Source organism: Pseudoalteromonas xiamenensis (assembly GCF_017638925.1).
GTDB lineage: Bacteria > Pseudomonadota > Gammaproteobacteria > Enterobacterales > Alteromonadaceae > Pseudoalteromonas > Pseudoalteromonas xiamenensis.
Genome location: NZ_CP072133.1, coordinates 2142501 through 2192500, shown reverse-complemented (window position 1 = coordinate 2192500; position 50000 = coordinate 2142501). Strand labels below are relative to the sequence as shown.

At 44.4% G+C, this 50000-nt stretch carries 53 protein-coding genes, 3 tRNA genes, 2 rRNA genes and 1 pseudogene (2 of these 59 cut by a window edge); 29 read left to right on the top strand and 30 right to left on the bottom strand.

Going from position 1 to position 50000, the window contains the following annotated elements; genetic code table 11:
* Positions 1–1149, top strand: partial view of an alanine/glycine:cation symporter family protein gene (locus J5O05_RS10600; RefSeq protein ID WP_208842040.1) — the 3' portion only. Its footprint begins 267 nt before the window's first position; only the last 1149 of its 1416 coding nucleotides appear in the window; its start codon lies off the left edge, out of view; the stop codon is at positions 1147–1149.
* 112 nt (positions 1150–1261) lie between these two features.
* Positions 1262–1338 (top strand) — tRNA-Pro (locus J5O05_RS10595).
* Positions 1339–1517: 179 nt separating this feature from the next.
* Here the strand turns inward: J5O05_RS10595 and J5O05_RS10590 are convergent.
* The 3 genes from J5O05_RS10590 to J5O05_RS10580 all read right to left on the bottom strand — a co-directional run bounded on the left by J5O05_RS10590 (position 1518) and on the right by J5O05_RS10580 (position 3923).
* On the bottom strand, positions 1518–2027 hold the full coding sequence (locus tag J5O05_RS10590) for a hypothetical protein (protein WP_208842039.1): 510 nt from the start codon (positions 2025–2027) through the stop codon (positions 1518–1520).
* A 229-nt stretch (positions 2028–2256) separates the two neighbouring features.
* Positions 2257–3621 (bottom strand): bifunctional DNA primase/polymerase, encoded by a 1365-nt coding sequence (locus J5O05_RS10585; RefSeq protein WP_208842038.1) that lies wholly within the window; start codon positions 3619–3621, stop codon positions 2257–2259.
* Positions 3622–3683: 62 nt separating this feature from the next.
* On the bottom strand, positions 3684–3923 hold the full coding sequence (locus J5O05_RS10580) for a hypothetical protein (RefSeq protein WP_208842037.1): 240 nt from the start codon (positions 3921–3923) through the stop codon (positions 3684–3686).
* A 358-nt stretch (positions 3924–4281) separates the two neighbouring features.
* Between J5O05_RS10580 and J5O05_RS10575 the strand changes: the two genes are divergently transcribed.
* Together J5O05_RS10575 and J5O05_RS10570 are read left to right on the top strand one after the other, a co-directional pair.
* Positions 4282–4863, top strand: coding sequence for a hypothetical protein (locus J5O05_RS10575; RefSeq protein ID WP_208842036.1), 582 nt, complete (start codon positions 4282–4284; stop codon positions 4861–4863).
* Between the two features lie 21 nt (positions 4864–4884).
* On the top strand, positions 4885–5922 hold the full coding sequence (locus J5O05_RS10570) for a hypothetical protein (RefSeq protein WP_208842035.1): 1038 nt from the start codon (positions 4885–4887) through the stop codon (positions 5920–5922).
* A gap of 332 nt (positions 5923–6254) precedes the next feature.
* Here the strand turns inward: J5O05_RS10570 and J5O05_RS10565 are convergent, their stop codons facing one another.
* Entirely contained in the window at positions 6255–6452 is a 198-nt protein-coding gene (locus J5O05_RS10565; protein ID WP_208842034.1) for a hypothetical protein, read from the bottom strand.
* Positions 6453–6541: 89 nt separating this feature from the next.
* Between J5O05_RS10565 and J5O05_RS10560 the strand changes: the two genes are divergently transcribed.
* The 4 genes from J5O05_RS10560 to J5O05_RS10545 all read left to right on the top strand — a co-directional run bounded on the left by J5O05_RS10560 (position 6542) and on the right by J5O05_RS10545 (position 9003).
* A complete protein-coding gene (locus tag J5O05_RS10560) occupies positions 6542–6820 on the top strand; it encodes a helix-turn-helix domain-containing protein (protein WP_208842033.1) in 279 nt (92 codons plus the stop codon).
* A 16-nt stretch (positions 6821–6836) separates the two neighbouring features.
* Entirely contained in the window at positions 6837–7265 is a 429-nt protein-coding gene (locus J5O05_RS10555; protein WP_208842032.1) for a hypothetical protein, read from the top strand.
* A gap of 645 nt (positions 7266–7910) precedes the next feature.
* Positions 7911–8132: a hypothetical protein gene (locus J5O05_RS10550; RefSeq protein ID WP_208842031.1), complete on the top strand. Its 222-nt coding sequence runs from the start codon at positions 7911–7913 to the stop codon at positions 8130–8132.
* Positions 8125–9003, top strand: a complete 879-nt coding sequence (locus J5O05_RS10545; protein ID WP_208842030.1) for a site-specific integrase — start codon at positions 8125–8127, stop codon at positions 9001–9003. Before J5O05_RS10550 ends, J5O05_RS10545 begins: the two co-directional genes overlap by 8 nt.
* Positions 9004–9263: 260 nt before the next feature.
* Here the strand turns inward: J5O05_RS10545 and J5O05_RS21880 are convergent, their stop codons facing one another.
* From J5O05_RS21880 to J5O05_RS10530, 5 genes are all read right to left on the bottom strand, one after another.
* Positions 9264–9596, bottom strand: a complete 333-nt coding sequence (locus J5O05_RS21880) for a hypothetical protein (protein ID WP_244369568.1) — start codon at positions 9594–9596, stop codon at positions 9264–9266.
* Between the two features lie 101 nt (positions 9597–9697).
* The gene (locus tag J5O05_RS10540) at positions 9698–11332 is read right to left on the bottom strand and encodes an RNA-binding domain-containing protein (RefSeq protein ID WP_244369566.1); all 1635 of its coding nucleotides are present in this window, start codon (positions 11330–11332) and stop codon (positions 9698–9700) included.
* 62 nt (positions 11333–11394) lie between these two features.
* Positions 11395–12477, bottom strand: a complete 1083-nt coding sequence (locus tag J5O05_RS10535; protein ID WP_244369564.1) for a tyrosine-type recombinase/integrase — start codon at positions 12475–12477, stop codon at positions 11395–11397.
* Entirely contained in the window at positions 12410–12670 is a 261-nt protein-coding gene (locus tag J5O05_RS21875; RefSeq protein WP_244369562.1) for a hypothetical protein, read from the bottom strand. The genes J5O05_RS10535 and J5O05_RS21875 overlap by 68 nt, the downstream gene beginning before the upstream one ends.
* A gap of 273 nt (positions 12671–12943) precedes the next feature.
* Positions 12944–13387: a tellurite resistance TerB family protein gene (locus J5O05_RS10530; RefSeq protein WP_208842029.1), complete on the bottom strand. Its 444-nt coding sequence runs from the start codon at positions 13385–13387 to the stop codon at positions 12944–12946.
* 60 nt (positions 13388–13447) lie between these two features.
* Between J5O05_RS10530 and J5O05_RS10525 the strand changes: the two genes are divergently transcribed.
* Positions 13448–13858, top strand: coding sequence for a hypothetical protein (locus J5O05_RS10525; protein WP_208842028.1), 411 nt, complete (start codon positions 13448–13450; stop codon positions 13856–13858).
* 32 nt (positions 13859–13890) lie between these two features.
* Here the strand turns inward: J5O05_RS10525 and J5O05_RS10520 are convergent, their stop codons facing one another.
* The 6 genes from J5O05_RS10520 to fabR all read right to left on the bottom strand — a co-directional run bounded on the left by J5O05_RS10520 (position 13891) and on the right by fabR (position 20326).
* Entirely contained in the window at positions 13891–14481 is a 591-nt protein-coding gene (locus J5O05_RS10520; RefSeq protein ID WP_208842027.1) for a hypothetical protein, read from the bottom strand.
* 94 nt (positions 14482–14575) lie between these two features.
* Complete coding sequence (gene leuD / locus J5O05_RS10515) at positions 14576–15193, bottom strand: 3-isopropylmalate dehydratase small subunit (protein WP_208842026.1); 618 nt, start codon at positions 15191–15193, stop codon at positions 14576–14578.
* A complete protein-coding gene (gene leuC, locus J5O05_RS10510; protein WP_208842025.1) occupies positions 15190–16593 on the bottom strand; it encodes a 3-isopropylmalate dehydratase large subunit in 1404 nt (467 codons plus the stop codon). The genes leuD and leuC overlap by 4 nt, the downstream gene beginning before the upstream one ends.
* Before the next feature lie 29 nt (positions 16594–16622).
* On the bottom strand, positions 16623–17702 hold the full coding sequence (leuB, locus tag J5O05_RS10505) for a 3-isopropylmalate dehydrogenase (RefSeq protein ID WP_208842024.1): 1080 nt from the start codon (positions 17700–17702) through the stop codon (positions 16623–16625).
* Positions 17699–19246: a 2-isopropylmalate synthase gene (leuA, locus tag J5O05_RS10500; protein WP_208842023.1), complete on the bottom strand. Its 1548-nt coding sequence runs from the start codon at positions 19244–19246 to the stop codon at positions 17699–17701. Before leuA ends, leuB begins: the two co-directional genes overlap by 4 nt.
* A gap of 474 nt (positions 19247–19720) precedes the next feature.
* Complete coding sequence (gene fabR, locus J5O05_RS10495; protein ID WP_208842022.1) at positions 19721–20326, bottom strand: HTH-type transcriptional repressor FabR; 606 nt, start codon at positions 20324–20326, stop codon at positions 19721–19723.
* A 401-nt stretch (positions 20327–20727) separates the two neighbouring features.
* Here fabR and J5O05_RS10490 point away from each other — a divergent pair.
* The 6 genes and pseudogenes from J5O05_RS10490 (at position 20728) to J5O05_RS10465 (ending at position 28590) form a co-directional block, all read left to right on the top strand.
* Positions 20728–21856: pseudogene (locus J5O05_RS10490) on the top strand (acyl-CoA desaturase).
* Positions 21857–21896: 40 nt separating this feature from the next.
* The gene (sthA, locus tag J5O05_RS10485) at positions 21897–23342 is read left to right on the top strand and encodes a Si-specific NAD(P)(+) transhydrogenase (RefSeq protein WP_208842021.1); all 1446 of its coding nucleotides are present in this window, start codon (positions 21897–21899) and stop codon (positions 23340–23342) included.
* 287 nt (positions 23343–23629) lie between these two features.
* Entirely contained in the window at positions 23630–25144 is a 1515-nt protein-coding gene (locus tag J5O05_RS10480; RefSeq protein WP_208842020.1) for a helix-turn-helix domain-containing protein, read from the top strand.
* Positions 25145–25269: 125 nt separating this feature from the next.
* Positions 25270–26424, top strand: a complete 1155-nt coding sequence (locus J5O05_RS10475) for a DcaP family trimeric outer membrane transporter (protein WP_208842019.1) — start codon at positions 25270–25272, stop codon at positions 26422–26424.
* 102 nt (positions 26425–26526) lie between these two features.
* Positions 26527–27285, top strand: a complete 759-nt coding sequence (locus tag J5O05_RS10470; protein WP_208842018.1) for a substrate-binding periplasmic protein — start codon at positions 26527–26529, stop codon at positions 27283–27285.
* Positions 27286–27288: 3 nt separating this feature from the next.
* Positions 27289–28590, top strand: coding sequence for a dicarboxylate/amino acid:cation symporter (locus J5O05_RS10465; RefSeq protein WP_208842017.1), 1302 nt, complete (start codon positions 27289–27291; stop codon positions 28588–28590).
* Here the strand turns inward: J5O05_RS10465 and J5O05_RS10460 are convergent.
* Positions 28587–29768, bottom strand: a complete 1182-nt coding sequence (locus tag J5O05_RS10460; protein ID WP_244369560.1) for an MFS transporter — start codon at positions 29766–29768, stop codon at positions 28587–28589. The genes J5O05_RS10465 and J5O05_RS10460 overlap by 4 nt on opposite strands.
* Positions 29769–29948: 180 nt before the next feature.
* Between J5O05_RS10460 and J5O05_RS10455 the strand changes: the two genes are divergently transcribed.
* The 4 genes from J5O05_RS10455 (at position 29949) to J5O05_RS10440 (ending at position 32386) form a co-directional block, all read left to right on the top strand.
* Positions 29949–30665 carry an AraC family transcriptional regulator gene (locus J5O05_RS10455; protein WP_244369559.1) on the top strand — a complete coding sequence of 239 codons (717 nt, stop codon included), beginning with the start codon at positions 29949–29951 and terminating at the stop codon, positions 30663–30665.
* Positions 30666–30796: 131 nt separating this feature from the next.
* On the top strand, positions 30797–31279 hold the full coding sequence (locus tag J5O05_RS10450; RefSeq protein ID WP_208842016.1) for a DUF2589 domain-containing protein: 483 nt from the start codon (positions 30797–30799) through the stop codon (positions 31277–31279).
* 112 nt (positions 31280–31391) lie between these two features.
* Complete coding sequence (locus J5O05_RS10445; protein WP_208842015.1) at positions 31392–31988, top strand: DUF2589 domain-containing protein; 597 nt, start codon at positions 31392–31394, stop codon at positions 31986–31988.
* Positions 31989–32032: 44 nt separating this feature from the next.
* Positions 32033–32386, top strand: coding sequence for a hypothetical protein (locus J5O05_RS10440; RefSeq protein WP_208842014.1), 354 nt, complete (start codon positions 32033–32035; stop codon positions 32384–32386).
* Positions 32387–32886: 500 nt separating this feature from the next.
* Here the strand turns inward: J5O05_RS10440 and J5O05_RS10435 are convergent, their stop codons facing one another.
* From J5O05_RS10435 to hemE, 5 genes are all read right to left on the bottom strand, one after another.
* Entirely contained in the window at positions 32887–33369 is a 483-nt protein-coding gene (locus J5O05_RS10435; RefSeq protein WP_208842013.1) for a hypothetical protein, read from the bottom strand.
* Entirely contained in the window at positions 33320–34000 is a 681-nt protein-coding gene (locus J5O05_RS10430) for a hypothetical protein (RefSeq protein ID WP_208842012.1), read from the bottom strand. Before J5O05_RS10430 ends, J5O05_RS10435 begins: the two co-directional genes overlap by 50 nt.
* Positions 33990–34823, bottom strand: a complete 834-nt coding sequence (locus tag J5O05_RS10425) for a lamin tail domain-containing protein (protein WP_208842011.1) — start codon at positions 34821–34823, stop codon at positions 33990–33992. Before J5O05_RS10425 ends, J5O05_RS10430 begins: the two co-directional genes overlap by 11 nt.
* Entirely contained in the window at positions 34820–35473 is a 654-nt protein-coding gene (locus tag J5O05_RS10420; RefSeq protein WP_208842010.1) for a glycoside hydrolase family 19 protein, read from the bottom strand. Before J5O05_RS10420 ends, J5O05_RS10425 begins: the two co-directional genes overlap by 4 nt.
* A gap of 182 nt (positions 35474–35655) precedes the next feature.
* Positions 35656–36723, bottom strand: a complete 1068-nt coding sequence (hemE, locus tag J5O05_RS10415) for a uroporphyrinogen decarboxylase (RefSeq protein ID WP_208842009.1) — start codon at positions 36721–36723, stop codon at positions 35656–35658.
* 467 nt (positions 36724–37190) lie between these two features.
* Here hemE and rsd point away from each other — a divergent pair, with 467 nt between their 5' ends.
* Entirely contained in the window at positions 37191–37664 is a 474-nt protein-coding gene (rsd, locus tag J5O05_RS10410) for a sigma D regulator (protein ID WP_208842008.1), read from the top strand.
* 69 nt (positions 37665–37733) lie between these two features.
* Here the strand turns inward: rsd and fkpA are convergent, their stop codons facing one another.
* Positions 37734–38483, bottom strand: a complete 750-nt coding sequence (gene fkpA / locus J5O05_RS10405) for an FKBP-type peptidyl-prolyl cis-trans isomerase (protein WP_208842007.1) — start codon at positions 38481–38483, stop codon at positions 37734–37736.
* A 207-nt stretch (positions 38484–38690) separates the two neighbouring features.
* On the opposite strand from fkpA, the gene J5O05_RS10400 reads away from it, so the two are divergent.
* On the top strand, positions 38691–39692 hold the full coding sequence (locus tag J5O05_RS10400; RefSeq protein WP_208842006.1) for a WD40 repeat domain-containing protein: 1002 nt from the start codon (positions 38691–38693) through the stop codon (positions 39690–39692).
* Between the two features lie 2 nt (positions 39693–39694).
* Positions 39695–39907, top strand: coding sequence for a SlyX family protein (locus J5O05_RS10395; RefSeq protein ID WP_208842005.1), 213 nt, complete (start codon positions 39695–39697; stop codon positions 39905–39907).
* Between the two features lie 54 nt (positions 39908–39961).
* Here the strand turns inward: J5O05_RS10395 and J5O05_RS10390 are convergent, their stop codons facing one another.
* Both J5O05_RS10390 and J5O05_RS10385 read right to left on the bottom strand, forming a co-directional pair.
* On the bottom strand, positions 39962–40162 hold the full coding sequence (locus J5O05_RS10390) for a YheV family putative zinc ribbon protein (protein WP_208842004.1): 201 nt from the start codon (positions 40160–40162) through the stop codon (positions 39962–39964).
* Between the two features lie 41 nt (positions 40163–40203).
* On the bottom strand, positions 40204–40350 hold the full coding sequence (locus J5O05_RS10385; protein WP_208842003.1) for a hypothetical protein: 147 nt from the start codon (positions 40348–40350) through the stop codon (positions 40204–40206).
* A 38-nt stretch (positions 40351–40388) separates the two neighbouring features.
* Here J5O05_RS10385 and J5O05_RS10380 point away from each other — a divergent pair, with 38 nt between their 5' ends.
* The 6 genes from J5O05_RS10380 (at position 40389) to J5O05_RS10360 (ending at position 45675) form a co-directional block, all read left to right on the top strand.
* Positions 40389–42311 (top strand): ATP-binding cassette domain-containing protein, encoded by a 1923-nt coding sequence (locus J5O05_RS10380; RefSeq protein ID WP_208842002.1) that lies wholly within the window; start codon positions 40389–40391, stop codon positions 42309–42311.
* Positions 42311–42619, top strand: coding sequence for a TIGR02444 family protein (locus tag J5O05_RS10375; protein WP_208842001.1), 309 nt, complete (start codon positions 42311–42313; stop codon positions 42617–42619). The genes J5O05_RS10380 and J5O05_RS10375 overlap by 1 nt, the downstream gene beginning before the upstream one ends.
* 13 nt (positions 42620–42632) lie before the next feature.
* Positions 42633–42764 (top strand): hypothetical protein, encoded by a 132-nt coding sequence (locus tag J5O05_RS22460; protein ID WP_280117640.1) that lies wholly within the window; start codon positions 42633–42635, stop codon positions 42762–42764.
* Positions 42765–43200: 436 nt separating this feature from the next.
* A complete protein-coding gene (locus J5O05_RS10370; RefSeq protein ID WP_208842000.1) occupies positions 43201–44202 on the top strand; it encodes a hydrolase in 1002 nt (333 codons plus the stop codon).
* The gene (locus J5O05_RS10365; RefSeq protein ID WP_208841999.1) at positions 44177–44410 is read left to right on the top strand and encodes a YheU family protein; all 234 of its coding nucleotides are present in this window, start codon (positions 44177–44179) and stop codon (positions 44408–44410) included. Before J5O05_RS10370 ends, J5O05_RS10365 begins: the two co-directional genes overlap by 26 nt.
* 125 nt (positions 44411–44535) lie before the next feature.
* Entirely contained in the window at positions 44536–45675 is a 1140-nt protein-coding gene (locus tag J5O05_RS10360; protein ID WP_244369987.1) for a dipeptidase, read from the top strand.
* Between the two features lie 137 nt (positions 45676–45812).
* Here J5O05_RS10360 and J5O05_RS10355 read toward each other — a convergent pair.
* The 4 genes from J5O05_RS10355 to nudE form a co-directional block, all read right to left on the bottom strand.
* A tRNA-Met gene (locus J5O05_RS10355) sits at positions 45813–45890 on the bottom strand.
* Positions 45891–46062: 172 nt separating this feature from the next.
* Positions 46063–46140 (bottom strand) — tRNA-Met (locus tag J5O05_RS10350).
* A 128-nt stretch (positions 46141–46268) separates the two neighbouring features.
* Positions 46269–47063, bottom strand: a complete 795-nt coding sequence (gene cysQ / locus J5O05_RS10345; protein WP_208841997.1) for a 3'(2'),5'-bisphosphate nucleotidase CysQ — start codon at positions 47061–47063, stop codon at positions 46269–46271.
* Position 47064: 1 nt separating this feature from the next.
* Positions 47065–47625, bottom strand: coding sequence for an ADP compounds hydrolase NudE (gene nudE, locus J5O05_RS10340; protein ID WP_208841996.1), 561 nt, complete (start codon positions 47623–47625; stop codon positions 47065–47067).
* A 60-nt stretch (positions 47626–47685) separates the two neighbouring features.
* Between nudE and yrfG the strand changes: the two genes are divergently transcribed.
* A complete protein-coding gene (yrfG, locus tag J5O05_RS10335) occupies positions 47686–48339 on the top strand; it encodes a GMP/IMP nucleotidase (RefSeq protein WP_208841995.1) in 654 nt (217 codons plus the stop codon).
* 471 nt (positions 48340–48810) lie between these two features.
* Here the strand turns inward: yrfG and rrf are convergent.
* Positions 48811–48925, bottom strand: a 5S ribosomal RNA gene (gene rrf / locus J5O05_RS10330).
* 131 nt (positions 48926–49056) lie between these two features.
* A 23S ribosomal RNA gene (locus J5O05_RS10325) occupies positions 49057–50000 on the bottom strand; it runs 1942 nt beyond the window's last position.

The window sequence follows — 50000 nt, the reverse complement described above, 5'->3', positions numbered from 1 at the left end:
GGTGCCATATTCTGGATGTGGTTGATTGCACTTATCGGTATGGCTACCAGTTTTGCTGAAAGCACTCTAGCGCAGGCTTATAAGACCCGGGATGATGAAGGTAACTTCCGTGGTGGTCCGGCTTACTATATGGAAATGGGCCTCGGAAAACGTTGGATGGGCGTGGCATTCTCTCTGTGTCTAATTCTTGCGTTTGGTCTAGTGTTCAATGCAGTCCAAGCCAACAGCATCACGGCGGCATTTGAAGTTGCCTTTGGTATTCCCAAACTGTACATGGGTATCGCCCTCGTATTTGGTTCTGCATTTATCATTTTTGGTGGTTTAAAAACCATTTCTCGCTTTGCTGAACTGGTTGTGCCTTTCATGGCGTTAGCCTATCTTTTACTTGCACTCTATATATGTGCAATAAATGCCGAGTTATTACCGTCCGTGTTTATGAAAATAGTGCATAGTGCATTTGGCATGGAACAAGCCGGTGCCGGCGCAATCGGCTATGCCGTAATGCAAGCCATGATCCAAGGAATTAAACGCGGATTATTTTCCAATGAAGCGGGTATGGGTAGTGCAGCAAACGCAGCCGCGACAGCGACGCCTAACCCAAATCACCCAGCATCACAAGGTTATGTGCAAATGTTAGGGGTATTTGTTGATACGCTCGTTATTTGTAGCGCGACAGCGGCGATAATTTTACTTTCAGAGGCCTACGCTCCAGGCTCTGAACTGACTGGCATTGCACTAACGCAAGCTGCTCTTGTCAGTCATGTTGGCGAATGGGGGGCGAGTTTCATCGCGATAGCGATTTTATTCTTCGCATTCACCTCTATCGTTGCGAACTATTCCTATGCAGAGACAAATTTACTGTTTCTAGAACATAACCATGAAAAGGGATTAATGTTATTCCGTTTGTGTGTGCTTGGCATGGTGATGTGGGGTTCACTCAGTGAACTTGGCATTGTTTGGACTCTGGCAGACGTATCCATGGGTTTTATGGCGATTATTAACGTTATCGCTTTATTTATGCTTTCAGGCGTTGTGATTTGGCTAACTAAAGATTATCAATCGCAGTTAAAAGCAGGACAAATCCCAACGTTCGACCCGAGCAAACATCCGCATCTTGCCAAAACTTTACCTAAGGGCATCTGGCATTAGATTCATTTTAGGCGCTATATAAAAGTAGCGCCTATCTTTCGATTATTAAGTGTGCAATCAACACCTAAGCAGTTGCCTTTTAAAAAAATCTCCGTATAGTAAGGCCCGTTGTCGGCATATAGCGCAGCCTGGTAGCGCACTGTCATGGGGTGTCAGGGGTCGCAGGTTCAAATCCTGCTATGCCGACCATTCAATTTTCACCCCTTTCAATAAGTTAAACCTATCTACTATTATTCTTATCGCACTTTATTTTCATCACTCAGTTTTGTATATCGCACATTTGTCGCACCATATTCCAATAAAATTATTTTGCCCTTTCAGCTCCTTTTAGGGGAGGATATATAGGACGAAACCTAATGGCACCTTGCTTAAACTCCTTTTTTCCTTCTGCGTTCGAACCAAATTGCCAGCAAAGCCATGAAAACAGATAAAGAAATTAAAGTGACAATAAAGAAGGAGAATATATCCTTGGTTGCAAAGAATGTCTTCTCAACAACAAAAACACTAATCAATAGATTAGGTGCTAAATACAAACCTCCTATTTTCTTCAATGATGTGCTTTTAAAAAACTTGTGAACTAAAACCGGGGAAAAGATTAGAGCGAAATATAAAACCAAGCCTAGCGTGGCAATTAAGGGCCAGTGCCACCACGCTACTGTATTGATCTCTTCCGACACGTAAAAAGTGTAAAAAAGATTTAAGAAAGTAAAGATGAAGGCTGGAACGATATAGCCAACAATAGGAAACAGTAAAACATTTTTAGCGTATGAGGCCCACTTACATGTATAGGCTTGCTCTAAACTATTACTACTAAAACAAGCTAAACTCAGTGCAATGTAATATCCTATGAAGCCCATAAGCATGAAATCAGTTCCCATTAGGGCTTCAAATAACTTTTGATAATGCTCACCCTCATATTCAGAGTAACTTCCTATAGTTGAAATTAGAAAAAAAAAATAAAGCTATTAAGCATCCTTCCCAAAGCCTTTTAACTTCATCTCTAATGGAGAAGAAAGGCTGATAGTAACCTTGTCTCATACGGATAATTCCCACGCCTATATTATAATTACTCGAGATTAACACCCAAATAACCAAACACATAAATAATTAACAATCATTCCAATACCTTTTAACCGTTCTTATACTTAGTCCGCTTTTTTCGGCTACAGCACGTCGCGTTGGTGGTCGTCCCATCAACTCTTGCAAAGCTAAGTACTCTTTCTTCACTTGTCGCTGAGATCGATTTCTTTTCTTTTTAGCCGATGCAATCGCTGCCTTTGATTGCCTTTGTTTTATCTCTTCTTTAGTTAGCTTTTCTTTTACCTTTGGAATCAAATACTCTGGTCGAAAACCTAACAAATCTTCTAAATAAAGAGCTAATGTTTCTTGCCTGTATCGATATAGTGTTGTTTTGGCTGTTTTAATGAGATTATCCAACTCATCATCGGGAAGCCCTATTCGCTCAGCATTGAACTGATAAAGCCGCTCGAAGGCCGTTTCTCTATTTAAATGCTGAAACGCGACAAACATAATAAAGGCCGTTTTATCTCGCTTACCTTTTGGCACCATACCTATTTGATTGAAATGCATTTGAATCGTATTGATACATTTCATCCACCATTCTTTGATGCTGTGACCATATCTTTTCTTAGGGCCTCGTTTTACCTCCGTATTTTTAGAATACGATGCCAAATCTACGATTCGCTTTTGCTCTAACTGTAATAGTCGGTTATGAAGACTATCTAAACCCAAGCAAGTTAATAACTCTTCAAAAGTATATTTAGGTCCTGAACCAAAATACCTAGCGCTCAACCCTGTTCGACCATGTACAGAACCAGGTATTCGCATATAGCCACTTACCCTTTTTGTTGCCATAAGGTCTATATGCCAGCTACCTACTGAATTCCCTAACCTCTCTATCAAGCAGTTGGCTATTGTACGCCACAATGATTTATTCATTGCTTTTGCATCGACAGGGTCATAAATCCAATAAATATGAATACCACCTGAGCCAGAAAGCACATATCCAGTTGGCGGGGGCAATCCAGACTCCTCAATTCGGGCGAAAACGTCGGCTACTATTGTGATTTCCAAATCTCGAACCGATTCGGCGTGACATTTCTCATCGAGGTCGATTTCGAGCCAATTGGCTCTCAATAAAGCAAGATTGTTACATCTTGGCCAACTAAAAAACTCGTTCGGTGTAAAGTAGCAATTTACCGCCTCACTTTTACTTTTTAGCACACCAAGTACATATCGACTCGTAGCACTTTTGAAAGCGCTAAAGTTGGTTGAGCGTTTTGACTGACTATTCCCAAGTAAATGGATGTACTTTTTAGACTCATGATTTTTACTAAACAAAGCTCTCACAAACTTAGGTGATTGCAGTTCAATTAAGTCATGAAAATCTCGCGGATAAGCAATAGCGTATCTGGGCCACTCAACGAGTGGCCTTTCTTTGAAGGCAAGCATATAATTTGGAAATGCAAAGTGCGTTTGGGGTATCGCCGGTCAAGCAACTCCTTGCGCCTTCCTTACATTTTCATTCCTTGATGACGCGAAAGCCAACACTGAACCGCATCCCACCGGAACAGGTAAATCCGCCCTACTTTTATTGAGGGGGGAGCAAACTGTTGAACTTTTCTGCTTTGTGGGTCAGCGCCTTCGCGAATTGCTTTACGCTGCAATGACAAACGATTGTGAAGCGAACGCTTCTCGATGTGTAAAATTTCACAAAGCTCTGAAGTAGAAAGATATTGAGTGGGTAACGACATGATAGTCCTCCAATACGTTTAAAAGAGTGAAGGGCATTATTCTTAATTTGCTTCATTATTTGGGCATTGCATTAACAACACCCATATCCTCTTTACGTATTGAAGGCAGCCAAAGAAAGGCGCCTGTTTTCGGTCACCGTAGTGACTCCCTTCGCAAGTTGCACACTTTAAGTGCGTGAAAATGAATATAGATGATTGAAAGTGAAGTATCAAGAAAAGAACAGATTGGATTAGCTGTACTTACCTAATGCTTAATTAATACCCCACTTAAACATTAAAATTGAAGTTCGTTGGTTAAATCGTTTAAAGTGCATTGCTCTAAAGGAATACGCTCTTGTGGCGTAATGGTAAGGAACCTATGAAACAAAACTTACATTGGCGTTATTACTTATCGCTTGAAGCTGACGTATATGCTTTATCGCGCTATGTTCACTTTGCCTCTGATAACTTCAGAACATACTCAATTGAGTTCGTTAAACTCTATCTTGCTATTTGCGCTGAAGTGGAAGTCGTACTTAAAGAGCTATGTGATATTGGCCCTGCTAAGAAATCTAACGAAGCAAATATCAAAATTTATCGCGAGTGGATAGTGAATAATCAACTCGGGTTAATAAATGAGACGGTACAGTCCTTTGAGTTCGAGTTGCATTACATGCCGTGGAAAACTTTTGAGGAAGATAAATCCCCTGCTTGGTGGTCAGACTATAACAGCGTAAAACATGAACGCAGAGAGCACTTCAAAAAAGCTAACCTCGGTAACGTGTTAGAGTCCCTAGCAGAGCTCTATATTGCGAATCTATACTTGGAAAGAGAGTTATTAGAACGATCTGGCTACAGTATTTTTCCCAAGAGTATTGGTGAAATCTTCTCAAGGCTTCCTCTTGGCCAAAAACTATTTCAACCTTTAGGCCTGCATGCAGACTTGATGAACTGGGCTTAGCCCATAATTGCGGACAAACTTATGGATATGCAGAAGTTACAGGAATACTTTTATAACAATTTGGGCACCATATTTTGGTCATCAATATTACTGTTAGGTGGGTCGATATTTACTATCTACTATGCGCATATCCAATATATGCCGAGTTTTGACGTTCAATCTTCAACGATGCTTTTAGGTGCAAGCGCCATTACTGCTTTCTTGATGCTTGTAATTATCTCAGTGGTTTTCATATTACCTGGTGAGTATTGGTATCGAACCTTTGGGAAAAGGATTCGAGAAAGTACACACTATAAAAACAAAAGTGAAACTTACAAAAATGTCCTTTGCGCAAGTTTGTTTCTATTCCCTCAAGCGACTATGTTCACATCTTTTTTTCTTGTTGAGAAGCCATATTGGGAAAATATTTTAAAAATAGGCATTATTTTATTTTTTATAATGACTTACATTTCTATAAAAACCGTTTCTCTCTTTGAAATTCCTAAAAAAAGTCAAAACACGTTGATTGAGGCGATAGAATACTGCTGGGCGTCTTTTATAAGTATTGTTGCATCACTATACCCTCTGCTGTTACTTAATTCATTATCAGAGGGAGCTGTTGATTTACAGTTAAACGAAATGACCATTATCGCGATTATTACAATATTAGGTATAAATACAATTACTGCGATGAGACCAAGTAGGATCTCTGCATTCATATTCTATGGGGTTATTTCATTATGTACCCTATTCATAGTATTGCTCAGCTTCAATGCAAGTACAACTATCTCCAAAGCTGTAATAAAGCTTTATGGATTTGGGAACTTTGAAATCAAAAGTTTAATCCTGAAGAAATCAGCATGTAACTATTTTAAGGCCCAAAACCTGCACGCTTCTACCAACTCAACCGATTTCTGTATCTACAAAGACGTTACTATCTTATCTAGCCTCGGTGAAAACTACTTTATAAAAATTGGGGAGCTAGAACACATAGTTGCCAAAGATCTTGTCTTATCCTGGTCGAGGGAGAGTAAGCCAAATAAAGCACAGGATGAAAAGGATGAACTAGCAAAAGAGTAGCTTTTTCCGCCCAAGTACATAAGCCGAGTTTACATACTCAAATTATAAACTAGCCTTAAGAAGCTGATTTTTTTTCGTAGCCAAATAATTTAGAGGACATGTTTATGAACGTACGGCACACTCCACCAAATGATGAAAGCATAGTTCACAAAGGCCAGAAAGGCGGAACCACTGGGTGTGGGTTTGATACCAAAGATAATCCATCACATTGGACTAACACGCATGATAAAGTGACCTGCAAAAAGAATGGCTGTAAAAACTAACCGAAGCCTTAAAAGGGCTGAACCAACCCATATTTCAGCCCTTTCTATAACTCAAAAAAGATATAACTTTTAATAATAAAACTCTCCCCTGTCGTCAGCCTCCCGAGCTTCTTGCTCCGTATATTCGTCGCCGTAAAAGTTTACGTTACCCATTCCATCATTGTGTTCATCAATAAACTTATCTTGGTCTGACTTTTTATCCCCACCGTCATCCAGCATGACTTCAAGGGCAAATATTGCTGTTGCCTTTAGCGCTTTAAGAAACATAACCACCTCATTAAAACTAAGAAATCCTGAGTATCTGCATTTCATTAAAGCTAAGAAACTCTTAGCTTTCAAGTTTAAATTGTAATCACATGAAAACTAACGATGACTCTCCGTTTCCTAAACGACTGAAAGAGGCCAGAAAGAAAAAAGGCTTATCGCAAAAACAGCTTGGTATCCTCTCCGGTATGGATGAATTCTCAGCTTCGGCGCGGATGAATCAGTATGAAAAAGGAGTTCACGCACCCGACTTCAAAACGGTTAAAGCACTCGCGAAGGTGCTAGAAGTGCCTACTGCCTTTTTGTTCTGTGAAGAAGATGAACTTGCTCTGCAATTAGCCGAATATCGCGCTAATGCCTCATTACCTTAAACAAGTTGGTTGCACGATGAGAAAACTTGCATTAACGATTTTGTCCTTGATGTCTTTTAATATATTCGCATGTGAGAACGTATCGATATATAGATTGATAGCCAATCCCAAGGTATTTAATGGAAAATGCATCGAAACAGTAGGCGTTATAAAAGTAGAGTTTGAAAGCTGGAAGCTATTTACCGATCGTGAGAGCTATGAACATTATGTGATTGAGAATTCTATCGATCATGACTTTTATCCCGACTATCAATCTGAGCAAAATTCTGATGAAGTGATAGCCGCTTTCAGCCTAGCTTATGAAGGTAAATTGGTCAGATATAAAGGCATATTTAAAGCTGGCGCAAGCAACGGCAAATTACCGAGTCCAACTGGGCGTTTTACAACTAACGAAGCGATTACAATTCTGTCGAAATATGATGTTCCAACCATGAAGGACAAGTAAAGACATACGCTATTGCTTTTATCGTGTGATTACTTTGTCCTATTCACGCGATAAAACCACACCGCAAAAAACGCCACCAAAGCCAAAATAAGTAAGTTGCTGACAATCACAGGACTCATTTAATAACTCCAAAACAAATGACAGCTTTAAGCCTAAGTGAGTTTGTTCGGGTCTGCAAATTTAGAGAAAACCCAGCCCTTTTAACCGAGGCATCATGAGCAATTTCCTCCTCTTTAAAAAGGGCTACGCCCCCGCTATGTCGAAGCGATAAATCGCTCGCTTCATAGCGGGGGGCTTGGGTTTTCAACGGTTATACGCAGAGCCGTATTTGCAGATTGAATTCTTGCTTGTCAAAGGCTAATCTAAAAGTGAAATAGCCCTTCGGGCATCAAAGAAAAACGGCGCTTTTCGGCTGCCGACACCACGTAGTGAGGACCCTCACGCTTTTCATTTTATGTCACGCGCGCCACGTTTATGGCGCTTTCAAATTCGGCGCTTAGTTGCTGCCGCGTCTACGTATCTGAGGTTTTTTATTTTGGCGAGATCAGTCCGAGCCATGCGTTGTCACGCTTAACAGGGGCGAATAGGCTTCAGTGCCGCTGAGCAACTGTGTTGCCAGTTAATCTTACAACCAAGGAGCAAATCATGACATTTAATGTAAATAAAGAAGTGAGCTTCTTAAAAGCTCAGTCACAACTCATTACTCGCAAGCGCAAGAAGCCTTCAAAGCTTGACCAATTTAGCTCTCAGCTACGAAAGCTTTTCGCAGCAGGTGCATCTAAAGCCGAATTACAGCGATGGCTTGCAAGGAAAGATATTCACGTGCAATGGACAACAGTGAAAAGGTGGTTAGATAAAAATGCCTAAATTCGCCAAAGCCGATACTCAAGCGCACAATGCAATCAAAACACTGACAAAAGCTAACCGAATTCGCTCTCTTGGCACCATACGAAACTATGAACAAGCGTTGAAAACGGTAGCCAGTTGGGCAAAAGACATTGGTATCAATGGTATTCAAGCCATGACTATTGAACAAGCCAGACACTACTTAGAGTATCGTTCTGAACTGGTTAGGCAGCAATCCGTTGATATGGAGCGCCAAGCTATACAAGCGATGATGCAAGTTAACGGCACGCTACAACCAAATGAAAAACTCTATCGCGTTAGCTCTAAACTCGACGAGATCAAACGAGCAAGGGCCTATACCGCTGAGCAGGCTCAATTTGTAGCAAAGCACCAAAGCCAGCGACATCAACTCGCGACACACCTCGCCTATGCAGCAGGCCTTCGTGCTCATGAGCTTCTTACTTTGGCTAAAAGTTCAGAGCGAGCACCAGACAAACGTGAAACCATAGAGTCAAAATGGCAAGGCCGTCAAGGTGAGCTGTACACGGTTCAAGGCAAAGGAGGTTTAATCCGTCATGTTCTTATACCTAGGCACTTAGCACAACAACTTGAAGCTAGGCGGCTAAGCCAACCCATTACGGTGGTTGATCGAAAAATCAATTATCTACAGCGGTATGATATCGCTGGCGGTAAAAAATGGTCAGACTCATTTCAGAAAGCCTCAAAACGCGCTTTGCTGTTTTCAACTGGCGCTCATGGACTTAGGCACAGTTACGCCCAAGAAAGAATGGTCGAGCTAAAAACATTGGGCTTAAAATATGAAACGGCCTTGAAGACCGTTTCCATCGAGATGGGACATTTTAGGGCAGAGATTACAGAGGTTTATCTTTAATAAATAAAACTCTAACTTTTATTTAGTTGTGTTCATTATCCTGCCGCTTCTTGAAGCGATTTATAGTAACTATCTAGGCAATTCCATCTCGGGACGGTTGAATGGATTATGTGCGGTAGAATCCTCTATCAAACGATCTATTTCGCCCAGATTGGGGAGTTCATATCAAAAAGACCAGGAAATTTGTCGGACATTACTTTAGAAATGACTTAAGTCACTCAGATCAATTTCCCTATTAATAAACCACAATCAATCATAAATTACGGTTGGGATATTGTGATGTATCCCTGTTTTTTGTGTCTCTTTGCATGGGGAAAAGCCATGCTCATTTTACCAAGCTCTACTAGAGGTGAAAGTTGCTTTTCTCTAATATTTTGCGCTGTACGGTCAACAAGCATAGCTATTGTACTCAATGGGATAAAATGACCTTTACACAACTCTAGAATAATTTTGTCCATAGCTTCGTTAGGTAATCGTCTTTTCTCTCTTGCTGGTTTTGATATTGCGTATAATCGTTGCTGTAACTCTTCATTCAATAGGTTAAAGTCATCAATGCATGGATAAGGCAGCTTTTCTGTAATTAAACGACCCATCTCATCTCTTATACTTCCATTATCAGTGATCAACTTATTGTAATCCGTTATCAACCCAATCTTATCCGTGATCATATGGCGACTATCAGTGATGATATTATTCAGAGATAACGGATTAACTGCGAAAACTTCATCAGGAGACGGGAGGCCTCAACTCCTGGCAAAGTATATGACTTATCTCTTTTAGAGCCATGCGGTATAAGAAAACCATGGTTCACAAGCTTTGGTAATGCAAGCGTAACTTCTCTTGAATGTAGGCTAGTTAATTGGCAAGCACGCTCATGATCAACCCAACCCTCTGCTGCAGCAGTTATGACAATACTTCGCTCAAGCTCATTGAGTTTATCAACCTTGCTGCCAAATTTTTGATTCAAAATTGCAGCTGTTTCTTCGGAAACTAAACTTACAATTGACAGTTCTAATAAGGTCTGCTCGAGCTCAGATTTTTCATGTAATCGAGGTACTCTCCAGTTTGCCCACTTCCAACCACTAAAAATTTTTGGTATGCCTGAACCTGAGCGTTCTCCCGCCCCAATCATCAAAAACATTTGATGCATGAGACGATTTCGACAGTCACTTTCGTAACCTTTTATTGCTTGCTCAGGAGGAATACGCATCAAGCCAGGGTTGCGAAAACCAAATAAATCAGGCCGTTTCACAACTAATACAGACAGTCTTCCACTATAATCCGCATGCACTAAAGTATTTACTAGCGCTTCTCGCAACGCCGTATGTACTTGTGTTTCATCTTGCCGAATTCCATCTTTTAGCTCAAAAGGAACCTTTAGATCTTCAGTGAGTTTCCGATAAGTTCTGCGATAAAAATCGAAAATATTACCTGACCACGTTCCATCGGGACAAATACGATCCACCCAACGCAATTCTGTTTTAGCTTCAGGTCTTTCTTGATAATCGACAAAGTAGTTTGGTGCTGCATCCCTTATAGCTTCCCAAGTTCCAAACATTAATATACCCGCAAGGGTCATTCCTTCTTGACCTGACTGCCGATCTTTCGCCCATCCACCAACTGAACGTAAAAATTCAAAATGACCCAGTTCCAGAGCTGGATGTCCCGGCTTTGCAACGGACAACAAACGTCTATATGCCTGAAGGCTCTCAATTTGTATATCCGACATATCAAAGTTTTTTAAAATTCTGTTGTCCCTGCTATCTTCTACTTGCTCAGCCATCATACGACGCACTTGCTCTTCTGAACATTTACGATCACCCTCGTGTAAACGTACATAGGTCTCAAGGATTGGCTGATTATTTAAATAAATAGGCTTTTGCTCGCGGCGCGCAGCTGGAATTTCGACTACAAGTACAGATTGCGCCTCTATATCAAGGACTTTTACACTGTGATCCGATAGCAGGTTAACATTCACTTTCTTTTTATTGTTCGCTATGTCAAACAACTGCTTTTTAACGACCTCTACATTCTGGATTCCAACTACGTTAAATTTCCCTTTCTTTTCTTGAATGCCAAGTACAACATAACCTCCACGGCTATTAGCCATAGCGCAATACGTAGGCCAAAAGTCTTCGGGTAACTTGCCTGTACCATCTTTGCCATGTGCAAGCTTAAACTCCAGCTCAGAAGATTCTGAAAGAGTTTGAATATCGATCAAATCACTTATATTTAGCATATTGAAAATATCCCTGTATCTTTGGCATTTTTTTGGAAGAGGTAACTCAGTACTTCCATTAGCTGAGTAAAAAACTAACAGCGTATACAAACAATTATTACACAAAAAATCATTAACTTGCGAACACAGACTGCTGCAACAGCTTACGTAAACTACCTAAACGATATGACATTTTCAGTTAACTTTGTTCCCCAATCTAAAAGTGCCTGTCGCCTTTCCTCCATATACTCTTGCAAATTATAAACCTTTTGAACCCCTTGAAGCTCATGGTTTAGTATCTTCTCGACAACAATCGGATCTGCACCAATATCTTTATCACCTAATCGCGTTGCTAGCGTTCGCCTTAAATCATGTGGAACAAATTTAGGCACTCCTAGCTCTTTGTGCTTCCGGTTAATTGCTTTCGATAATGAATGTCTATCAATAGGCTGTTCACCAGGTTTGACGTTAATACAGGTAGTGCTAGGGAAGACATATTCTGAGCTAAGGTAACTAAATGCAGCTCGCAGTTCATCAAGTAAAATCACCATATTTGGATTGATAGGTACTTTGTGAATACGCTCACCGCCTTTTTTCTGCTTAACTCGCTCTGCTGGGATCGTCCACATCATTTTATCGAAGTCGAACTCTTCCCATTTCGCGCCAGTCACCTCTTGCGGCCTACACCCTGTCAGCACGATAAACTTGAGTGCATAAATCACTTGAGCGCTGACACCTAGTTTTGGAAGCCGCCCGAACACTTGCAGAATTTCTTCAAATTCCAGCGCTCTTGTTCGTGACTTTTCTTCGCCACCTATATTTTTGCGCTTGAGTGAGGCTAAGGGATTACCCTGCAGTAAATCGCGATCAACGCCAAAATCAAACATCTGTTTTAAAATTGAGAGGGTTTTATTGGCTTGCGTGCCAGAACCTCGGTCTGTGATTGGGTCTAATACTTTGCTGATAATATCGCGTCGAGTGATGTCTTTGAGCTTAACAGCCCCGATTAAAGGTAGTACGTCTTTTGCAAACATACGTTCGATTTCGTCAGGGTCTTTGCGTTTTGGCTTGATGTAGCGTTGTAGGAACTCAGATGCGAGTGCTTGTACCGTCGGTGTATTCATTTCTTGTGCTTGCGCTTCAGCTTGCTTTTTTTGCTCTAGAAATACATCGATACCGCGAGAGACATCACCAATATATTGTTTTGCTAACTCTCTTGCTTTCAATGCACTTAACGCAGGCGAACGACCAAGCACTAAGCGTCTCTCTTTCGAGTTCTCTACCACCAATACGGTAGTAAAGGTAATACACTAATGAGCGCTTACCATCTTTGTTTGGTTTGCCTACATTGAGATAAAAACCAGACAGCTCAGTGTCGGTTACACGAGTGATTTCAAGAGGAATACTTTTGATAACCGATTCGGTTAATTTTGCAGAAATTGAAGCCATTTTTCGCACACCTAGTTTAAAGCAAAAAATTTATCGCATAGTTATCGCACCATCTATTTTTTGCGCACGCTCATTCACGTTCGTTCACTAGATATAATTAAAGCTACATTTTTCATCAAGAACAATTGGTTATATAGTTAGCCAACACTTCACGTTGCGTCACTTTCACGCACTTTCGTACACGTATCTGCACAGGTTATTTTTATGGGGTGTCAGGGGTCGCAGGTTCAAATCCTGCTATGCCGACCATTTTTCCTTCCCCTATTTTTTATATTATTCTCGTTTTTTAGCTCTTAACTTAGCCACTATAAAATCCTCATGCGTGACATACAAAAGCCCAGCAATGCGACGGATAAGATGTTCTTCATGACTGTCTATTTCGCCATCCGCTAAAGCCATTTGCCACAACAAGGTTAAGATCTCAATACGCTCTTCACTGCTGGTTTGATTGTTTATCGCTTTAGAAAAGGCATAAAGGTCGATGGCTTCATCCACTTTACCCTTCGCATCTCGCACAAGTTCTTCAGCTTCTTGCGACGTTAGAGCTAATCGATTTTGCAATACACGAATCGCTAAGGCTTGCTCTTCCGGATGCAAATTCTGGTCGGCTTGCATCACCTCCACCAGCAACGCGCCCAGTGCAAGATTGAATTCATGCTTGGGAATACCAGAGCTTTGATCACTGATACATAACCAATTTTTAATTTTCGCGAGCATGTTGTCTCCATTCATTCTAAGCTACACTAGTGACAAAGGATCTGTCGTAAAAGGAACATCATGCCTTTCAATAAACGCCTATTTGCGCTCACAACCATTCTCATTCTAGCGGGATGTTCGTCAACGCCCGTGCCGTTGGGGCAAGCCGAACGCCTATATGATTTTGATCATCAGGTTCATTATACTCAGACTCGCTATTCAGACGAGAGTTTCCTTGTCAGTATTGATAGCGACAGTTATGCCCATTTTCAACAACAAAGTACCTTTTTATTGCGTCATGCTGAACGTCTTTGCCAAGCTAACGATCCCGTTCTAACCATCAAAAACGGTATTCAAGATTTTGACCGTTTTCCTCAAAAGATTCGTCCATTTCAGCCCAACTTACTCGTGTGGATACGCTGCGAAAAGCCAAAATCACTCTCTATCGAAATGCTGAAAAACACCGGCGATAATTCAACGGCCAAACCGTAATTGGCCGTAATTTCAACATCTTCTGCAATCAACTAGTCTTCATAACCCCATGGCGCTTTTGGCGGTGTAACTGGTTTAGTCAGGTCAAAGTCCACTCTGAACTCTCGCCCTTCTCGAATTAAGCGATAACTAAACGTATGGTCGTACACATACATCTGCCAAATATTGGTGATCGATTGCGCCATACCTAAGCGCGCAAACAACTCTTTGGAATATTGGTCGGCTGGGAAAGACTGAACTTGGTTGAAGCCCGCATCGGTAGTATGGCCGCCATACATGGTCGACGTGTCGTCACTGCCATCCTCGTGACGATGATCGTGTTTTAAGCTTAAGCCACTACCCGTTTTAGTGATAATCCAAGTACGAGAAGCGTCTTCACCTACATGAAAGGGGATCTGTAGCTCTTTCTCGTTACAACGGCGCACGTGCATCACTAATTTGGCTGTATCAAACTTACTCGGGCCTTGGTTATCGACCACCACTTTACCTTGAAAGGCTTTGCCACACAGCGCGGATAAATGATTGAAAAATGCATCATGGGTTGGAATTGAAACTAAAGGCGCGGGACGTGCCAACGCTGAGGCACTACTCAGCAACAAACTCAATGCGACAAAGCTTTTCATTCAACGTACCTAAAATAACAAAAGCCAAAGGGTAAATGCCCTTTGGCTTTTTGAATATACGAATGCGATTAATGAACACGGATAAGCGCTCAGTTTAAGCGAGATACCACGCTTCTTGCCAAGGTCGCTCTTTTGCAAGGTTCGCTTCGTAAGCATCAATTGCGGCGTTTAGTTGTTCCGTCTCGCCGATAAAATCAAGGCCACTAAGTAGACGCGCTTTAATATCCGGTCGGACATCAAAATGAATAGCCTCAAAGTCCGGCGAGTGGATCAACTGATTTTCTAAATCAATTTCAATGTGCACTTGTTCGTTCGCTTCACACACCGCAAACAGTGCATCTATCGTCGCGACGGGTAACGCAACGCACAACATTTGATTGTTACCACAGTTGTTGAAGAAAATATCCGCAAAGCTTTCTGCCAGAATCACGTTAAAGCCATATTGTTTTAACGCCCAAGGCGCGTGTTCACGAGACGAACCACAGCCAAAATTATCGCGCGTTAACAAAACACTCGCCCCTTGATATTGAGGGAAGTTCAACACAAACGCCGGATCAGGTTGACCATTATCCAGGTAACGCCAATCGTAAAACAACGCGGCATCAAAACCATCACGACTCGTCGAAGTCAAAAACTGCTTGGGAATAATTTGGTCCGTATCCACATTGTTTTTATCAAGCGGTGCAACTAATCCATGGTGATAGATGCTCATACTGCTTCTCCTCGAATATCCGTAAAGTGACCCGCAATCGCAGCCGCCGCAGCCATTGCAGGACTCACTAGATGCGTTCGTCCACCTCGCCCTTGACGACCTTCAAAATTGCGGTTCGATGTAGATGCACAGCGCTTACCTGGTCTCAAACGGTCATCATTCATCGCCAGACACATTGAACACCCTGGCTCTCGCCATTCGAACCCTGCAGCAACGAAAATGTCTGCTAACCCTTCTTGTTCCGCTTGCTGCTTCACTAAGCCAGACCCAGGCACCACCAAGGCTTCCACCCCTTCTGCGACTTTTTTACCTTTCACGATTTCCGCCGCTGCCCGTAAGTCTTCGATACGGCTGTTTGTACATGAACCAATAAACACGGTATCAACTTTCGCATCACTTAGTTTCTGGCCCGCTTCTAGCCCCATGTATTTCAACGCTGAGCGCATTGCGTCAGCTTTGATTAGATCAGGTTCAACATCTGGGTTTGGCACTAATTCATCAATGCCTATCACTTGTTCTGGACTGGTGCCCCACGTGACTTGCGGTTGAATTTCATCGGCATGTAAGGTCACTGTGTGGTCAAATACCGCGCCTTCATCGGTACACAACGTTCGCCAATACGCAACGGCTTTGGTGAAGTCCTCTCCCTTCGGTGCAAATTGACGACCTTCCAAATAGGCAAAGGTGATTTCATCCGGCGCAATTAAACCCGCTTTGGCGCCCATTTCAATGCTCATATTACAAAGCGTCATTCGCGCTTCCATTGACAGTGCTTCAATTGCTGTGCCACAGAACTCCGCAACGTATCCTGTGCCGCCAGCAGTGCCCAGCTTACCAATGACAGCAAGAATTAAGTCCTTCGCCGTCACTGTCGGGCGAAGCGTGCCTTTCACTTCAATTTTTAATGATTTGGCTTTCTTCTGTTGCAATGTTTGGGTCGCTAAAACGTGTTCAACTTCAGACGTGCCAATCCCGTGCGCCAACGCACCAAACGCACCATGCGTTGATGTGTGGCTGTCACCACAGACAATGGTCGTTCCTGGTAATGTAACGCCAAGCTCAGGCCCCATGACGTGAACAATGCCTTGATTGATTGAATTAAGGTCGTACAACGTGATCCCGAACTCTTCACAGTTTTTAGCCAATGCTAACAACTGATTGCGAGAAACTTCGCTTGCCGCATCCAAAGATCGACTTTTCGTTGAGACGTTATGATCCATTGTCGCAAAGGTTTTCTCTGGACATCGGACATTGCGACCTTGCTCACGCAATCCCGCAAAAGCTTGCGGTGAGGTCACCTCATGGACTAAATGACGGTCAATATAAAGTAAATCCGTTTGCGCATTTATTTTCTCAACCACATGCGCTTGCCAAATTTTATCGTAAAGTGTTTGTGCCACTTGCTACATCCTTACATTCTGGAGAGAAACTACGCGATTCGCTGTACGATTGCTTTAGCAACGTCTAACGTCGTGTAACCTGCATTTGGATAGATATCCGGTGTGCCGACGCCCGCAGCCACGGCTTCAGCGACGGCTTTTTCAATACAGCGAGCCGCTTCATCTTGACCAAGCGAGTAACGTAGCATCAGAGCTGCACTTAGAATTTGTGCAATCGGATTTGCAATCCCCTTGCCCGCGATATCTGGCGCAGAGCCACCAGCTGGTTCATACAAGCCAAAGCCTGATTGATTCACGCTCGCGGATGGTAATAACCCCATAGAGCCGGTGATCATGGCGCATTCATCCGATAAAATGTCACCAAATAAGTTATCGCACAGTAGCACATCAAACTGACTTGGTTGTTTAACCAACTGCATTGCTGCGTTATCAATGTAAATATGAGCAAGCGTGACGTCGGGATAGTCTTTACTGACTTCAATGACAACTTCTCGCCAAAGCACGCTAGATGCTAAAACGTTGGCTTTGTCCACTGAAGTGACGTGATTACTACGCAACCGAGCCGCCTCAAAGGCGAAGCGAGCAATACGCTCTATTTCTGCTCGAGCATAACGTTGCGTGTCAAAAGCCGCTTCTTCTGCACCTTCGCCTGAACGCCCCTTCTCACCAAAGTAGATACCACCAGTGAGTTCGCGCACGCACAGAATATCAAACCCTTTGGCACTAATATCCGCACGCAATGGTGATGCGGCACTTAATGCGGGTAACAATTGAGCCGGACGCAAATTACAAAAAAGACTAAAGTGCTTACGCAGAGGTAATAACGATGCACGTTCAGGTTGCTGATGAGGTGGAAGATGCTCCCACTTTGGACCACCAACTGAGCCAAATAAGATGGCATCCGCCGCTTCACAGGCTTTCAACGTGACATCAGGCAGCGCTTCACCATGCGCGTCAATGGCCGCACCGCCAACCAATTGGTGTTGCATCGTCAAATGGAAATTAAATTTTTGACTTACCGCATCGAGCACTTGCTCCGCTGCCGCCATAACTTCTGGACCGATCCCATCACCTGGTAAAACGGCTACTTGATAACTTGGTTGGCTCATCCTGCTTTCCTTTGTTGCTTTAAATCAGATACTTGTTGTGCACGGTAAATTAGGTTGTACACGCGAATTAAGGCTCTCACCGACGCTTCCACGATATCCGCGGCAAGGCCTGCACCGTGATATTGACGTCCGTCATATTTGGCGATGATGTCAACTTGACCTAAGGAGCTTGCCCCTTGTCCTGTGGCATCTAAGTTGTATTCAATGATCTCCACTTCCATGCCAGTGACACGCTCAATGGCTAGGAACGACGCTTCGACAGGGCCATTACCCGTCGCGGCTTCTTGACTGGCAACACCACCAATAGTCATACCGATAGTTGCACTGGCCACTGACTGTGAATTGGACGTGGAGTTCACAAACTGCAACTGGTAGTGCTCATCTTTATCGTTAATTTGATTAAAATAAATCATCGCTTCAAGGTCGTAGTCGTAGACGGTTCCTTTTTGATCGGCAAGCGCTAGGAAGCTCTCGTATAAGCTATCCATATCATAATCGCCCTTTTGATACCCAAGCTCTTCCAAGCGATGTTCAATTACATGGCGGCCTGAACGTGAGGTCATATTCAATTGATTACTTGGTACACCAACACTTTCTGGCGACATGATTTCATAGGTATTTTGTGCTTTTAATACGCCATCTTGGTGAATACCTGAACTGTGGGCAAATGCATTCTCACCCACAATGGCTTTGTTAGGTTGAACCGGCATATTGCAGATCTTAGACACCTGACGTGACGCACGGTAAATTTCTTCGTCGCGAATGCCTGTATGCACTTTCAAATGGTCTTGGCGCATTTTGATGATCATCGCAATTTCTTCTAATGAGCAATTGCCAGCACGTTCACCAATACCATTGATAGTACACTCAATTTGTCTCGCGCCCGCTTGAACGGCCGCGATAGAATTCGCAACGGCAAGGCCTAGGTCATTGTGGCAATGCACACTCAAACGCGCCTTATCGATATTAGGCACATTGTTGCGTAAGTGATAAATCATCGCAGCGTATTCATCCGGTGTGACGTAGCCAACCGTGTCTGGCAAGTTTATCGTCGAAGCACCCGCGTTAATCGCAGCTTCCACTATTCGACATAAATGGTCGTGTGGCGTTCTACCCGCATCTTCACACGAAAACTCAACATCGTCGGTGTATTGGCGTGCCAATTTGATGGATTTCACCGCCATCTCTGTTGCATCTGCCAAACTCATTCGCAATTTATGCTCAAGGTGTAACGGACTCGTCGCGATAAACGTGTGAATACGACCTTGATCAGCAGGACGAAGTGCTTCACCACATGCTTCAATGTCTTTTGCTACAGCACGCGCCAATCCACAAATTACAGGACCTTTAACCTCTGTCGCAATGCGTTGCACTGCACGAAAATCTGCAGGACTCGAGACCGGAAAACCCACTTCCATTACGTCGACGTTCAAGCGGCTGATAGCATGAGCGAGTTGCAGCTTGTCTGTTTCCGTTAGACTCGCTTTTAACGCCTGTTCGCCGTCTCGTAATGTCGTGTCAAAAATCCAAACCTTGTCCTGCATATCTGTTTCCTCATTCCCAAAAATAAAAAACCCCCGCTAGTGCGGGGGTAAACATGTGGTTACTTAATGCGCAACTACGCCCCGCTCCTGCACCTTGGCAGAATCAGATTGAGGAGTAGTGACAATAAAGTGAACATTTGCATTAAAAGTATACCTGTCGATGAATTGGTCAATTTGTACCACGGACAAGGAAAGCGAATCAAGCATAAAAAATTCAACTTATAGGCGAAAAGCAATTACAAACAAGCTATAAATTACAGATAAAAATAAATTATTGGATTATAAATGCAAAACAACAAGGACTAAGCCAATGACAAGCCAATATGAAGGGAATATGGGACAGAAAAATTTTTTATCAAAAAGGGTAAATAAACTCGCGCCTATCGCCGCCGCGTAAGCCAATGGTTTACTTGTGTGCCAAAACGTTAGTGAAACAACGCGTTGTGCTTTAAGAGTTGTGTGGAAGAACGAATGTTACAATGACCCATAATGTCCCGCACCACGCGCGATGTAACGTAGTTGCCAGATCAATCTTTCGGTAAGCTCTTTGCGCTGTGCTTGGTCTTGATCTAATGCTTCCGCGCCAGAACTAAAGACCAGAGTGACCATCGCCTCCGCTTGAATATAAGCGTGGAGCGATTCGCAGTGCGTCTCGCTTTCTAAGTAATGCGCTAATTCTAATATAAAATGTTGAATCTCTCGTGCTACAGCCGCGCGAAATGCTTTCGAGGTACCTGAACGTTCGCGCAAAAGCAGCCGGAATTGGTTACTTGAGGTATCGATAAATTCCATAAACGTATTTACCGACGTTTGAATAACGCTTCCACCATTAGCAATTCGACGGCGCGCTTGACGCATTAACTGGCGAAGCGTTAAGCCAGCCTCGTCGACCATCGTTAAACCCAGCTCGTTCATGTCTTTAAAATGTCGATAAAACGATGTTGGTGCAATACCCGCTTCTCTGGCCACTTCACGCAAACTCAAATTGGAAAAACTGTGCTCCGCACTTAACTGGTTAAACGCGGCTTCAATTAGTGCTTCACGCGTTTTTTGTTTTTGTTGAGCACGAATGCCAGACATGACGTTCTCCAAGTGAAAAAGACCGAAAGCGTTCTTCTGTTGTCGTAAATAGGAAAGAATGACTACTTTGCCAATGCGCTTTGGCATAACAGGCAAATTAAAACAAAGCTCGCTGAACGATACAAGTAATACCTTATTTATCCGGAAAATAGCCGATGACCGAACAACGCCAACCACCCAATTTAAACACCGCTGTTAAGTCAGATTATGTCACCACGATTTTCATGTTCTACACTCAACACAAGATGGTGAGGTTGAGCTTGTGCTTATTTCGTTGCGTCACTGGTATTTCCTAGGCTGCGATAGATCAAATTATTGCCAAAATACGTCCCCTTAACATTGACTCATCGCTGGTTTGCGACTATTTTAGCGTACAGTTGTACGCTGAGATTTTAAAAGTCATGAAAAATCCCCCTTTAATTTGGAAGAATATTCTATTTTTTAGTCTGTCGTTTTTAGCGGCAGTAACCCTTGTACCTTGGTATGGATTCGAATACGGGTACACTGCTGCGAACTGGATTGCCTTTGTTGTCTGTATGTTTTATGCCGGTCTGTCTATCACAGCAGGTTACCACCGCTTGTGGGCACATAAAGCGTACGATGCCCACCCCGTCGTACAGGTTATTTTTGCGCTTGGTGGTGCATTTGCACTGCAAAACAGTGCGTTGCATTGGAGTTCTGATCACCGCGTACACCATGGTCATGTTGATGACGTAGAAAAAGATCCTTATGCCGCCACCAAAGGTTTCTGGTTTAGCCATATCGGTTGGATGTTGCGTGACTATCAAGGGGAAAGTTATGGCGATTACAGCAATGCGAGAGACTTACAGAAAAACAACGTCGTCGTGTGGCAACATCGTCATTATATGAAATTAGTCTTATTGACGAACATTGGTATTCCCGTCTTACTAGGGCTGCTGTTCGACGATTTTGTAGGCATGCTGTTGTTGTGTGGTGTACTGAGGTTGGTGTTAAGTCAGCATTTTACTTTCTTTATCAACTCGCTCGCTCACATTTGGGGTTCGCGTCCTTACACCGAAAAGAATACCGCGCGCGACAACGGCTTCTTGGCGTTATTCACCTATGGCGAGGGATACCACAATTTCCACCACATTTTCGCCAGTGATTATCGTAACGGCATTAAATGGTATCACTATGATCCGACAAAATGGATTATTCGCACCATGGCAATGTTAGGCCTTGCGAGCAAACTTAAACGCACACCGGTTGAACGCATTGAGAAAGCGAAAGCAGAAACCTTGCTGAATCGTACTCAAGGTCGTCTTGCAAAATTGCCTTTAGCGCAAGATAAGCTTACATTGTTACACCAAGAGTATGAATTACTTCTGAAAAAATTGCAGACCTTCTGTGCTTTGCAAAAACAAGTTTTAGAAGTGAAGAAAAATGCCATGTTAGCGCAATGCGATAAACATGCTTTACTAAAACAATATCAAGAGACTCGAACAGGCTTGGCAAACACAAAAGCAAGCTTGGCTCGCGCTTAACGCGAGGCTTCTGAAGGCCGCTTAAACCTTTGGTCACAGCCTCAAATTAGAAGTAAGGAGAGGCTGTGGCAAAAACCAACCCAGCGACAGCAACATCTGTCGAAACACCGAAACCCGCATTCCAATACGACGCTATCATCATCGGCACAGGCCCTGGTGGTGAAGGCGCGGCAATGAATTTGTCCAAACGCAATAAACGCGTCGCCGTGGTAGAGCGCCTGCAAGCAGTAGGCGGTGGTTGCGTGCATTGGGGTACAATTCCATCGAAAGCTCTGCGCCACTCAGTTAGTCGTTTTATTGAGTTTAAAGCCAGTCCATTTTATCGGATCTCTGAACGCAACCAGCGTATGACGTTTTCAGATATTCTCAATCACGCCAGCGACGTGATAGGTAAACAAGCCAGCCTGCGCTCTAGCTTCTATGAACGTAATCGCATCACGTTATTTCAAGGTGATGCCAGTTTTGTCGACCGATACACCGTAAAAATCACACACCCTGATGGCACGTTTGAATTGGTTACAGCGCCGATAGTGGTGATTGCCACAGGCTCAAGGCCATATCGTCCAAAAGAAATTGATTTTAACCACCCTCGTGTTTACGACAGCGATACTATTTTAAGTCTCAAAACAGATCCACAACGCATCATGATTTACGGTGCTGGTGTCATTGGCTGTGAATATGCGTCAATCTTTAAAGGCCTTGGGGCCAAAGTCGATTTGATAAACACTCGTGAACGTCTTTTGGCCTTTATGGACGATGAAATCTCTGACGCGCTGAGTTACCACTTTTGGAACAATGGTATTGTTATTCGCCACAATGAAGAGTTTGATCACGTTGAAACACGTGAAGATTGCGTCATTTTACATTTGCGTTCGGGCAAAAAAGTCAAAGCAGATTGCTTGTTGTTTGCCAATGGGCGTACAGGTAACACGGATTCTCTAAACCTTGCTGCGGTGGGTCTAAAAGCGGATGGACGTGGTCAATTGAAAGTGAATCAAGCCTACCAAACCGAGATTGATAACATTTACGCGGTTGGCGATGTCATTGGTTACCCAAGCTTGGCCAGTGCAGCCTTTGATCAGGGCCGTATTGCCGCAGATGCCATTATTCGCGGCAATAAAGATGAAAAGCTCATCATCGATATCCCAACGGGGATATACACTATTCCAGAGATGAGTTCCGTTGGAAAAACAGAGCAAGAGCTCACTGCGGCTAAAATTCCCTATGAAGTTGGGCGTGCGCAATTCAAACATTTGGCCCGCGCGCAAATCACGGGCACAGAAGTGGGTAGCCTAAAAATATTGTTCCATGCAGATACCAAAGAAATTCTCGGCGTACATTGTTTTGGTGAGCGTGCGTCCGAAATTATCCATATCGGCCAAGCTATTATGGAACAGAAAAATGGCGGTAATAATGTCGAGTATTTCGTCAACACGACGTTTAACTATCCAACCATGGCTGAAGCCTATCGTGTTGCGGCATTAAACGGCTTAAATCGATTGTGTGACTAATACCAAGCTCTAACAAGCACGCGGCGGTCACACATCCGATTATTTCACGAAGGCAGGTTCCCTGCCTTTTTTATTACTCAAAAGTTAACCGATTGTAATACATTGTAATCATTTATCCGTTGATTTCCCCGATACCCAGCTTCGCCTATTCAGTAATTTGAACGCCAAGGCAACCCGTTCACCTTGAAAAGTAATTAATTACTTACTCAGATAGCAATCATTTAAGGCAAGTAAATTGCTTGCAGTAAGGAAAAACATAACAAGGTGAGCTTACTTTGGAGTCATACATGGATATTCGCTCACAATCACTATCTGCTTCTACTTTTCAATCTTCTGCAACGCCAGAATTGACGGTAGAACTCACTAAATATTTACATCAACAACTCACCCCGATTGCGTCAGATTCGCTCACCATTGAAGTCGCGGGGGACAACCACAAACAACTAGTCTATGGTCACTCCCCGAGCGCCATTAACCAACCTATATGCAGTTTTCCGATTATGTATCAACGCCGGCAAGTGGGCGCACTAAATTTATTTCGCCGACAGGTGATCAAATCACTGTCACAAGAGCACCTGCACCAAATTTCCAAGGCAGTTGCATTTCTTATCCAACGTAACAGCACCCATCACCGTTGTGATAAGCAACTTGGTCGCACTCTACCCTTAATTGGTTTTAGTGATGCTATTTTTCAACTCGATAGCCAAATAGAACGTGCAGCAAGTGCCAGATACCCCGTTATTGTGCAAGGCGAAAGTGGCTGTGAGAAGCTCAACGTCGCGTGCGCGGTCCATTTCAACGACCCGTCGAGGCAAGGCGCATTTATCGAGCTAGACTGCCAATTATTCCAAAATGACGTCGCATCGTTTTTATCTCGTTTTCAAGATTCTGTGCGAAGAGCACGCGCGGACTCCTTGCTGCTTAGCCATATTGACCAACTCCCTTATAGTGCTCAGTTGCAACTCGCAGATATGATGACCGACTGTTCTGACGACCATGATGCTTGTGGCTTAAGAGACGTTCGCGTGATGGTTAGTACTTCACAGTCCTTATCCCAACTCACTCGGGATGGGCGTTTTTCCGTCGCGTTATTTACACGGTTGGATTTCCTAACTTTAGTGGTGCCACCACTGCGAGATAGACCTAACGACCTTGCAGAGATCATTGAACGAATGATAGAACAGCACAAATTGTTTGACGATCAGTATGTTGAACCTCTTGCTAAGCACTTTTTGTGTAAATATCAGTGGCCTGGTAACTACTCCGAGCTCGAGAAAACGTTAGTTCAACTCCTCACATTTTCGAAACAAAATCCGGTATCCATTGACGATTTAAATGCGCTCACTCCACACATTCTCGGTGCACCAACGCCAGCTGAGCCTTCTCCTCTTCAGTCAAATCAACACCGTAAGCTAGAACTGCAATTGCAATGCGTGCAGTTATTACATAGAGAAGATTACGAAGCGTTTGCTCATCTTCATCCGGGACTCGCCAAAGCACTTAAGTATATTGGTGAGCAATGGCAGCAGGATTTGTCATTAACCAACGTAGCGAGTAATGCTTTCGTCAGTCCGTCTCATCTGTCGTACCTGTTCAAAAAGAATTTAGAGCGCAGTTTCAAGCAAATTTTGACGGAATTACGTATCGAAAAAGCGAAATCTAAAATTGAAGCCAATCCTCACATTCGGATCACCGATTTGTGTCTGGATGTCGGTTTTGGTGATCTAAGTCATTTCGAGAAAGTGTTTCGTCGTTACACCAACGAAACGCCTCGTGAGTATAAAAAACGCTTTCATCTCTAGCCAGCAAACTGCTGGCTTTTTGTTGCAACATAATGCTTTTTAACTACTTTTAGCCGCCTTTTCCCGATTTATAACCCGAGTAATCTTTTACGCTAGTGTTGCCCAACTCTAAATAAGGAGACATCATGTTGGCAACAAAACAACCCCGCTTGGCGCTCACACAGTGCCAATTCGCTTTACTGGCATTGGTTCATACGCCCGTACTTGCCGCCAGTGATTTTTCGATCCCCATTTCGGTATCAGGCATGCTCAAAGCTGATGCCATCTATGACTTGTCCGGTCTACGTGGCGACCGAGCAGATTACCTCGCAACTCAAGCTGGAAGTGATTCACCCTACAGTCGATTTCATATGCGAGAAAGTCGACTGAAAGTGCAATGGCAAGATGCTCAACATAACGTGTCTGGTGTGATTGAAGGCGACTTTTTTGCCAATGGCACGCACTCAAGTAGCAGCATAGAACGAATTGCAAATGGCGATACGGGCCGATTACGCCACGCCTACCTTTCCGGCAATCAATGGTTAATTGGCCAGACTTGGTCAAATTTTGTGGATGTCCGCAGTTTTCCCGAAACCCTCGATTTCTCAAACGATACGGGTCAAGCGTTTGTGCGCCAAACACAAATTCGTTACAGCCAACCTTGGCAACAATTCATCCTTTCAGCCTCCCTCGAAAACCCTGAGTCGGATGTCATTAATGAAAGCGGTGTACAAACCTATTCTTCGGATACCCTACCCGACGCAACATTGCGTCTACTTCAGCAACACAGTAAAGGCCATTGGTCGGTTCAAGTCGTCCTGCGCCAATTGTCTGTGACGCAAAATCAGCAAACTCATGACGTATTTGGGGGCGGAGCTGCGGTGTCCGGCCGTTGGTATTTTGGCGAGACGACTCATCTTCGCTGGCACTTTACCTGTGGCAAGGGATTAGGTCGCTATTTACAAGAAGCAAGTGGCTACGCGGCAACATTTGATGGTCAAACCCTCAACGCATTAACAAGCAAAGGCGGTTATCTAGCCCTGCAACATCATTGGTTCCCGACTCTACGCAGTAACGTAAGTATTGGCGCACTCAAGATTGATTTGCCAACCTCTCTTCAAGACAACCAACGTCTGAATACGTTGCTTTCCAGTCACATTAATACCATTTGGAAATCCTCCAACGTACTGGAGTTCGGCTTGGAATGGTCGTGGTTTGAGCGCGCCCAATACGCTCAACCAACGGTGACACAGCACCTCCATGGTTCTCGCCTGCAGGCCTCGATGAAATACCAATTTTAAACAAGGAGTCGAAAATGAACACCTGCTTACGCTTATGGTTTGCGCTGTGTCTAAGCTTTTTTATGTTGGCTGCGCAGGCTAAAAACACATTGCAAAATAGCATTGAAGCCCATTTTACAACGAGGCGAACTCCGCATCGCAATGTATCAACACGACACACCACCTTTCTATTTCACTCAAGACAACGCGCTGACCGGCTTAGATGTCGAGCTGATGCAAGGCTTCGCCAACCACCTTGGCATACCTGCCCGCTTCTTACGCCATGCAAAGACTTTAAACGAAGCTGTCCAAATGGTCGAAGAAGGTAAAGCGGACATTGCCATCTGCAAGCTGTCAATCACCTTTAATCGCGCACAAAAAGTCCTCTTTACCAAGCCTTACATCCGGCTGCGCAAAGCGTTGCTAATCAATCGCGTGCTACTACAAAAACAACAAGGTAAACGGTCCAAATATGAAACGATACAAACCTTAGAAGGGAAACTCGCAGTGATTGGCAATTCTTCTTACGAAGATTACGCCAAACAACGTTTTGTTCATATGGAGATAGTGCCCTACCCAACGTGGCAGGACGCAGTGAACGCCGTACGCCAGCAACAAGTGGTTGCAGCCTTCAGAGATGAAGTGGAAATCAAAAAGGTGATCGTGGATAACAATAACGATGCAGTCAACGTTATGACCGTGGTGCTCGACAACGATTTTGATAACAAAGGTATCGCCGTTTCGCGAGATGCGGGTTACTTGAAGTACCTGTTGGAGCTGTACATGGACAACCTCAACTTAGAATTAACCGCCAACAGAGTGTTGTTTGATTACCCCAAATTAATTGAACACATTCATCGTAACCAACTAAAGGAAGACTAAATCATGCCTAAGATCCCTTTAAATTTGCAATGGCTACGTTCGAGCTGGACGGTCTTCTTTGGTGCGCTAGTTGGTATTTACATTGGCCTATATGACACCCAATATCTTTCTATCGTTGCGCCGCTAGGTCAGTTTTACCTCGATGTGCTGACCATGTGTATTTTACCTATTCTGCTTACTGCTATCTCACTCAGTATTGGTCGCCTGTTGAAACAAGCGAATAGCCAATGGTTGCTGCTGCGCCTATCGTTGGTCTTTTTTGCCTGTTTGTTAGGCGCAAGCACGCTTGGCGCACTCGCTGGTGCGATTTTCACCCCTGGCAGCCAATTAGATACGGAATCGCTAAAAGCCATTGGACAAATCATTCAAGATTTCTCCAATGCCGATCTGGTGGTGGATTTGCATACGCCGTATGAAGCGCCTCCTGAACAATCCATGCTTCAGGCATTTCTGTTTAGCTTAGTGCCCGCCAATATTTTTTCCGCACTCAGTCACGGGTATACCGTAAAAGTGTTGTTCTTCGCACTGTTGTTTGGTTTTGCCATTGGTGCAATTCGCCAACAAGCCTCTGACCATTTGTGCCTCTCATTTGAAGGGATCTATGCTGCGTTTACAAAAATAGTGCAATGGATGATGTATCTCTTCCCATTCGGTTTGTGTGGTCTACTTGCCAGTACATTGTCGAAGATTGGTGGCGAAGCCTTGGTGGCTATGATCAAGTTTGTGCCCGTCGTAATACTCGCCTTTATTTCATGGTTTCTGATTGTCTACGCGTTGATGTGCTGGCGCTTAAAGCATTGGGTTATGCCGTTTACGGCGCTAAAAGAACCAATGACGATTTCGCTTGGCACAGCAAACACCATGGCCAGTTTACCAAGCGCATTAAAATCCATGCATGAACAATTTGGTTATGACAAACAAAGTGTGGATCTCCTTATTCCACTCACCTTCAATCTGTGCCGTATTGGTCCGACACTCTATTTCGCGCTCGCGACCATGTTTGTTATCCAAATCTACAACGTGGATCTGACGTTCGGCGTGTTTATGGTGGTGGTACTCGGTTCCTTGCTTGCAGGGACCGCAACGGCGGGGTCATCGGGTGTTTCAATGCTAACGATGTTGAGTTTGGTCTCGGGACCACTCGGTTTACCTTTGGATGCGGTACTTATTCTGTTTGTGGTGGTAGACCCTATCATCGCGCCATTTAGAGTGATGGCTATCGTACATAGTGCCTGTGCAATTGTGACCTGGGTGCTACCGAAACCGGCGCACCCGATGCAAACACCGCTTGTCTCAACACATTAGCAACTTGCGGCTTGAGTCAGTTGTCGCTTAGCCAGATGGCGATTGATCATTTGGCTAAGCAGCAGCGAACATGCCGCCAGCGCTGCACCAAAGTAAAACACCAATGCATTGTCGTACAACCACACAATACCGAATGCCGCAGGGATAACAACCGCAGCAATGTGATTGATGGTAAAACTCACCCCAGCTGTTGAAGCAATGTCTTCAGGCTCTGCAATTTTCTGAAAATAGGTTTTCAGTGCAATCGCCATCGCGAAGAACACATGGTCAACGACATACAGCGTCGCGGCCAATTCACTGGATTCCACCAGCGCATAGCCAATGAACACCACAATCAAACCACTGTATTCAATCGTGAGCGCGCGTTGTTCGCCAATGCGACTGATCATTTGCCCAATTTTAGGCGCTAGGAAGATGTTAATGACGTGGTTAAGCATGTACAACGTCGTAATTTGTGCGACATCAAAACCGAACTTTTCCACCATCAAGAAACCCGCAAACACCATAAAAATTTGTCGACGTGCTCCAGAAAAGAACGTTAACAAGTAGTACAAGGTGTATTCTTTTCTTAAGATTAGCTTCTTATGCTGTGTTGTCTTTTGTGGAAAATAAGGGTGTGACAACGTCAAATAGGCGGTCAACAGCAAACCGAATCCACCAATGATCATGTACATCGCAGTATACCCTAAGGTGAACCAGCTAAATCCCGCCCACACAAACGCAAACGTTACAAGCGACGCCATCGACTTGATAGACAACAATTTGCCCAGCTTTTCTGGCGCTTCATCTTTACTAAACCATTGTAAACTAAGCGACTGGTTTAACGTTTCAAAATAATGAAACCCTACTGACATCAATACGGTAGTCGCATATAAGCCATAAACGGTAGGAAACAAACCCGTAATCGCAACGCCGATTGAAATCAGACATAAACTGATCAACGCAAAAGTTTGCTCTTTCAGTACCAACAACACAAAGATGGCCGTAAACGCGAGGAATCCCGGTATCTCTCGTAACGATTGCAGCATACCGATATTCGCCCCATTGAATGACGCGGTTTCGATAGCAAAGTTATTGAGCATCGCATTCCACCCAGAAAAGGTGACCGCCATTATGATGGTGGACAACACTAAAAAGCTAAATGGTGAACACCACGCTTTGGTATTCGACTTTGACATCCTATCCCTCTGATAAATTGATTAAGCACAAGAGATAGTTTACGCTGCTATATAAGTGACCAATATGACCAAATATGACAAATAATTTATCAGATCGGACAAATGTGACGTGGCAATCGGTCCCTGCTCGCTTTCGCCGCCTAGAGACTCGATAGACCGCTTTTCCCAAGACCAACGACGATGCCCCCCTTTGAGCATATTCCGTTGCACGCACACCCATTTGGTCAACTAGCTTACATTAGCCAAGGTGTGCTCACGATGGTGACTGAACAAGGTACGTTCGTCATTCCTCCCCAACAAGCCCTTTGGATCCCTCCTCAAGTCGCTCACGAAAGTTATTGCCGCTACGGCGGTGCATTTCGGAGCGTCTACGTTAATTTAGAATTTTGTGAAGCGCTGGGCGATACCGCGTATACTATGGATGTCGATGAGCTGTTGCGGGCGATGATTTTGGAAGTGTGTCGTTGGCCGACGGATTATGACCTCGACGAACCAAAAAAACGATTCATTCAAGTCTTCATTGACCGAGTGCTTAGCGCACCCAAAAATGCATTTTTCTTTGCGCATGCCAGTGACCCACGCTTAACCTTGATTGTCAGTGAATTGCACAGTAACCCATCCTGCCAACGTACTTTAGAGCAATGGGGCGATTTAGTAGGAGCATCCAGTCGGACTCTCAACCGCTTATTCCACAAACATTTCGATATGAGTTTTCGCGACTGGAAACAAAAATATCGGGCGGCGCGTGCCATCGAACTGTTAAGCGCCGGCCTTTCTCAACAAGCCGTGGCAAATCAGTTGGGCTATGAATCATCCGCCTCGTTCAATCACGCCTTTAAGAAGGTCTTTTCACAATCCCCTGGACACTACGTGAAGCAACGTTCACTGCGCGCCTAATGGCAATCTTCGCTGTATTGACCTAGTTATCCCGCTAAATCCCCGCAACCTCCGGCTATATCGCCGATTGCCGCAACATTCATTTCTCTATCATGGGTTTACTAACACGACCCAACTACATTGAGGAAATCATGGCGGGACAAACCTTAACACTGCAAACTTTAGTTGAAGCCATCATGGGCTCCATTTCCGAAGCGCAAGACCAAATCGAGCGGCAAACGCTGCAAAACATTTATGAGTGGTTTGACGAAGACGGGCGACCAAAAATGATTTCATTTCGCGTACCCGCCTTTGGACCTGAAGCGGATAAAAAACGCGCGAACGGTGAAACTCCTGAACGAGAGTTGCATGTACCACTCATTACACTCACTCAGAACAATCCGATAAAAATCAAAAAGCTCACCTCAAAGTTCGATATCAGCCTCAATGGTGTCGAAAGTTTAGAGGAGCAAGAAAATGCGGATGGCAAACTAAAAAAAATTCTCTCCACCGATTTGTTCTCTCGAGCAGGGAAAAAAGGCGAACGAACCGCCAGTATGGAAATTGAATTTGAGGCAGGCGAAGCAACTGAAGCATACCTCAAATTACAAAATGAACTCTTAAAACTGTTTTAAACCCAGTCCGCCTTCGCTATTTCGTGAAGTGCTGACAGGCAACTGAACACTCTTCATGGCGTTTCGAAGATGGGATGGAAACCCCTCAACTCATAGCAACTAAGGAGATATTATGAGTGAATTAGTAAAAATGTCAGATCAATTTGGTGGCTTACCAATGGACCAACTGATTGGTGGTCCTTTGTCAGCAGCATGTGATGCACAAGTTTCACTCGCTAAAGCAACCTCTGACTTTATCGAAACCGTTGGCTTTGAAAATGGTAAAGTACGTATGGTGCCATTTAGCTTCGAAAAGCCGGAACAAATTCAACAACCAGATGGCTCGGTAAAAATTGAAAGCACTGCGTATGAAATCAAAGTACCGTTCATTTCAATCGTGTCAGTACCGACCTTGCAAGTCACCGAAGTTGATGTGAACTTCATGATGGAAGTGAAGTCGTCATTCAGTGAGCAGACAAAAGACGATCGCCAAGCATCGTTCGAAGCTGAAGCTTCAGGCCGCATTGGACCATTTAGCGTCCGCGTAAAATGCCAAGGCTCGATTTCTTCAAGCAAAGAGACTCAACGTAAATCAGACAACTCTGCAAAATACGATGTAACCGTGAAAGCTCGCCAAACAGGTACGCCTGAAGGTCTGTCTCGCGTACTCGATATTCTGCAACAGTCGATTGCGCCGGTGCCTGCTGCATCAGAGCCAAAAGCGGCATAACAGTTAATGGCCTCAATTGAGGCCATTCTTTTTGGGAGAAATTCATGTTTGGACAAGTCGCACAGCATACATTCGATATAACGGATGTCGGACACATTGAACGCATTGTCGTCGGGACGGTTGAACCCGACAAAATTCCAACCGAACAAGAAAACGCGAACAAAATGGCGTTGATTAACCGTTGCCTCACCGAGTTTCCAAAGGGGCGCATCATCGGCACGGAGCGCAGTTTCAGCCTCGTTCGAATAGGTGAACACCAAGTCGTGCTTGAATGTGTCGCCTACCACATAGGCTTCAAAAAACGTCCGTTGTGGATGATTGAAGAGCAAGCCTCAAAGCAAGACTTCAAAGTTGATCAGAGTAAATTGGATGAAATTATCGTCGCGCATTCCCAATAGATGCGCAGTGTTTAAGACCTGACCAAATATCCTTTCAATGACCCCACAGCACCTTTCACCCTGCCTCTACTCATGGATTAACTAAAGCTCTCGACGAATACTTCGATTACCCCTTTGGCTCGAACCGACACGCCTATCGGCACATTATTCCGTCTTGGTGTTGGAAGAGAAAGCAGGGTTGGAACCGTCTATTTCTTAGGCGTAGTCCAAGAACCTCCTCTTCGATTCCCGCTCCCTCATGCAGTATTTTATTGACACGTTTTCCACGCGAACCGCTCAGTATAACCATTGATGAAATTTACCGGTATCTAAACAGGCTGCGGCTTAACCGAAACCACCATGAATAAGTAAAAAGCGCTTGGATGCGTGTTTGATCTAATCTCTGCACGCCACAATATTTGTATATACAAGTTTAAATTACCTATTAAATACAATTTATTAAGTATGATTGTTGAATTGCTGCGTTGTATTGATAAAACGAGAAGCAGCGCAGCTGCTTCTTAAGATTTGGTCGTAGGAGCACTATCGTTTCGGTTCAAACTGCGTTTTACGTTGTCGATGAGCTTATCCATAATGGCAAAGAGAATATCAACGTTGTAGCCCATTAAAAAAGCCAGAGCCATAGGGGATAAAGAAGCAAGACCGTTTACTTCATCGGGTTTCAAAAACCACCCAATGATCATGCCACCCAGCGCACCGAGCGTTAAACGCAGTCGAAATCGAATTTCACTGTCGAATGAATAAGTGAGCGCTTTAATTTCGCGCAACAAGTCACGCAAAATAAAGATAAACGCACCCAATAGTCCGTAAAGTAAAGGTAAAATATAACCCTGTAACACTTTTAGAACGGATTCAGCAAAGAGCATATGCTCAAACAATAATTGCCGAGCGGCGAAGCGACTTTGTTCCAATTTCAGCGCTTCGATGGCCTCGCTACTCGCGGTTTGTCGTTGAAGCGCCCGAGTCTCGAGTTGCGAAAGCATCTTCGTCATCTGGTAAAATCGAGTGTGAAAGTGGCACTCCGAGTGTCCAAAGTCGATTCCAGTTAGCAAGCAATTTATAATTTGCATCAAATTGTTGCTCCGTCATGGCGATTTTATCCGCCAATCGTTCAACAACATCGGGGCGATTTGCAACTTGCTTGGCTTGGCTGAGCTCCATTTTTAGTTGCTGTTTTTGTTCGTCTAAATGCAGCAGATTGGCATTCAAAGCATGTCCAAACAGATAGCAAACTTGCACCATTAACAAGCCAATAAGCGCGCACATCGTTCCCCGCCGATACCAAATCACCGCTTGTTCCGCTCGAGTGCGTTTTCGCTGTGGTTTTGTGCTTTTAGGGTCTATGGTGGGAATTATTGCGTGGATACTATCGACCGTCACTGGATGCACACTTTTTGCTAGCTGGTCGTAACACATCAAAAACTGGGTTTCGTCTTCTGCACTCCAAAGACCCGCTTGCATTTTATGCTTCGCTTTGACAATCACTTGAGCTACGGATTCATCTATCGAAACGTGTCCATTACGAGCAATGTAGGTCAACAAGCGTTGACCATCATTGATCACCTTCTCCATTTCAGGTGTAAGTGTTAACTTACTTCTATCTTCAATAAGCATAGCAGTACACCATGTCTCCATGCGCAGTATGTAGCTGAGCTTCATCCCCTTTGTTATGCCAAATTGCGCGTGGACTTTGAAAGCTGTACCCGCCCGTATTCGCGTCAAAGTGATTGGTGTAGACGCGACACGTGGCGAACGGGGCAAGCTTACTGCGCTTAGCAAATACAAACACTTGCTTGCCTCTTACCGAGCTTAAACGCCACCCAGATAAGTCCACCCAATGCGGAGAGATATTCATTAACTCCACAAATTCATCAGCTTCGGTGTATTTCTCTTGTCCGTCATAAGAAAGATAATTAATGACAATAAAATTCGTCGCTTCACGTTCATACACCCAGCTACTAACACAAATACCTCGGTTGTCTCTGAGCTCTAGCTTATCACCACTGACCGAAAGCAATCTGCCGCGATGATGGAATGACAAAGCAGCATAACGCTGTACGTCCACTCGAATTGAATCCCCGGGTTGCAAATGCGTCTGTGGCGGAAAAACAAACGGCCGAGCTAAGTTCGAGATCAGGGTCCAGTGACTCAAATCCAAGATGGCAGGGCCATGATTTGTCAGCACGATGTATTCCTCTTCACCGTATTCAACTTGGCTAATTTTTATTTGATACCCGGAGCACAGCTCATAACACGCTTGCCACCAGCTATGCAAAGGCGATAGCGGTAAGCCATTTTGCTCTGCTTGGTGGTGTAAAGTTTCAGCGCCTTTGGTTACTTGCGCGTTCAACTGCGTCCAAATGGTCATTTTTTCGCTGTGCGAAGACAGAGACTGATGTAAGTGCTCAACACGTTCTGGATTGAAGGTCTCGTTCATAGGTTAAACTCCTTTGCGAATACCGCTTTAGCACGGTCTAAATAGGCTTTTCGCTCTGCTAATCCGTGTAGTCCACCATTGATACGCCGCGTGATATGCAGGATATCGTCTTCATCGGCGAACGTGTTTAAGCGCTTAGACTGCCAATACCAACATGCTGAAAGCACGCAAATATTTAGATCCTCTGCTACTCGTTCAGGTTCTGATATCAGATTTTCTCCAAGCCATTGACCGCGGCGCAGGTAATTTTCTCGACCTGTTAATTGAATTAAACCTCGCCCACGAAAGCGCCATCCGTCACCGGATGCTTCTGTGCCATTGCCCATGCGACTCGCATAAATACGGTTGGCGATAGCTTCCGGCTGACGGGCATAACTCTCCGCCATTACCTGATTGGGAAAATATTTGGCGAATAAAGTTGTCAATGCGGTTGCACTGTAATTGAGGTTTTCCCAACGATGTCGAAAGCCTCCGCTTTCATGGGCTACTTGCGCTAGAAAATGCGCAATGCGCGACGGGGTGTTAATAGAAAAACCTGGCAAGTGGTTGTTTAGAGGATCTACAAATGGGTGTAACACGGACTCGGATGTGGTTGGGACAATTTGACAAATTGAGTTGTAATCGACCGCTTGCGAGACATTGTTTTGCATAACAAACTCCTTTTTCGAATAGGAATTTGATTGTGGCTCGCTCTAAAATCGACTTCTCGGGGGAGTATAGGAAAGAATAAGGCAGATCAACGAGTGTGACCTGCCTTTGAAAATAATGTGACTAGTCGATACATACTGAACCCACTGCGAGATGGGCCAACTAACACGACGGTTTGTACACCTTAGTCTTGGTGATATTGACGACTAAACTCATGAACCGCATTGATAAAGACCCCTGCGTTTTCTGGGTCGACGTCTGGTGTAATACCATGCCCTAAATTGAATACATGACCTGTGCCATGACCAAAACCGGCAAGAATATTCTGAACTTCTTCACGAATACGGTCATGCGTACCGTGTAACATCGCTGGGTCCATATTACCTTGCAGAGCGACTTTTTCACCCACGCGACGGCGAGCATCCGCAATATCAATCGTCCAATCTAAACCGATTGCATCGCATCCAGTTGCCGCAATCTTCTCAATCCATTGACCGCCATTTTTAGTAAATAGCGTGACAGGTACTTTACGACCATCGTTTTCACGAATCAGACCATCGACAATTTTGTGCATGTATTGCAGCGAGAACTCATTGTAATCACGTGGACTTAGTACACCACCCCATGAGTCAAAAACCATTACCGATTGAGCACCAGCTTTAATTTGCGCATTGAGGTAGTCAATAACAGAATCCGCCAACTTATCTAAAAGTAAGTGCAAGGTCTTTGGTTCAGCAAACGCCATCTTTTTAATTTTACCGAACGTTTTGCTGCTCCCACCTTCAACCATGTATGTAGCTAACGTCCAAGGAGAACCAGAGAAACCAATTAACGGGACTTCCCCTTTCAATTCACGGCGGATAGTGCTTACCGCATTCATGACATAGCCAAGCTCGTCAGTTGGGTCTAAACGAGGGATCGCTTGAACATCAGCCAGACTGTTAATCGGTCTTTCGAAACGAGGACCTTCGCCTGTCTCAAAATACAAACCTAAGCCCATTGCATCTGGAATGGTCAAAATATCGCTGAATAGGATCGCAGCATCGAGCGGATAGCGACGTAATGGTTGCAATGTTACTTCACACGCCAACTCTGCGTTTTTACAAAGACTCATGAAATCACCCGCTTGCGCACGTGTTGCACGGTATTCTGGTAGATAACGCCCAGCTTGACGCATCATCCAAACCGGTGTCACGTCAACAGGTTGCTTTAACAGCGCACGTAAATAACGATCGTTTTTCAATTCGCTCATGGCGTAGGTGATCCCTTGTACAAATGAATTGGCGAGAATTGTATCACCATCTGCCCATTGGCTCTATGTTTTAGTCGTTGGGGTCGTAAATTTGACGCGTCTTTAATGATCTAGATTAAATTTAGTTTCTTCAAACACTTAAAAATAATTTTGCAAACGTAATATTAAACTATTTGCAACATCGAAAATTCCTTGGTATAAATTTGTCCGCGTTAAAGAAAAATAACAACAAAACACCTTCAAAATAATAATAAGTACTTGTACATACAAGCTAAACTGCATTATTACGACCACCTTCGGGTGGTTTTTTATTGCCCGCGTTTTTTCGATTACATTCCGCTACGCTTTTTATTCCTTTATAAATCAATAAGTTTTTATTTTTATGATGGAAATCTTTCAAAAAGTTATTGATCTTTTGGTCAGATTTCATTTTGATAGGGTAAACGAACCCGCTAAAGGAGATCACAATGCTTGAGCGTTTAGAACAAGCCCAAGAACAATGGGGCGGCAGCCATTCGGTTATCGATAACTGGCTTGCAGAACGTCAAGAACTGCTGGTCAAGTATTATCACCTAGCAGGGTGTGCGCCGTACGACAAAAAAGATCACGCGTTACCTGAACAAGCGCAAATTCAAGCGTTTTGTCAGATTTTATTAGACTACTTGTCGGCTGGTCATTTTGAGATTTACGATGATTTGGTACAGCAGTGCCAGAAGAAAGGCCCAGAGAGCTTAAAGCTCGCGCAAGCACTCTATCCACGTATTGCAGAAAGTACAGATCTTGCTCTCGACTTCAACGACAAATACGCTGAAGCGAAAGGTGAAGGTTTATTAGACCAGTTTGATAAAGAATTGTCGGAGCTAGGTGAGGCACTAGAGCAGCGTTTTGAGCTCGAAGATGAGCTTATCCATAATTTATACGCTAACCATACTGACGTATAATTCATCATTGTACGAATTTAACCAATAAAAAAGGACCATAATGGTCCTTTTTTATTGCATTAGCCTGAATTACTCAGCTGCAGAAGAAGCTTCTTCTTGAATTTCAAGCAACTCAACTTCAAATACCAATGTTGAATTAGACGGGATACGACCCAGGTCACGCTCACCGTATGCTAATTCAGAAGGAATAGTGAAACGGAACTTTGAGCCAACAGGCATAAGTTGAAGACCTTCAGTCCAACCTGCGATTACGCCTTTCAATGGGAAGGTTGCTGGTTGGTTACGTGAGTATGAACTATCAAACTCAGTGCCATCTAACAAGGTGCCTTTGTAATGTACTTTTACTACATCAGTTGCAAGTGGCTTTTTACCTTCACCTTGTACAAGTACTTCATACTGAAGACCTGAATCCGTCGTTGTAACGCCTTCTTTTTTCGCGTTATCTGCTAGGAATTTTTCACCATCTGTTTTGTTTTTCTCAGCTTCCACTTTCGCGTGTTCAGCTTGTTTCTCACGTACAGAGGTATCAAGTGCAGTTAACACTTCACGAATTTTCGCTTCATCAATTTTCGCGTTACCCGCTAGCGCATCTTCAAAACCACGCATAAGCAGTTTTTGATCAAGTTCAATGCCTAACTCTTTTTTATCGGCAAGGTCTTTTTGTAAGAAATTACCAACCGACGCACCGATACCGTATGCTTGTTGCTGTGCTTCCGTGTCTAGTTTCACTTCCGCTACTTTTTCTTCTGCTTTTTGATTACATGCTGCTAGCGCAAGCACTGATGCCGCAATAAGCGACAGTTTCAAAGTGTGTTTCATGGATTTTCTCTTGTTAATGTTTTATTAATGATTGTGATTTCGCCACAGTATCATTTTCAATACGATTATGCCAAATAAAGCCGCTGTTTCACCAAGGTCGTGCCAAAGTAGTCTAATGGTGGTACGCTGAATCAAGACTAAATGGTAGAACGCTTTTTTTGTTCGTTGCCCAACTATTACTTCGCTTGACGGGATTAGACCTGATATATGTACAAACGTTCATTTATCAAGACCTGCTTAACGTTCTTATTCGTAACGCTGTTTATAAGTGGCTGCAAGGAACAAACGTTGCCGGGAAAATCCGTCAGCCAACTTGCTCATGCTGATCTCGGTGCCTATGCAGCGGCCATTTCAGCAGATGGACGTTACAGTTTAGTGTCGAGCACCAATCAAGGTGTACTGCTTTGGGACAATCAATCTAATACCGTGCTTTTTCAATGGCATCAAGATAAAAATGAGCAAAATCTTGTCCATAGCCTCGCAATTTCATTTGATTCGCAAGTTGCCGTGACGGCAACCGACACCGATTTTGCGTTGTGGGACATTAAGACCGGTCAAAACCGCGGATTCTACCGTATTAGTAAAAGCACCATTCGAGATATTGCAATCAGCAATGAAGGACGTTTTGTGCTTTACGGCCGCGCTGACAATGTGGTCGTTTTAGTGGACCTAGCGGAAGGCCGTCGACTGGAGTTTCTTGGTCACACTGAAAAAATCAATTCCATTGCCCTGTCTCCTAATGGCCATTTTGCGCTCACGGGCGGGAATGATTACACCGCTTATTTTTGGGATACCCGCACCGGGCAAGTGATCCATCGTTTTAACCACCCGTCACGCGTAACAAAGGTCGCGCTCGACAATGAAGGCCGCTACGCGTTCACCGCCGATAGCATGAAAAAGGCAAGTATTTGGCGGCTGACTTCAGGTGAATTAGTCTCGCAATTGCAGTATATTGCACGCCAGAAAATTTTTAGTGCTGTCACCTTCAATAAACAAGGCACGCTACTGGCCACAGGCACACCTAACCGCCAATTAACGTTGTGGGATTTAAATACAGGTGAAAAGCAGGGTCTATGGCAAGTCGAGCCTCGAGAAGGGTCTAGACCAAAATCTGCGGTGGTCTTCGCTGCCGCGTTTGTTGACAACGATGCTGCGCTACTCACAGAAAGTTCTAATGGCATGTTAGAGCGCTTTGAACGGAATAATTAGTCATGAAAACGTTAGAACAACGCATTGTGGAACTCGAAGAGCGCGTTGCTTTTCAAGATGAAACCATCGAGATACTGAACGATGAGATGAAACTACATCAACTGCGTTTTGCAAAAATGCAGCGTCAGTTGGAGCTTTTGGCCGAAAAAATCAAAGAATCGCAGAATGGGTCAATGATGCACCCTTCACAGGAGCCACCGCCACCGCATTATTGATAAGTAGGACGAGTGCAAGAAAAACCAAAAGGGCTGTAATTTGCCCTTTTGTTATTATTCAGGTTTGAATACCCCGATAACTTGTTCAAATTGGCGTGTCGACGCTTGTACCGCTTCTTCAGGTTGAACCATGATATGACCACAGTGGATACATTCCACTTTTTCTACGTCATGTTCTTTGTAAAGCATCATACCATCTAACTCTTTACACTCTGGGCAACTCGCCCCAGCAATAAAACGCTTTTTCTGCTTCACTTTAACCCCTTAAACTGCTTTCTACCCACTTCTGAACTCTATTAACCGCTTGCCGATGTGCTCGCTACTGTCGATTTACGCGTGCAAATCTCTGCTGACAGAATCGGCGCTCGATAACTAACCGTCATTTTGCTGGTCAGTTTACCGTATTTACGTCGCTGATGGGTATAGAGCTCAACGTTTTCCATGTTAAAATCCCCGTAATTAATTTTGTGAATCTGACGCTATGATCCAACTGACTGAAATCGAACTACTTCGTGGTGGTAAAACACTGTTGAAAGAGGCCTGTGCGACCCTTTTCCCTGAGCACAAAGTGGGATTAGTGGGCGCCAATGGCTGTGGCAAATCAACCTTGTTTGCGCTCCTAAAAGGTGAACTCCACTTAGACGCAGGCACATTTACGATTCCGAAAGATTGGTCGATGGCGTCAGTTAAGCAGGAAACGCCTGCACTTGAAATCAGTGCTTTGGACTACGTTTTGCAAGGCCACCCTGAATATTACGCGTGTCGAATTGCGTTACGTGACGCAGAAGCCGCGGGCGATGGCGCCAAACAAGCGCAAATCCACCAGCAGCTAGAACACATCAAAGGGTATAGTATCGAAGCCAAAGCAGGTGAACTTCTCCATGGTTTAGGCTTCAGTAATGAGCAGATCCCACTCCCCGTCAGTTCATTTTCGGGCGGCTGGCGCATGCGATTAAACCTTGCACAGGCCCTGATCCGCGATGCCGATTTATTGTTATTGGATGAACCGACCAACCACCTCGATTTAGACGCAGTTTACTGGTTAGAGCGTTTTCTTCGCGCATACACAGGTACACTCGTGCTGATCTCGCACGACCGTGAGTTTTTAGACGCCGTGGTAGACCAGATTTGGCATATTGATCAACATCGTATCAATGTCTACAAAGGCCACTACTCTCAGTTTGAACGCCAAAAAGCGGAACGTATGGCTCAGCACCAAGCGATGTTCGAAAAGCAACAAGCGACCATTGCGCATCTGGAACAATTTATTACCCGCTTTAAAGCAAAAGCCAGTAAAGCAAAGCAAGCGCAAAGCCGCGTTAAAGCGCTTGAACGCATGGAAAAATTGGCGCCAGCACACGCTGACTCACCATTCAATTTTGAATTCCGGGATCCTGACACCTTGCCGAACCCGCTGATGTCACTTGATGAAGCGCAAGCGGGTTATGGTGACAAAACCATCCTGCACAAAATAAAGCTCAATCTTGTACCTGGAAGTCGTATTGCATTGCTGGGTCGAAATGGCGCAGGGAAATCAACTCTGATTAAGCTGCTTGCAGGTGAGCTATCACCACAGGCAGGAGAAGTATTTATTCACCAAGGTTTAAAAATAGGCTACTTTGCGCAGCACCAATTGGAGTCCCTCGATGCCGGCGCCAGTGCGATTACGCATTTGCAGCGTCTCGACTCGAAAGCCTCAGAACAACAACTGCGAGACTTTTTAGGTGGGTTTGCGTTTCATGGTGACAAAGCGCTTGAACCGGTTGCGCCGTTTTCAGGTGGTGAGAAAGCCAGATTGGTACTCGCGATGCTGGTTTATCAGCGTCCGAATTTACTCCTCCTCGATGAACCGACTAACCACTTAGATCTTGAAATGCGTCACGCACTCGTGATGGCTCTGCAGGGTTTTGAAGGGGCAATGGTCACCGTGTCGCATGATCGCCATATGCTAAAAAATACGGCAGATGAATATTACCTAGTCGACAATGGAGAGGTCACGCAATTTGGTTATGACCTAGATGCATACTACCAATGGTTGTTGAACCAAAATCGTGAAGCAAATAAAAAAGACGAGCTTGAAGACAAAGCCAACAGCAGTGCAAATCGCAAAGAGCAAAAACGCCTAGAAGCCGAATTTAGAAAGTACATCCAACCTTTGAAAAAAAGCATTAGCACGTTAGAAGGGAAATTGGATAAGTTAAGTGCCGCGCTGGCGGTAGTTGAAAATCAGCTTGCGGACAATGACATTTACTCTGATGAGAATAAAGCACAGTTGACTAAACTATTGGCTGAACAGGCAAAAATCAAACCGGAACTCAATGATGTCGAAGAGTCATTACTGTTTGCACTAGAAGAACTTGAAAGCAAAGAGCAACACTTTGCTGAAACCGGCGAACTACTGTAATGAACTCGCCAATTTGCACTACCGCATTTTGGCACTTTTCGTGTGACCTGTATGCCTTGTCAGGCGTACAGGACGCATTACTTTGCGCACAAAATCAAGATGCCAAAAACGTCAATATTCTCCTGCTGTTACGCTACTTAGAAACGCTTCATCTTCAGTTAGAGCAACAACAGCTTGATACCCTTAAGCAATGTGCTCAAGAGTTTGATCGTCTCCTTTTAGCCCCGCACAGAGTGATCCGGTTCCCATTTCAAAGCCGACTATTCATTCCATCCTGCGTATTCAACCGTACGCGAATCGCTGCTTAACAGCGAATTGCACTTGGAAAAGCTACAACAGACACTCCTCATTCAGCAACTTGAACAAATCAAGCTTCAAACCAATCCTATGGCTAACAACCTAGCGCTTTACACCGATTCGCTCACCCTGATTGCCTTACTACGCCAATCTTAAGCTCTGCGAGCCATTTTCACGGTAATTTTATGATCTCGATCAAGGCTCATTCGCTCCATCCTTTTCGGCGATTTAAAACTTGATCCGGATCATGCTGAGCCAGCGATTGCATGTCTATGATTAACCCATAGACAAGTTTAGGAGGCATCACCATGAACGTATTCTTTAGAGACTTTTTTTCTGACCCAGTGTTGTTTTTGTCCTTTGGATTCTTGGGCGTGGTAATTGTTTTATGTCTTTTCTACGTCTACTTCTTCATCAAGAAAGTAAACGAAGCTGAAGTTCCTAAATAAGTCTCCAGAAACAGAATTAAGCACGACGCACAAAGCACCTTACTAACCTAGTTAGTCGGGTGCTTTTTATTTGTCCCTCTACATCTTCACGAGCCTTTGGTAAACTGGTCCGACATTGACTCAGACATTTCGTAGCAAAGAGTATGGAATATCAATTCAAGCCAGCTTGGTGGATGACCAATCGACATGTACAAACTATTTTGCCAAGAGCCTACCGCTTGCGACAACGCACACCGGTTGACCTTGAAGAAATCGCGACACCGGACGGCGATTTTATTGAACTTGCGTGGGCCACTCCCGCGACGCCCGAGGCTCCACTAGTTATTGTGTTACATGGGCTTGAAGGTAACATTGATAGTTTTTACGCTCGAGGCATGATGCAAGCCGTGCGAAATCATGGATTTGATGCGGTTTTGATGCACTTTCGAAATTGCTCCACACACCCCAACAGAATGCCGCGGGCCTACCACAGTGGTGAAACCGAAGACATTGGTTTTCTGGTCAAGACATTACAAGCTCGTTTTCCAAACCGTGCGCTTTACGCTGTTGGATTCTCTCTCGGTGGGAATGTTCTAGCAAAATACTTGGGGGAGCAAGGGAGTGATTGTGTACTTAAAGGCGCATCCGTTGTTTCTGCACCGTTCGATCTCTCGACCTCTTGCCAAGTGATCCGTCGCAGTTGCTTTAAGCTTTACCAAAAATACCTGTTAGATAAACTCAAAAAATCTACAGCACGTAAACTGCCGCAAATTCAATCGCAATTGCAATTAAACGAAAGCGCGCTAATGGCGATTGACGACTTATGGCTGTTTGATGAGGCGGTAACGGCTCCATTACATGGTTTCGAAGGGGCGGAAGATTATTATGAGAAAGCCAGTGGACAACCTTATCTCCAGCATATCGCCATACCCACACTGGTGATCCACGCGGAAGATGACCCCATGCTTTCAACTGAAGCGGTTCCAAAAGCAGAGCAAGTCAGCGCAAGCGTCATGTTAGCCGTTTCAAAACAAGGCGGGCATGTTGGTTTTTTAAGTGGAAAAAACCCGTTCAAGCCAATATTTTGGTTGGAACAGGCTGTTCCACATTTCTTTTCTCAGTTACAACAAGGTAGACGCCATGATCATCCCGTATCAGCAGCTTGAGATTGACACGCTCCATAACCTGATTGAACAGTTTATTTTGCGTGAAGGCACGGATTACGGCGAATACGAAGTCACACTCGACCAAAAAGTAGAACAAATCAAAGCGCAACTCAAAGCGGGTGACGTTGTCATTGTCTATTCTGAATTGCATGAGAGCGTAAATATCATGTCGAAGTATCAATTTCTGGCCAGTCAATCATCGGATTGAATATAGACATTGTCATTTTTTCGTTATAGTGGAACATAGACGCAAACAATCAACAGGGAAATCTTATGCGACTACGTCCAACGCTCAGCACCACGTTATTACTACTCGTCACTAGCAACCCACTAATGGCCAGTGACGCGGCGATTCAAGCAGGCGAGCACGCCAAGCAGATAGCGAAGCAGGCTTTACTCATTGATACTCATATTGATGTTCCTTATCGTATTGCTGAAAAGTGGGACGACGTAAGCCAAGCAACGGATGGTGGCGATTTCGATTACCCAAGAGCAGTCAAGGGTGGTCTTAACGCGCCTTTTATGTCGATTTACATCCCTGCGAATCTAGAAAAAGAAGGAAAAGGTAAAAGCTATCAACTGGCGAATCAGTTAATCGATTCAATGGAAGCCCTAGCGCAACGTGCACCAGATAAATTTGCGATGGCGTACAGTACAGCTGATGTCGAAAAACAATTTAATGCAGGAAAAATTTCCATTGCGATGGGCATGGAAAACGGCTCACCCATTGAAGGTGACTTAAACAATCTGCATCATTTCTATAAACGTGGGATCCGCTACATCACATTAGCTCATTCACAAAGCAACCATATTTCAGATTCCTCATACGACCTGCGCCGCCAGTGGAAAGGTTTGAGTCCATTTGGCAAGGAACTCGTCGTTGAGATGAATAAAGTGGGTGTACTTGTTGATGTATCGCATATTTCGGATGAGGCATTCTATCAAGTGATGGAGCTGTCTAAAGTCCCTGTGGTAGCCTCTCATTCCTCGTTACGTAAATATACGCCTGGTTTCGAGCGTAATATGAATGATGACATGCTTAAAGCGCTGGCAAAAAATGGTGGCGTTATTCAAATCAACTTCGGCTCTAGTTTTGTCACGTCTAAAGCCAATGGCTGGTACGACAAACGCGATGAAGCACAAAAAGAAGCAGAAGCCAGCGGCACAAGCAAAGTCGATTTCCGTGCAGCCTACTTAAAGAAAAACCCGTTTCCTTTTGCGTCTCTGGAACAAGTTCTCGACCATATCGATCATGTGGTTAAAGTGATTGGTATCGACCATGTCGGCATTGGGTCTGATTTTGATGGTGTTGGAGATTCTTTACCCGTTGGTTTAAAAGATGTTTCTATGTATCCGAACCTGATCCAAGGGCTTTTGGACCGAGGATACGATGACAATCAAATTAAGCAGATCTTAGGCGGAAATACTATGCGAGTCTGGAAAGCGGCTGAACATTACGCGACAACTCACTAAAAGAGAGTTGGACTTGCTTTGAAAGGCCACTACGGTGGTCTTTTTCATATCGAAAAGAACGATAAATACATGTACCAATGCGGATTGAAATTGAGAAAATCAAAGAGTTGAATAAATAAGGAAATGCACCAAAAAATTGGTTGCGGGAGCCGGATTTGAACCGACGACCTTCGGGTTATGAAGCTCGACGAGCTACCAGGCTGCTCCATCCCGCGCCTGTATACTAAATGCTGTTTTATACTTCCGACTTAGTGAAAGAAGTTGGTTGCGGGAGCCGGATTTGAACCGACGACCTTCGGGTTATGAAGTCCGACGAGCTACCAGGCTGCTCCATCCCGCGCCTGTATGCTAAATGCTGTTTTATACTTCCGACTTAGTAAAAGAAGTTGGTTGCGGGAGCCGGATTTGAACCGACGACCTTCGGGTTATGAGTCTCGACGAGCTACCAGGCTGCTCCATCCCGCGCCTGTAAACCTTTAAAAAAACAAGATTTTAATACTTGCTCTTCAAAGAGGCCGCTATCATATAGGATCTAAAGATAAAAGCAAGCCTCTTATTTGGTTTTTATGACCATTTGATTGCAATTTAATCAATTATGGCCTTTGATGAGGTGTTACTATCTTTTGCCATTCCCAATCTGGATGACCCATGACGATAAAATCGGGATTTTCCGTGCTTTCACGCTGATTATACGTCAGCGGATTAAACTGCGCATCGGTGATAGAACCGCCGGCTTCTTCGACGATAATTTGAGACGCACCAGTGTCCCACTCGCCCGTAGGGCCAATTCTTAAAAAACAATCGGCTTTCCCTTCAGCAATAATACAGGCCTTTAAAGAGCAACTACCGAGTGCTATCGTTGCAAACTGGGCGTTGAGATACTGACTCACCGCTTCTAATTTTTGACGACGGCTAACCGCAAGCGTGAGCGTTTCTGGCGGTGCGACATAGATACGCTCCGTCTGCCCATCTTCACGCTTAAATGCTCCTTCTTGCTTCGCGGCAAAATAAGTAATGTGTTTAGCAGGCCAATGAATAACCCCAAGCACAGGCTTGTTGTGCTCAACGAGCGCAATGTTAACCGCGAAATCACCACTTTCAAGAATAAACTCCCCGGTTCCATCCATTGGATCTAGCAACCAATAACGAGACCAATTTTGTCTTTCCGCTAAGGGTGGGATTGGCACTTCTTCCGACATAATAGGAATATCAGGTGCAATCGCATTTAACCCCGCCATTAGCACCTCATTGGAGGCCAAATCCGCTTTTGTAACGGGTGTATGATCGGACTTTTCTTTCGCGCCAACGTCGTCTTGTTTATAGATTGCCATGATGGCAAGACCCGCTTGTTCAGCAAGACTGATACAGGCCTCTAGGTATTCATGCATCTTATTCCCCTTCTAAATACTGCTGAAGTAAGAGTAGTGCAGCTACACTTCGTGCTTCGGTGAAGTCGGGTTGAGAAAGTAACGATTGCCAATCGCTCAATGGCCATTTTACAACAATTAACGGCTCAGGTTCGTCACCTTCGAGTTGTTCGGGATAGAGGTGTTTTGCAAACAATATATGCATGCGAGCATTAAAATAACTCGGTGCCATAGAGACTTCTTTAAGCTCAGCAAAAAACTCCGCACCAAAACCCACTTCTTCTTTCAGTTCACGGTTCGCAGCTTGCTCGGGCGTTTCGCCGGGGTCAATTAAGCCTTTTGGGAAACCGAGCTGATAGTCATGCGTGCCAGCACAGTACTCTCTGACTAAAAGTAGCTCATTTTCCGCACTTAGAGGCACTATCATGACAGCACCTCGACCGCTGCCTTTGATACGCTCATATTCGCGCTTCTCGCCATTTGAGAATTCCAACGATAAGGCTTCGACGGTAAACAGCTTACTGCGAGCAGTAATTTCAGATTCAATAATCGTTGGCGGTGTCGGATGCTTTTTCTGTGTCATGGACAATTATTTGCTATGATGCTGATAATATAATCATAAAGCCTTTACCTTGAAATGCCTATGCTAAATTGGTCCGAAATCGACACTGTTCTGCTTGATATGGACGGCACACTACTCGATTTACATTATGATAATTACTTTTGGTTACATGTCGTCCCAGAAGAATACGCAAAAAAGAATCAGCTTTCGATTGAGCGAGCTAGACTCATCATCGAACAAAAGTACCAAGATGTCATGGGGCAACTCTCTTGGTACTGTTTAGATTATTGGCAGAAGGAACTCGACCTACCCATTATGGCGCTCAAAAGGGAGATCCAGCACCTCATCTCGTTACGAGAAGACACCATTCCATTCCTGCAGTTTCTTAAGCAAAGTGGAAAGCACATCGTTTTGCTCACTAATGCTCACCCAGATAGTTTAAGTTTGAAAATAGAACGGACACAGTTTGATGTGTATATGGATAGACTCATTTCTACCCATGAATACGGTTTTAGCAAAGAGCAACAAGCGTTATGGCATGCTGTACAAAAAGACTTAGGGTTTAACAGCCGTAGAACCTTGTTTGTTGATGACAGCTTAAGTGTATTAAAGAGCGCGAAGCAATATGGCATTGCTCACTTACTCGCGATCGCCAATCCAGATAGTAAAAAACCTCATAATCAAATTTCTGATTTTTTAGCGATTACGGATTACCGTCAAGTAATGCCAACGTGAGCGATACAGCGTTTGTGTTCGTCGCGCTCGGAAGGCGAGCACCAGTTGCTTAACGGTACTTCAGTGGCTACAGAGAGCTATTCCAACACCGAACTTGGTTTGTTGGGCGTTGTTTGTTGAGTTGGTTTGAGTTTTTTAAAACACATAAAGCAAAAAAGCCCGACTCTTTCGGATCGGGCTTTCTTTAATTAAGAGTCGGGGGCGCCTAGTCGGGGACGCCTAGTCCGGCTGCGCTTCGCTTGCGTTCCTCGGACTGCGAAGATGATCAATCTTCGGTTCCTCATCACCCTACTTTCACATGGCAGCTGCCACACTATCATCGGCCGGGGCTGGCCTTCCAGCTGTTGCATTTCACTTCTGAGTTCGGCATTGGGATAGAGCTGACTCCCAGGCTGGTATAACAGTAGTGCAATTTAACGCCAAAATGCAAAAAAGCCCGACTCTTTCGAATCGGGCTTTCTTTAATTAAGAGCCTGGCGATGTCCTACTTTCACATGGCAGCTGCCACACTATCATCGGCGCTGTTGCGTTTCACTTCTGAGTTCGGCATGGGGTCAGGTGGGTCCACAACGCTATTGTCACCAAGCATAAGCTGGTCGTCTACTCGCTATCGCAAGTAAACTAAATCTGGAATTCTGATATTAATGTCTTTTACTTCGTCGTTGTCTACTTTAGTCAATACTTAACTTCTAACAACTTAAACCACTTTGGCGTTGTATGGTTAAGCCTCACGGGTAATTAGTACAGGTTAGCTTCACGCCTCACAGCGCTTCCACACCCTGCCTATCAACGTTGTAGTCTCCAACGGCCCTTTAGTGGAGTTAAACTCCAAGTGAGAACTCATCTCGAGGCTCGCTTCCCGCTTAGATGCTTTCAGCGGTTATCGATTCCGAACGTAGCTACCGGGCAATGCCATTGGCATGACAACCCGAACACCAGCGGTTCGTCCACTCCGGTCCTCTCGTACTAGGAGCAGCCCCTCTCAATTCTCAAACGCCCACGGCAGATAGGGACCGAACTGTCTCACGACGTTCTAAACCCAGCTCGCGTACCACTTTAAATGGCGAACAGCCATACCCTTGGGACCGACTTCAGCCCCAGGATGTGATGAGCCGACATCGAGGTGCCAAACACCGCCGTCGATATGAACTCTTGGGCGGTATCAGCCTGTTATCCCCGGAGTACCTTTTATCCGTTGAGCGATGGCCCTTCCATTCAGAACCACCGGATCACTATGACCTACTTTCGTACCTGCTCGACGTGTCTGTCTCGCAGTTAAGCTTGCTTCTACCATTACACTAACCGAGCGATGTCCGACCGCTCTTAGCAAACCTTCGTGCTCCTCCGTTACTCTTTGGGAGGAGACCGCCCCAGTCAAACTACCCACCAGGCACTGTCCGTAACCCCGATAAGGGGCCAACGTTAGAACATCAAACATACAAGGGTGGTATTTCAAGGACGGCTCCACAAGAACTAGCGTTCTTGCTTCAAAGCCTCCCACCTATCCTACACATGTAGGTTCAATGTTCAGTGCCAAGCTATAGTAAAGGTTCACGGGGTCTTTCCGTCTAGCCGCGGGTACACAGCATCTTCACTGCGATTTCAATTTCACTGAGTCTCGGGTGGAGACAGCGTAGCCATGATTACGCCATTCGTGCAGG

Bases quoted from the DNA above. Each gene is read 5' to 3' on its own strand.
- rsd (WP_208842008.1), top strand. From the start codon at position 37,191: ATGCTTGAGCGTTTAGAACAAGCCCAAGAACAATGGGGCGGCAGCCAT.
- J5O05_RS21875 (WP_244369562.1), bottom strand. From the start codon at position 12,670: ATGGCTTCAATTTCTGCAAAATTAACCGAATCGGTTATCAAAAGTATT.
- J5O05_RS10425 (WP_208842011.1), bottom strand. From the start codon at position 34,823: ATGAACGAGACCTTCAATCCAGAACGTGTTGAGCACTTACATCAGTCT.
- yrfG (WP_208841995.1), top strand. From the start codon at position 47,686: ATGCTAAATTGGTCCGAAATCGACACTGTTCTGCTTGATATGGACGGC.
- J5O05_RS10455 (WP_244369559.1), top strand. From the start codon at position 29,949: ATGCCCCCCTTTGAGCATATTCCGTTGCACGCACACCCATTTGGTCAA.
- J5O05_RS10570 (WP_208842035.1), top strand. From the start codon at position 4,885: ATGGATATGCAGAAGTTACAGGAATACTTTTATAACAATTTGGGCACC.
- J5O05_RS10460 (WP_244369560.1), bottom strand. From the start codon at position 29,768: ATGTCAAAGTCGAATACCAAAGCGTGGTGTTCACCATTTAGCTTTTTA.
- J5O05_RS10560 (WP_208842033.1), top strand. From the start codon at position 6,542: ATGAAAACTAACGATGACTCTCCGTTTCCTAAACGACTGAAAGAGGCC.
- J5O05_RS21880 (WP_244369568.1), bottom strand. From the start codon at position 9,596: ATGGGTCGTTTAATTACAGAAAAGCTGCCTTATCCATGCATTGATGAC.
- J5O05_RS10525 (WP_208842028.1), top strand. From the start codon at position 13,448: ATGCCTTTCAATAAACGCCTATTTGCGCTCACAACCATTCTCATTCTA.
- J5O05_RS10565 (WP_208842034.1), bottom strand. From the start codon at position 6,452: ATGTTTCTTAAAGCGCTAAAGGCAACAGCAATATTTGCCCTTGAAGTC.
- J5O05_RS10475 (WP_208842019.1), top strand. From the start codon at position 25,270: ATGTTGGCAACAAAACAACCCCGCTTGGCGCTCACACAGTGCCAATTC.
- J5O05_RS10575 (WP_208842036.1), top strand. From the start codon at position 4,282: ATGAAACAAAACTTACATTGGCGTTATTACTTATCGCTTGAAGCTGAC.
- fabR (WP_208842022.1), bottom strand. From the start codon at position 20,326: ATGTCTGGCATTCGTGCTCAACAAAAACAAAAAACGCGTGAAGCACTA.
- J5O05_RS10445 (WP_208842015.1), top strand. From the start codon at position 31,392: ATGAGTGAATTAGTAAAAATGTCAGATCAATTTGGTGGCTTACCAATG.
- J5O05_RS10530 (WP_208842029.1), bottom strand. From the start codon at position 13,387: ATGCTCGCGAAAATTAAAAATTGGTTATGTATCAGTGATCAAAGCTCT.
- J5O05_RS10400 (WP_208842006.1), top strand. From the start codon at position 38,691: ATGTACAAACGTTCATTTATCAAGACCTGCTTAACGTTCTTATTCGTA.
- J5O05_RS10360 (WP_244369987.1), top strand. From the start codon at position 44,536: ATGGCCAGTGACGCGGCGATTCAAGCAGGCGAGCACGCCAAGCAGATA.
- J5O05_RS10435 (WP_208842013.1), bottom strand. From the start codon at position 33,369: ATGCTTTCGCAACTCGAGACTCGGGCGCTTCAACGACAAACCGCGAGT.
- leuB (WP_208842024.1), bottom strand. From the start codon at position 17,702: ATGAGCCAACCAAGTTATCAAGTAGCCGTTTTACCAGGTGATGGGATC.
- J5O05_RS10450 (WP_208842016.1), top strand. From the start codon at position 30,797: ATGGCGGGACAAACCTTAACACTGCAAACTTTAGTTGAAGCCATCATG.
- J5O05_RS10550 (WP_208842031.1), top strand. From the start codon at position 7,911: ATGACATTTAATGTAAATAAAGAAGTGAGCTTCTTAAAAGCTCAGTCA.
- J5O05_RS10430 (WP_208842012.1), bottom strand. From the start codon at position 34,000: ATGCTTATTGAAGATAGAAGTAAGTTAACACTTACACCTGAAATGGAG.
- J5O05_RS10480 (WP_208842020.1), top strand. From the start codon at position 23,630: ATGGATATTCGCTCACAATCACTATCTGCTTCTACTTTTCAATCTTCT.
- J5O05_RS10585 (WP_208842038.1), bottom strand. From the start codon at position 3,621: ATGCTTGCCTTCAAAGAAAGGCCACTCGTTGAGTGGCCCAGATACGCT.
- J5O05_RS10520 (WP_208842027.1), bottom strand. From the start codon at position 14,481: ATGAAAAGCTTTGTCGCATTGAGTTTGTTGCTGAGTAGTGCCTCAGCG.
- leuD (WP_208842026.1), bottom strand. From the start codon at position 15,193: ATGAGCATCTATCACCATGGATTAGTTGCACCGCTTGATAAAAACAAT.
- J5O05_RS10420 (WP_208842010.1), bottom strand. From the start codon at position 35,473: ATGCAAAACAATGTCTCGCAAGCGGTCGATTACAACTCAATTTGTCAA.
- J5O05_RS10555 (WP_208842032.1), top strand. From the start codon at position 6,837: ATGAGAAAACTTGCATTAACGATTTTGTCCTTGATGTCTTTTAATATA.
- fkpA (WP_208842007.1), bottom strand. From the start codon at position 38,483: ATGAAACACACTTTGAAACTGTCGCTTATTGCGGCATCAGTGCTTGCG.
- hemE (WP_208842009.1), bottom strand. From the start codon at position 36,723: ATGAGCGAATTGAAAAACGATCGTTATTTACGTGCGCTGTTAAAGCAA.
- J5O05_RS10375 (WP_208842001.1), top strand. From the start codon at position 42,311: ATGAACTCGCCAATTTGCACTACCGCATTTTGGCACTTTTCGTGTGAC.
- J5O05_RS10385 (WP_208842003.1), bottom strand. From the start codon at position 40,350: ATGGAAAACGTTGAGCTCTATACCCATCAGCGACGTAAATACGGTAAA.
- nudE (WP_208841996.1), bottom strand. From the start codon at position 47,625: ATGACACAGAAAAAGCATCCGACACCGCCAACGATTATTGAATCTGAA.
- J5O05_RS10545 (WP_208842030.1), top strand. From the start codon at position 8,125: ATGCCTAAATTCGCCAAAGCCGATACTCAAGCGCACAATGCAATCAAA.
- J5O05_RS10440 (WP_208842014.1), top strand. From the start codon at position 32,033: ATGTTTGGACAAGTCGCACAGCATACATTCGATATAACGGATGTCGGA.
- J5O05_RS10580 (WP_208842037.1), bottom strand. From the start codon at position 3,923: ATGTCGTTACCCACTCAATATCTTTCTACTTCAGAGCTTTGTGAAATT.
- J5O05_RS10465 (WP_208842017.1), top strand. From the start codon at position 27,289: ATGCCTAAGATCCCTTTAAATTTGCAATGGCTACGTTCGAGCTGGACG.
- J5O05_RS10380 (WP_208842002.1), top strand. From the start codon at position 40,389: ATGATCCAACTGACTGAAATCGAACTACTTCGTGGTGGTAAAACACTG.
- J5O05_RS10590 (WP_208842039.1), bottom strand. From the start codon at position 2,027: ATGGGAACTGATTTCATGCTTATGGGCTTCATAGGATATTACATTGCA.
- cysQ (WP_208841997.1), bottom strand. From the start codon at position 47,063: ATGCATGAATACCTAGAGGCCTGTATCAGTCTTGCTGAACAAGCGGGT.
- J5O05_RS10395 (WP_208842005.1), top strand. From the start codon at position 39,695: ATGAAAACGTTAGAACAACGCATTGTGGAACTCGAAGAGCGCGTTGCT.
- leuA (WP_208842023.1), bottom strand. From the start codon at position 19,246: ATGCAGGACAAGGTTTGGATTTTTGACACGACATTACGAGACGGCGAA.
- J5O05_RS10365 (WP_208841999.1), top strand. From the start codon at position 44,177: ATGATCATCCCGTATCAGCAGCTTGAGATTGACACGCTCCATAACCTG.
- J5O05_RS10370 (WP_208842000.1), top strand. From the start codon at position 43,201: ATGGAATATCAATTCAAGCCAGCTTGGTGGATGACCAATCGACATGTA.